The organism is Kitasatospora sp. SC0581, assembly GCF_048159585.1.
Lineage (GTDB): Bacteria > Actinomycetota > Actinomycetes > Streptomycetales > Streptomycetaceae > Kitasatospora.
The window spans coordinates 1-53721 of the sequence record NZ_JBLRWA010000023.1 but is presented as its reverse complement, the minus strand read 5'-3'; the positions used below and the strand labels follow the sequence as shown (position 1 = coordinate 53721).

The window sequence follows — 53721 nt, the reverse complement described above, 5'->3', positions numbered from 1 at the left end:
TCTGGAGGTGCCCGCCCTGCTGGGTGTGCAGCCGGTGCCCGAGCCAGCCCAGGTGCGTCCAGGCGAAGGGGTTGACCCGGTGGCGGGTCTCCCGGGTGAGGGCGATCGCGGCCGACAGTGGCGCCTCCGGCTCGCGCCCGGCGGCGAGTTGGGCCCGCAGGAACACCACCAGGTCGGCGGCGGTCGACCGGAGCCCGCCCATGCCGGGCACGGCCCCGAAGCTCCAGTGCGGCACCGGCCGGCCGCCCGGCGTGTGCCCGTGTGCCAGCCGCGCGGACTGCTCCTCGTCCGACCGCACGCAGGTGTCCACCAGGCCCAGCGGTGCGCAGACCTCGCGCGCCACCAAGTCCTCGTACCCGACGCCGGACCGCTGCGCGAGGGCCAGGCCGAGCAGCCCCGCGCCGAGGTTGGAGTAGCGGAAGCCGCGCCCGGGCGCGGTCCGCAACCGCGTCCGCGCGAGCCCGTCGAGCACCCGCTCGGTGGTGCAACCGGCGTACGGATCGGGCTTGTTGGGGGACAGCAGTGACTGCGCCAGCATGCCCCGGGGCAGCCGGGGGAGCCCAGAGGTGTGGGTGGCGAGGTGCCGCAGGGTGATCGGCTGCGGGCCCCTGGCCGGGACGACGGCCGGACCGCCCGAGGCCCCCGTGAGCACCTCGGCGAGCGGTTCGTCCAGCCGGACGGCTCCGTCGAGCGCCAGCCGTGCGAGCACGAGCGAGGTGAACACCTTGGTGACGGAGCCTATGTCGAACAGTGTGTGCGGTCCGGGTATCCCACCGCCCGGACCGGTCCGCCCGGCACCCCGGATCTCCACGTCGTCGCCGGCCAGCCCGGCGACCACCGCGCCGACGTGTCGGCCCGCGAGCCGGTCGGCCGTCTGCTGCACGAGACAGGCGAGTTCGTTCATGCTCGCGAGCCTAGGCGCCCCGTTCGGCCGGATCGTCCGCCCGGAAAACGATATCGACCCCGCCGATGCTCCTGCGGAGGTACGACCCCCCGTCGACCCCCCCGCGCGATCCCCACGGCAGGGCACGGAGCCGGAGCCCCGCCCCCGTCACTCCTCCAGCGCCTCCCGCAGCCGGGCCGCGACCTCCGCCGCCCCCGCCTCGTCCGGATACCGCCGCCGGGGCCAGAAGAACCCGCGCAGCCCGTCCTTCGGATTGCGCGGCACCACGTGGACGTGCAGGTGCGGCACCGACTGGCTGATCCGGTTGTTCGCCGCCACGAAACTGCCCGCCGCGCCCAGCCCGCGCTCGACGGCCCCCGCCACCCGCTGCACCCGCAGGAAGAACGGCCCGACCTCGGCGGCGGGCAGGTCGGCCAGCGTCGGGTGGTGGGCGCGCGGCACGACCAGGACGTGCCCGGGGAACAGCGGCCGGCGGTCCAGGAAGGCCACCGCCACCTCGTCGTCCAGCACCCGGTGCGCCGGCTCCTCGCCCGCCACCACCGCACAGAAGACGCAGTCCATCCGTCCATTCAAACCACCGGCCGGCCGCCCCGGCACCTCCGCAAACCCCGGTGGGCCCGGCATCACCCGTCCGGCTGCCGCCCGGGTGCGGCCGGGGTGGTGCCGGGCGCACGGTGGCGCCGGGGGCCGGACAGCGGGCGCATCGAGCGCTCCACGAGGAGGCCCCGCGAGGAGGTGGCCCCGATGTCGGGCAAGTTCGAGGTCTATCAGGACGCCGGTGGCAAGTACCGGTTCCGGCTCAAGGCGGGCAACGGCGAGATCGTCGCCACCGGCCAGGGCTACGCCAGCAAGGACGCGGCCCACAAGGGCGTCGAGGCGGTCCAGCGGGCCGCCGACGGCGCGCCCGTGGTGGACCTTCCCAAGGCGGCCTGAGCCCGGGGCAGCGGAGCCCCGAGACCGACCGGGCGCGCGGCCCGGCGCCCGACCCACCCGGGCCGGCCGCCGGCCGCCGGGCACCGCGCCGGCCGCCGAGCACCTCGCCGGGCACCCGCCAAACCGACCGCCGGCCACTCACGGCGAGACGGGGACCCCGAGCGGAGAAGTCCCCGCTGCCTCACTCGTACCGGTACAGCAGCGCCTCCCGCTCGATTTGCTCGATCATCTCCACGGTCAGCGACTCGTCCCGCAGGTGCGAGAGCGTGACCTCCGCCGAGCTCGGCTGCGCGCCCTTGGCCAGCCAGTTCTCCGGCTTCCACGCCGAGGAGCGCAGGAAGGCCTTCGGGCAGTGCCCGTACACCTCCTCGACGGCGACCACGATGGCGCTGCGCGGCGGCTTGCCGACGGCGGTCAGCTGCCGCAGCAGCTCCGGGTCGGTCGAGACGCAGGCCTGCCCGTTGACCCGCAGGGTGGCGTCCCGGCCGGGGACGACGAAGAGCAGCCCGACCCGGCCGGTCTCCAGGATGTTGTGCAGGGTGTCCAAGCGCTTGTTGCCGGTGGCGTCCGGAATGGCCAGGGTGTACTCGTCGAGCACCGAGACCAGCCCGGCCGGCCCGCCGCGCGGGGAGACGTCGCAGCGCCCGGCGGCGTCCGCGCTGGCCACGAAGACCAGCGGGGAGCAGGCGATCAGGCGCTGGGCGACCTCGTGCAGGTGGTCGACCTGCTTGCGGCGCGCCTGGTCGCCGGGCTGCTCGTAGATCTCGCGCAGCTGGGCGGGATCGCTGAGCGCGCCCGCGTGGAGGGCGTCGAACAGGCTGCCCGGCCGGTTCGGCGCGGTGGTTGCGGTGGTTGACGAAACGACAGATTCCGGTGTGGTCGTCATACCGGGAATGTAGCCGAGGCCGCTCGGCGCACCCCGTTCCCCGGGCCCTGGCAACCCTCCGTGAAATTCCGGCTCCACCCCTCCCCACCAGCGGTTTTCCGCTCATAATGGGGGCCAGGGACCACTGGCTCGGGGCTCGCCGGGCGGGGACCGCCGGGTCAGTGGTCAGCGCGCCCGGGCGAGGGATGCCCGGGCGTGGGACGCCAGCCGCAGCCGGAGGTGGTGGTCGTGATCGTCAGGATCTGGGCCGGGCAGGTCTCGGCCGGTCGCATCGAGGAGTTCTGCGCGCACCTGGCCGCCCAGGTGATCCCGCAGCTCGGGCGGACCGACGGCTGCCTCGGCGGCGAGCTGCTGCGCTCGGTGTCCGAGGACGGGCACCGGGTGCTGGTGCTGAGCCGCTGGCGCGACGAGGAGGCGCTGCGCGGGTACGCGGGGCCGATGTGGCGGATCCGGCCGGTCTGGTCGGAGGGCGAGCTGAGCTACCTCGCCCACCCGCCGGAGGTCACCCACTTCACGTCGATCACCGCCCCCGCGGCCCTCTGAGCCGCGGCCCTCCGAGCGCATGGCCCGCCGAACACGCGCACCCCCGCGCACATGGCCCTCCAACGTACGCTCGCCCCCCGGCGGAGCCGCGGTAGCACCCCGCCGCGCATTCCCCGCAAGCCCGTGAAACAGACCACAGCCGGAGGCCCTCCCTGCCCTTGCGCCGACCGTGGCACAATGACGGCATCAAGCAGTGACGTTCAGCGCACTCCGGGGTCGGTGAAAATCCGAACCGGCGGTTACAGTCCGCGACCCGTCCGCAGCCAGCGGCCGGTTGACCAGGTGAAATTCCTGGACCGACGGTTAAAGTCCGGATGGGAGGCGTGCGCGGGCGGACGAAGAGCAGTACCCGTGGGTCCACTGGCAGGAGACTGCCTCCCGGGCCCCGGTCAGGTGAACGACGGGAGCGGTGTCTCCCGTGCCGGGCGAGCGATCTCCCGGTGGCCTCGGCATCCCCGGCGACGGGTGTGTCCCGGGTCCGTGCGCCGGTGCCCGTCCGTGTCATCTCCCATGCCGCCCCGGAGTCCGCGCCCCAAGCGCGAGGAGAACCCGGGTGTTCACCGGCATCATCGAAGAGCTCGGCGAGGTCGTGTCGATCGAGGAGATCGGCGACTCCTCGCGGATCCGCCTGCGCGGCCCGGTGGTCTGTACGGGTGCCCGGCACGGCGACTCCATCGCGGTCAACGGCGTGTGCCTGACCGTCGTCGACAGCCCGGTGGAACTGGCCGCCGGCACCGGTGAGTTCAGCGCCGACGTGATGGCCGAGACGCTGCACCGCTCCAGCCTCGGCGAGCTGGCGCCCGGCTCGCGGGTCAATCTGGAGCGCGCCATGGCGCTCGGCGCCCGGCTGGGCGGCCACCTCGTCCAGGGCCATGTCGACGCCACCGGGCGGCTGTTGAGCCGCGAGCCGGGCGAGCGCGACGCGGCGGGCGAGCTGCGCTGGGAGGTGCTGCGGTTCTCGCTGCCCGGCACGATCTCCCGCTACCTGGTGGAGAAGGGCTCGATCACGGTCGACGGCGTCAGCCTGACCGTGGTGGAGGCGGCCGCGGACAGCTTCACCGTCAGCCTCATCCCGACCACCCTCGCGCTGACCACGCTCGGCGCCAAGGCCGTCGGGGAGGGCGTCAACCTCGAGGTGGACGTGCTCGCGAAGTACGTCGAGCGCCTCCTGGAGTCCCGCACCCTGCCCGACTTCCCGAACCTGCCGAACCTTTCCAACCCGCCCCACCCGTCCGACCTTTCCAGCCTGTCCACCCCGTCCGGCCTGCCGGTCGACGGAACCCCGGGGGAGTCCGAGTGAGCTGGCTCAGCGGCGAGGCGTTCACCGTCCTCGGCGAACACGTCAAGTGGGCCGACATGTTCGGCAACATCCTCGGCCTCGGCGGGCTCGCGCTCGGCTGGCGCCGCTCGGTCTGGAGCTGGCCGGTCCAGCTGCTGTCCGGCGCGGTGCTGATCGCGGCCTACCTCGGCGGCCACGTCCCCGGCCTGATCGGCAAGCAGCTGATCGTGATCGTCACCGCCGCCTGGGGCTGGGCGCAGTGGCAGCGGGGCCGCCGCGAGGGTGGCACGATCGCCGTACGGTTCGCGAGTTGGCGCGAGCGGATCGCGCTGGCGGCGGGTACGGCGGCCGGCACGGTCGCGCTCGCCCTGCTCTTCACGTCCTACCCCAGCCTGTCCTGGAGCCCCTGGTCGGACGCCTACGTCTTCGTCGGCACGCTGGCCGCGATGGTCGCCCAGGCCCGCGGCTGGGTGGAGTTCTGGTTCGCCTGGATCGCGGTCGACGCGGTCGGCGTGCCGTTCGCCTTCAACAGCGGCTACACCTTCTCCGGCCTCACCTACTCCGTCTACTTCGTCCTGGTGCTGCTCGGCCTGCGGTCCTGGTGGCTGAGCACCCGTGAGCCGCGCGCCAAGTCCGCCACCGTCCCGCAGGGAGCCACGGTATGACCGAGATGACCGAGAACCAGTCCAGCAACGGGGCCACCGGGCCCGACTCCGACCCCGAGCTCGTCCTCGACCCGGTCGAGCGGGCGATCGCCGACATCGCGCTCGGCCGCGCCGTGGTCGTGGTCGACGACGAGGACCGCGAGAACGAGGGCGACATCGTCTTCGCCGCGTCCGCCGCGACCGCCGAGCTGATGGCCTTCACCGTCCGCTACAGCTCCGGCGTGATCTGCGCCCCGATGACCGGCGAGGAGCTGGACCGCCTCAAGCTCCCGCCGATGACCCAGGTCAACGAGGACCGCAAGGGCACCGCGTACACCGTCTCGGTGGACGCCCGGGAGGGGGTCGACACCGGCATCTCCGCCGCCGACCGCGCCCGCACCGTACGGCTGCTCTCCTCGCCCGGCACCGAGCCCGGCGACCTCACCCGCCCCGGGCACGTCTTCCCGCTGCGCGCCGTCGAGGGCGGCGTGCTGGTCCGCCCCGGCCACACCGAGGCCGCCGTCGACCTGGCCCGGCTCGCCGGGCTGCCGCCGGCCGGCGCGATCGCCGAGGTGGTCAACGACGACGGCACCATGGCCCGGCTGCCCGAGCTGGTCGCCTTCGCCCGCGAGCACGGCCTGGCGATCATCTCCATCGAGGACCTGATCGCCTACCGCCGCCGCACCGAGCTGCACGTCGACCGGGCCGCCGCCACCGGCCTGCCCACCGTGCACGGGGAGTTCACCGCCGTCGGCTACCGGGGGACCATCGACGGCGTCGAGCACCTCGCGCTGGTGGCCGGCGGCCTGGACGCGGAGGGGCGGCTGCCGGACGGCGAGGACGTCCTGGTGCGGGTCCACTCCGAGTGCCTGACCGGTGACGTCTTCGGCTCGCTGCGCTGCGACTGCGGCCCGCAGCTGGAGGCCTCGCTGCGGCGGGTCGCCGAGGCCGGGCGCGGCGTGGTGCTGTACCTGCGCGGCCACGAGGGGCGGGGGATCGGCCTGGCCCACAAGCTGCGCGCGTACGAGCTGCAGGAGCGGGGGCGGGACACCGTCGACGCCAACCTGGACCTCGGCCTGCCCGCCGACGCCCGGGACTACAGCATCGCGGCCCAGACGCTGGTGGACCTCGGCGTCCGCTCGCTCACCCTGCTCACCAACAACCCGCAGAAGCTGACCGCGCTCACCGAGCACGGGCTCAAGGTCAAGGGGCGCGAAGCGGTCGAGATCGCGCCCGGCGAGCACAACCTGCGCTACCTGCGCACCAAGCGCGACCGGATGGGCCACGACCTGCCCGGCCTCGGCTCCTGAAGCCGCACACCTCAGAACCAGCGACGACACCAGAGAACGGAAGAGAACATGAGCGGTCACGGAGCCCCCGAGCTGACCATCGACGGCGCCGCCGGCCTCAAGGTCGCCGTCGTCGCCGCCCAGTGGCACGACACGGTGATGAACGGCCTGCTGGACGGCGCGCACCGGGCGCTCAAGGAGCTGGGCGTCGCCGAGCCGACCGTGCTGCGGGTGCCCGGCACCTTCGAGCTGCCGGTCGCCGCCAAGCGCCTCGCCGAGCGCGGCTACGACGCCGTGGTCGCCCTCGGCGTGGTGATCCGCGGCGGGACCCCGCACTTCGACTACGTCTGCCAGGCGGCCACCAGCGGCCTCACCCAGGTCAGCGTGGACACCGGCGTCCCGGTCGGCTTCGGCGTGCTGACCTGCGACAACGAGGAGCAGGCGATCGACCGCGCCGGCCTGCCCGGCTCCGCCGAGGACAAGGGCCACGAGGCCGTCACCGCCGCCGTCGCCACCGTCGTGGCGCTGCGCGCCGCGCTCTGACACGGGGCCGCACCCGGTCCGTCCGGTCCCGGAGCGCGGACGTCCACCCGACTGTCCACGCTCCGGGACCGTTTACCGTCCGTCCGCCCGCACGCCGTAAGGTGGCCCCATCATGGCTTCGAAGACATTCGAGGAGCTCTACGCCGAGCTCCAGCAGAAGGCCGCCACCGGCGACCCCTCGTCCTCCCGTACCGCGCAGCTCGTCCAGCAGGGCGTCCATGCGATCGGCAAGAAGGTCGTCGAGGAGGCCGCCGAGGTCTGGATGGCCGCCGAGTTCCAGACGGACGAGCAGACGGCGGAGGAGATCTCGCAGCTCCTCTACCACCTCCAGGTGATGATGATCGCCCGCGGACTGACGCTCGACGACGTCTACAAGTACCTCTAGACACCCCCGCTCTCCCGAGCACCCCCATCCTCCGAACAGGTAAGGAAGCAACCTCCCATGCTGCGCATCGCCGTCCCCAACAAGGGTTCGCTCTCGGGTCCCGCGGCGGAGATGCTCCATGAGGCCGGCTACCGCCAGCGGAAGGACCCCAAGGAGCTCGTCCTCGTCGACCCGAACAACGAGGTGGAGTTCTTCTTCCTCCGCCCGCGCGACATCGCGGTGTACGTGGGCTCCGGCCGCCTCGACGTCGGCATCACCGGCCGCGACCTGCTGCTGGACTCGCACTCCAACGCCGAGGAGGTGCTCGCCCTCGGCTTCGCCGGGTCGACCTTCCGCTTCGCGCGCCCCGAGGGCGTGGACGTCGAGGACGTCAAGGGCCTGGAGGGCCTGCGGATCGCCACCTCGTACACCGGCCTGGTCGAGCAGCACCTGGCCGACCACGGTGTGAAGGCGACGGTCACCAAGCTGGACGGCGCGGTCGAGACCGCGGTGCAGCTGGGCGTCGCCGACGTGATCGCCGACGTGGTGGAGACCGGCACCAGCCTGCGCAACGCCGGCCTGGAGGTGTTCGGCGAGCCGATCCTGGTCTCCGACTCCGTGGTGATCCGGCCCAAGGGCGCGGGCGAGGACACCCGGGTGGAGCAGTTCCTGCGCCGCCTCCAGGGCGTGCTGGTGGCCCGCCGCTACGTGCTGATGGACTACGACATCCGCGCCGAGAAGGTCGGCGCGGCCGTCGCGCTCACCCCGGGCCTGGAGTCGCCGACCGTCTCGCCGCTGCACACCGAGGGCTGGGTCGCGGTGCGGTCGATGGTGCTCCGCAAGGAGGCCCAGCAGATCATGGACGACCTCTGGGGCATCGGCGCCCGGGCCATCCTGGTCACCAACATCCACGCCTGCCGCCTCTGACCCGCCCGCCCGAGCGCGGGTAAAGAACGGTTCAATGGGGCGGGGACGCCGGTCGGCGTCCCCGCCCCGCCGTGCTGCCGCCCCCAGAACCACCCCCGGAGAACCCACGTGTCCACGCCGTCCGTCCAGTTCCCCGTCACCTGGGCTCCGCGCCGCACCCGCGCCGTACTGCTGCCGGTCTGCGTGCTGATGGTGGTGCTGTTCTCCGCGATGGCCGTGCTGCTCCCGGAGAACTGGCAGCTCAACGACCGGATCATGATGACGGCCAGCGGCCTGCTGTTCGCCGGCGTCGGCCTGATGCTGGCCCGCCCCAAGGTGAGCGCCGACGCGGAGGGCGTGACGGTGGTCAACTTCGTCCGCCGGCGCCGGCTGGCCTGGGCCGAGATCGTCCGGGTCAACTTCCGCCAGGGCGACCCGTGGGCCACCCTCGACCTCGCCGACGGCACCTCGCTCGCCGCGGTCGGCATCCAGTCCGGCGTCGGCAAGGACCAGGCGATCGCGGACGCCCGGGCGCTGCGCGACCTGGTCGAGCACCACGCCCAGGCCTGAGCCCGCTCCCGGGCCTGAATGCCTGCACCGGGCCTGAGCCCGCGCCCCGGCCCGCACCCGGGCGGACGTCCCCCCACCTGGGGTTCCCCGCCCCCGGCGGGCCGAACGGGCTTCCTACGCCCATCCGGGTATGGTCTACGCTGGTAAAAGCAGGGCAAAGTTCGCCCTGCCCGAAAATCGAGTGCCCGAACCCGACCAGAGGAGTGACACTCCCCCTCGATGGACGATCCGTCCGGTAGTACCTGCGCCGCCTCGCTTCCGCTCCCCGGAAGGCAGGCGGCACTGTGATCACCGCCTGGCTGCTGTTGCTCGCAGCCGTTCTCCTGATCCTCGCCAACGGCCTCTTCGTGGCTGCCGAGTTCGCCTTCGTGACCGTCGAGCGCGGTGAGGTGGAACGCTCCGCGGAGACGGGCGACGCCAAGTCCCGCCGCGTCGCCGGGGCCCTGCGGCACCTCTCCTTCGAGCTGTCCGGCGCCCAGCTCGGCATCACCGTCACCTCGCTGGTGGTCGGCATGCTCGCCGAGCCGGCCCTGTCGACCCTGCTCGCACCCGTCATGACCGGCATCGGCGTGCCCGACTCGGCCGCCCGCGGCGTCTCCGTGATCGTCGGCATGGTGCTGGCCACCGTCGTCCAGATGGTGATCGGCGAGCTGGTGCCGAAGAACTGGGCGATCTCCCGCCCGCTCCAGGTGGCCCGCGCGGTCGCCGCCCCGCACATGGCCTTCTCCCGGGTCTGCCGCCCGCTGATCAGCTTCCTCAACGGCACCGCCGACCGGACCGTACGGGCCTTCGGCGTCGAGCCGCAGGAGGAGCTGGGGCACGCCCGCACCCCCGACGAGCTGGTCTCGCTGGCCCGTCACTCGGCCAAGGCCGGCGCGATAGACGAGGAGTCGGCGACCCTATTCGTCCGCACCCTGGCGCTGAGCGAGCTGACCGCCGAGTCCGTGATGACCCCGCGCGTCGACGTGGCCGCGCTCCAGCGCGACGCCACCGCCTCCGACGTCATCAACCTGACCCGGGCCACCGGCCTGTCCCGCTTCCCGGTGCACACCGACAGCCTGGACGAGGTCACCGGCATCGTCACGCTCAAGGACGCCCTGGCCGTCCCGGCCGCCCGGCGCGGCCTGGTGCGGGTCGCCGAGCTGGCCTCGCCGCCGCTGCTGGTGCCCGAGACGCTGCCCGCCGAGCGGCTGCTCGACCAGCTGCGCCGCCTCCAGCCGATGGCCATCGTGGTCGACGAGTACGGCGGCACCGCCGGCGTCGTCACCGTCGAGGACATCGTCGAGGAGATCGTCGGCGAGGTGCAGGACGAGCACGACCCCGACGACCACCCCGAGCTGTTCCCGCTGCCGCCGGTCAACGGCCTGCCGGTCTGGGAGGCCGACGGCCGCGCCCGGATCGACCAGCTGGAGCGGATCGGCCTGAACGCCCCGGACGGTCCGTACGAGACCCTGGCCGGCCTGGTCGCCGACCTGCTCGGCAAGCTCCCCGAGGTGGGCGAGCAGGCCGAGCTGCCCGGCTGGAGGTTCACCGTGACCGGTGTCGACCGCCACCGCACCACCGAGGTCCGGGTGGAGCGCACCACCGCGCCCGCGCGCTTCGACGAGGACCGGGAGGAGGGCCGATGACCGCCCTGCAACTGGCCGTCGCGCTGCTGCTCCTGCTCGGCAACGCCTTCTTCGTCGGCGCCGAGTTCGCCGTGGTGTCGGTGCGCCGCAGCCAGATCGAGCCGCTCGCCGAGGCCGGGCACAAGCGCGCCCGCACCGTGCTGCACGCGCTGTCCAACGTCTCGGCGATGCTGGCCGCCGCCCAGCTCGGCATCACGGTCTGCTCGCTGGGCCTCGGCGCCCTCGCCGAGCCGACCATCGCCTCGCTGCTGGAGGGCCCGTTCCACGCGATCGGCGTCCCGTCCGGCCTGATGCACCCGCTCTCGTTCGGCATCTCGCTCGCCCTCGTGGTCTTCCTGCACATGGTGTTCGGCGAGATGGTGCCGAAGAACATGGCCATGGCCGGCCCGGAGAAGGCCGCGCTCTGGCTCGGCCCGCCGCTGGACCGGCTGGCCCGCTGGCTCGCCCCGGTGATCCGGGCGCTGAACGCCTCCGCCAACGGCATCCTGAAGCTGTTCCGGGTGGACGCCAAGGACGAGGTCGAGTCGGTCTTCACCACCGAGCAGCTGATGTACCTGCTGGCGGACTCCCGGGACGCCGGGCTGCTCGACGAGAGCCGCCAGGAGCGCCTGGAGGACGCCCTGGAGCTGGGCCGCCGCCCGGTCACCGAGGTGCTGCTCAAGCCCGAGCAGCTGGTCACCGTGGACACCAAGGCGACCGCCGCCGAGGTCGAGGAGCTGGCGCTGCGCACCGGTTTCTCGCGCTTCCCGGTCACCGACGGCGACCCGGCCGGCCACGGCTACCTCGGCTACGTCCACCTCAAGGACATCCTCGACGTGGACGACCCCTCGGCACCCGTCCCGGCCCGCCTGTGGCGGCCGATCACGGTGCTGCGCGGCAGCCTCCCGCTGGACGACGCCCTCGGCGCGATGCGCCGGGCCACCTGCCACCTGGCTGCCGTGCTGGACCAGGACGGGCGCACGCTCGGCGTGGTCATGCTGGAGGACGTGCTGGAGGAGCTGGTCGGCGAGATGCACGACCCGGACCACCGCGCCACGGCCTGACGCCCGTCGGCCGGCGCCTCCCCGGAGAGTTCCGGCTTTCGCTGACGGCGTGTCCGCTCCTGGCGATTCTGCCCTGAGCATGCACCCGTTCCCATGCCGGCCACCCTGGTAGCAGGGTGGTCGGCATGAGACTTCTCCTGCTGGGTGGAACCGGGTTCGTCGGACGGGTCGTCGCCGAGGAGGCGCTGGCCAGGGGCTGGGAGGTGACGGCCCTCAACCGCGGCACGCAGCCCGCGCCCGGGGGCGTCCGGGTGCTGACGGGCGACCGCACCGCGCCGGACGGCCTCGCGGCGCTCGGGACGGGGGAGTGGGACGCGGTGGTGGACACCTGGTCCTGGGCCCCCGCGGCGGTGCGCGACAGCGCCCGCCTCCTGAACGGCCGGGTCGGCCACTACGCCTACGTCTCCAGCCGGTCGGTGTACGACTACCCGCTGGTGGCCGGGGCCGGCGAGGCCGCGCCGGTGGTCGCCTCCTCCCCGGACCTCACCGGCGAGGTGCCCTACGCCGAGGCCAAGCGCGGCGCGGAGCTGGCGCTGGAGGCGGAGTTCGGCGGGCGGGCGCTGCTCGCCCGGGCCGGGCTGATCATCGGCCCGCACGAGGACATCGGCCGGCTGCCCTGGTGGCTCAACCGGATCGCCGAGGGCGGCCCGGTGCTCGCTCCCGGGCCGCGCGACCTGGCCCTCCAGTACATCGACGTGCGCGACCTCGCGGCCTGGCTCCTGGACGCCTCGGCGGCCCGGCTCGGCGGCCCGTACAACCTGGTCGGCCCGTCCGGCCACGCCACCATGGGCGAGCTGCTGGAGGCCTGCGTACGGGCCACCGGCTCGGACGCCGAACTGCGCTGGACGGACCCGGAGCGGATCCTCGCGGCGGGCGTCGAGCCGTGGACCGAGCTGCCGATCTGGCTGGGGCCCGGCGAGCTGTACGACTTCCTGCACACCGGCTCGGTCGAGCGCGCGCTCGGTGCCGGGCTGCGCTGCCGCCCGGTCGCCGAGACCGTCGAGTCCACCTGGGCCTGGCTGCGGTCCATCGGCGGCAGCGCGCCGCAGCGGAGCGACCGGGTCAGGGTCGGGCTGGACCGGGAGCGGGAGGCCGTGCTCCTCAGGGGCTGAGCAAGGGGCCGGTGCGGGGATCAGCTCCGGCCGTCGATCAGCTCCCCGTACGCCTGGACCAGGTCCGGCAGCCGCAGGGTGGCCAGGTCCTCCCGGCCTGGCGGCTCGCGCAGCAGCGTCAGCCGCAGGTCCCGGTAGGCGCAGGACTTCTCGTACAGGGTGCGGATGAACCGGCCGTTGCCCAGCTCGTCGATCCAGCCCTCGCGGACCACGTGGGTGCAGATGCTGGCCAGCTCCTCGGCGGCGTCCTCGTCCCAGCCGTCGCCGTCCCGGCCGGCCAGCGCGGCGCCGATCGCGGTCAGCTCGCCGGGGCGGTAGCTGGGGAAGTCGACCCGGGTGGTGAAGCGGGAGTTGAGGCCGGGGTTGGTGGCGAGCAGCCGGTTCATGCCCTCGGGGTAGCCGGCCAGGATCACCACCAGCCGGTCCCGGTTGTCCTCGGCGCGCTTGAGCAGCACCTGGAGCGCCTCGTCGCCGTACGCGTCGCCCTTGGTGTAGCCGGAGTTGGAGAGGCTGTACGCCTCGTCGATGAACAGCACGCCGTCCAGCGCGGAGTCGATCAGCTCGTTCGCCTTCACGGCCGTCTGGCCGAGGAACTCGCCCACCAGGTCGGCGCGTTGGGCCTCCACGAGGTGGTCGCCGGAGAGCAGGCCGAGGGCGTGGAAGACCCGGCCGAGGATCCGGGCCACGGTGGTCTTGCCGGTGCCCGAGGGGCCGGAGAAGACGAAGTGGCGCTTCGGCGGCTGGACGGGCAGGCCCTGCTCGGCCCGCAGCCGCGACATTCTCAACTGGGCGGACAGCGCCCGCACCTGGCGCTTGACCGGCTCCAGGCCGACCATCAGGGAGAGTTCGGCCAGGGCCGCGTCCAACTCCCGTTCGTCGCCGGCGGACCGGAGCTCCGGCACGGCGGCGGTCCGGGGCTGCACCCGGCCGAGGGCGGGCAGCGGCGGTACGGCGGGGCCGGTCGGGGCGCCCGAGCCGGAGCGCTCCCCGGCGGCCTGCGGAGCGCCGTCGGCCGGGGCGCCGTCCAGCCGGGCGCCGCCGGTCGCGGTCCCGTCCAGCAGGGCGCCGCCGGCCAGGGCCCCGTCCGCCGGGGGGCCGTCCACCAGTCCGGCGTCCACCGAGGGTCCGCCGCCGTTCGACGCCAGGCCGTTCGACGCCAGGCCGTTCGACAGCCCGCCGGGCACTCCGTCGCTCGACAGCCCGTCGCCGGGGACGGGCGCGCCGCCAGGCCCGCCCGCGTCCGCGAACTCCTCCCCGTACCCGGGCAGTTCGGGGTATCCGGCGTCGTCCGGGTAGCCGGGGTCGGCGCCCGGCCCGCCCGGTGCGGCGGCGTCGGCCGCGCCCGGGCTGCCGCCCGCCGTCAGCCCGTCCGCGAGCCCGTTGGCGAGCCCGTCCGCGATGGCGTCCACGAGGCCGTCGGCGAGCGCGTCCTCGGCCGAGATGGCCGTCAGCCGGGTCGCGGTGTCCATGAACGCCGGGTCCGCCCGGTGCACCGCCCGGTAGAGCGGCAGCGCCGCGGCGCTGCGCCCGGCCCCCTCGTACGCCCGGGCCAGCCAGTACCGCAGCTCCTTGCGCTGCGGCTGCTCGGAGCGGCAGCGGGCCAGCGAGGCGGCCAGCGGGGCCTGCGCCTGGGCGCACATGTCGAGGCGCACCCGCGCCATGCCGGCGAACAGCCCGGCCTCGATGCCGAGCAGCGGGTCGTCCAGCAGGCGGTCGGTGTCCCGGATCAGCTGCTCCCAGTCCTTGAGCAGGTAGGACCGGCAGGCGTACAGGAAGCGGGCGGACGGGTCCTCGCTGGGCGCCGGACACTGCTCCAACGCCCGGTCCAGCTCGGCCAGGTGGCGCCCGTCCAGCCAGTGCGAGGCGTGCGCCAGCGCGAGGTCGCGGGCGTCCTCCAGTACCGGCTGCACCCACCAGCCCAGCCAGTACCAGGAACTGAGCGGCCGTCGGTGCAGTCGCCGCTGCTCGCCGAACCGCTTCTGGTTGCGGTACATGGCCAGCAGCGCGGCCGAGGTGTCGCTGCGCAGCGCGTGCAGTCCGAGCCAGGCGTCGGCCATGCCCGGGTCCAGCCGGACGGCGGCCCGGAACTCCTCCTCGGCCCGGGTGTACGCACCGGCCGTGTACGCGTCCATGGCGCGCAGCCAGGCGCGGTCGGCGAGCCGGTCGGGCCCGCCCGCCGTGCTGTCGGAACTGTCCACCGTCGTCACTCACGCCCCCCGCGGTGCGGCCCGGGGCTCGGCCGGCGGGTTGCCTGCGCCTAGCCTGGCCGGTGGTCGTCGACCCCCTGTGGCGCAACTGCGCCTGCCAGGAATCGTACCGGCGCGGCGCTGATCCGGAAGGGTGCCGCACAGGGGCAAATGCGATCGCACGAGCGGCCGTTGAGCGGCCGGGCGACGAAACGGGCGGCGGGGGAGCGGGTTTCGGAAGGGGACCGGACGGGGCCCCCGGCTCACGGGGGAACAAGCCGGGGGCACCGGGTCCGAGGCAACCGGAATCTGGTGTTCCGGTGGCTGAGGAGAACCTAGATCCTGGCGATGTCGCAGGTCAAGGCGTTGGTTGAAGATTCACCGACGGTGTCCGGGGCGATCCGGCCGGTCACCCCGTCGACCCGCGTCACGGCGTGCGGACGGCTCGGATCGGCGGCGAAATGCGCCGATTCGGCCCGGGCCCAGCCCGCCCAGAACTCGGCCAGTTCCGGCCCGTCCCGCTCCTCCCCGCGCCGCCGGGCCGAGACGGCGTCCAGCTCCATCCAGATCACCCGGGCCAGCCACGGCCGCACCGCCCGCCGCCCGGCGCCGACCCCCTCCACCAGCACCACCGGGGCGGCCGGCACCGCGGCCGTGCCCGCGAAGCGGCGCAGCGTCCAGTCGTACACCCGGTACTCGGCGTCCCGCCCGGCCGCCAGCGGCTCCAGCACCTGCTCGCGCAGCCGTCCGGTCCACCCGAAGGGCTCGCGGTGGGTGGCCAGGTCGTCGAGGTGGACCACCGGGGCCCCGCCGAGCGCCGCCGCCAGCCGTCCGGCGAAGGTGGTCTTGCCGGAGCCCGCGTGGCCGTCCACCGCGACCAGCCGCACCGGCCCGCAGGAGGGTGGCAGCGCTCGCAACTCGGCCGCGAGCGCGGTCAGCCGGTCGTCCGGAGCGGGCCGGAATCGGGTCGGGAGGGGTTCGGATACAGCCACAACGTCAACCCTACGGTGCCGTAGCCCGCCACTGCGTCCAGTTCATATGTGCAGGTCGTGACGGCAGCGCGGGTTTCGGGCATACTCGCCTTCGCCACGACTGTGAACGGCCGTTCACCGCAACCCGGTGCCGGTCGGTCCGACCAGCCACACCCACGCCGGACCGGCCGACACCTCGGTCCCGCGCCCCGATCGAGGAGGCGACCACCGCCATGACCCCCTCCCCTGTGAAAGCCGTGGAGCGCCAGCTGCCCACCGAGGAGGCCCGCGAGCTGCTGGGCCTCACCCGGGACCTGGTCCAGCGCGAGCTCCAGCCGCGCGCGGCGGAGGACGAGGCCGCCGGCCGCTTCCCGCGGGAGGTCTTCCGGACCCTCGGCGAAGCCGGCCTGCTCTCCCTCCCGTACGACGAGAAGTACGGCGGCGGCGACCAGCCCTACGAGGTGTACCTGCAGGTGCTGGAGGAGCTCGCGGCCGGCTGGCTGGCCGTCGGCCTCGGCGTCAGCGTGCACACCCTGTCCTGCCACGCGCTGGCCACCTTCGGCACCGACGAGCAGCGCGAGACGTGGCTGCCCGCCATGCTCTCCGGCGAGCAGCTCGGCGCCTACTGCCTCTCCGAGCCGCAGTCCGGCTCCGACGCGGCCGCGCTGCGCACCCGCGCCGACCTCGACGGCGACACGTACGTGGTGAACGGCACCAAGGCCTGGATCACCCACGGCGGCCAGGCCGACTTCTACAGCGCCCTGGTGCGCACCGGCGTCGACGGCCCCAAGGGCATCAGCTGCCTGCTGGTCCCCGGCACCCAGCAGGGCCTGTCCGCGGCCCCGCCGGAGCACAAGATGGGCATGTGGTCCTCGCCGACCGCGCAGCTGCACTTCGACGGCGCCCGGGTGCCCCGCGAGCGGCTGGTCGGCGAGGAGGGGCAGGGCTTCCAGATCGCGCTCGCCGCGCTGGACTCCGGCCGCCTCGGCATCGCCGCCTGTGCGATAGGGGTGGCCCAGGCCGCGCTCGACCTCGCCGTCGACTACGCCCGCACCCGGCGCCAGTTCGGCCGCCCGATCGCCGAGTTCCAGGGCCTGTCCTTCATGCTCGCCGACATGGCCACCCAGATCGAGGCCGGCCGCTCGCTCTACCTCTCCGCCGCCCGGCTGCGGGACGCCGGCCGCCCGTTCTCCAAGGAGGCGGCGATGGCCAAGCTGTTCTGCACCGACGCGGTGATGCGGGTGACCACCGACGCCGTCCAGGTGCTCGGCGGCTACGGCTACACCCAGGACTTCCCGGCCGAGCGCTACATGCGCGAGGCCAAGGTGCTGCAGATCGTCGAGGGCACCAACCAGATCCAGCGCCTGGTGATCGGCCGCCACCTCACGAAGGCCTGACGGCCTTCCCTCTCCACGGCCTCCGGCCGTCACTCCAGGGTGCGGAGTGACGGCCGGAGGCGTTCCCGGCGGAGCGTCAGCTCGCCTTGGCGGTACGGGCGGTCAGCGCCGGACGACGGCGGCGCTGCTCGGGGATGGCGGCCCGCATCGTCGCGACCGTCGGGGCTGCGGGCGCGGTCGGAGCGGCCTGGCCGACCGCGGCGAGCCGCACCGGGCGGTGCGCGACGGCGTGCGAGAACGGCTGGGTGCGCCAGTCCAGCCCGGTCGGGAGCTTGAACAGCGCGTCGATCCGGGCCGGTTCGGCGTCCTCCGGGGCCTCGACCTCGGCCAGGTCGTCCGTCGGGGTGCCCGAGCCCGGGCAGATCGCGGGGGCGAAGGGGTTCCAGGCGGTCGGCAGCAGCGCGTGCTGCGGCAGCCGGTCCTCGTCCGCCACCAGGGCGATCGGGCGGCGGCACTCGGGGCAGTCGACCCGGAAGATGTCCCAGTTCTCCGCCTCGCCGGGGTCGGTGCCCGGCATGTAATCGACCGCGAGGTCCTCGCGGTCGGTCATATCGTCGGTCTCGTCGGCGCCCAGCACACGCTGGTCAGTAGCAGGCATGAGGATCCCCCTAGGATCGGGCCCGGCGTGGTCGTCCAGGGCCACAACCAGCACTTCCCTGTGATCAGGACTCATAACCCTGCGGTCCCGTGCACCGTGATGCACCGGGTGTGTCCTTGGCCACACCGGACGCCACATTCGCCCGGCATGTGCCCGCCCGGTACCTGCGATCCCTCCCCGTGCCACCGCGTGCGCCCCCCGTGCTCCCGACCGGGTAGGTTTGCGCACTGTGGAGGATCTCGACCAACGCATTGTCCAGCTGCTCCTCGAAGACGGCCGGATGAGCTACACGGACCTGGGCAAGGCCACCGGCCTGTCCACCTCGGCGGTGCACCAGCGGGTGCGCCGCCTCGAACAGCGCGGGGTGATCCGCGGCTACACCGCGATCATCGACCCCGACGCCGTCGACCTGGCGCTGACCGCGTTCATCTCGGTCAAACCCTTCGACCCGAGCGCCCCGGACGACACCCCCGAACGGCTGGCCGGCCTGCCCGAGATCGAGGCCTGCCACAGCGTCGCCGGGGACGAGAACTACATACTCAAGGTCCGCGTCGGCGCCCCCGGCGACCTGGAGGACCTGCTGGCCCGCATCCGTAGCGCCGCCGGCGTCTCCACCCGCACCACCGTCGTCCTGTCCACCCCGTACGAGGCACGACCCCCGAAGCTCTGACCGCGAACGGGCGGGGTGCAGACTAGGCCGCATGACCGAACGCACTCCCCGGACCGTCCTGCTGCGCGGCGGCGCCGTCTACAGCCCCGCCGACCCCTTCGCCACCGCGATGCTCGTGGAGGGCGGGCACGTCGCCTGGGTCGGCAGCGACGGCGCCGCCGAGGCGTACGCTGCGACCGCCGACGAGATCGTCGAGCTGGACGGCGCCCTGGTCACCCCCGCCTTCGTGGACGCCCACGTGCACGCCACCGCCACCGGCCTGGCGCTCACCGGCCTCGACCTCACCGGCAGCCCCTCGCTGGCCGCCGCCCTGGCCGCCGTCACCGCCTTCGTCGACGCCCGGCCCGAGCCCGGCGGGGTGCTGATCGGCCACGGCTGGGACGAGAGCGGCTGGCCCGAGGGCCGCCCGCCCACGCTCGCCGAGCTCGACGCCGCCGCCCGCGGCGCCGCCCTCTACCTCTCCCGCACCGACGTGCACTCCGCCCTCGCCACCACGGCGCTGCGCGACCTCACCGAGGGCCTGGCCGAGGCGCCCGGCTTCAACCCCGAGGGCCCGCTCACCAGGGACGCCCACCACGTCGTGCGGCGGACCGCGCTGGCCCGGCTGACCCCCGAGCAGCGCCGCCGCGCCCAGCGGGCCACCCTGGTCCGCGCCGCCGAGCTCGGCATCGGCGCCCTGCACGAGTGCGCCGGCCCGGAGATCTCCTCGGAGGCCGACCTGGCCGCCCTGCTGGCTCTCGCCGCCGACGGCGAGGGGCCCGAAGTCTTCGGCTACTGGGGCGAGTTGGGCGGTGTCGAGACCGCCCGCCGGCTCGGTGCGGTGGGCGCCGGCGGCGACCTCTTCGTGGACGGCGCGCTCGGCTCGCACACCGCCTGCCTGCACGCCCCGTACGCGGACGCCGGGCACACCGGCACCGCCTACCTGACCGCCGGGCAGGTCGCCGACCACGTCGCCGCCTGCACCGGGGCCGGGCTCCAGGCCGGGTTCCACGCGATCGGCGACGCGGCCGTGGCCGCCGTGATCGAGGGCGTCCGGGAGGCCGGCGCCCGGGTCGGCGCCGACCGGGTCAAGGCCCTGCGCCACCGTGTCGAGCACGCCGAGGCCCTGGACGACGAGGCCGTCGCCGCCTTCGCCGAACTCGGCCTGACCGCCTCCGTCCAGCCCGCCTTCGACGCCGCCTGGGGCGGGCCCGAGGGCATGTACGTCCAGCGTCTGGGCGCCGAGCGGGCGGCCGCCCTCAACCCCTTCGCCGCGCTGCTGCGGGCCGGCGTCCCGCTGGCCTTCGGCTCGGACGCCCCGGTCACCCCGCTGGACCCCTGGGGCACCGTCCGCGCGGCGGCCTTCCACCGGACCCTGGACCACCGGATCTCGGTGCGGGCCGCCTTCACCGCCCACACCCGGGGCGGCTGGCGCGCCGTCGGCCGGGACCAGGACGGCGTGCTGGTCCCCGGCGCGGTCGCCAGCTACGCGATCTGGGCGGCCGGCGAGCTGGTCGTCCAGGCCCCCGACTCCCGGGTGGCCGGCTGGTCCACCGACCCGCGCTCCGGCACCCCCGGCCTGCCCGACCTCACCCCGGGCCACCCGCTGCCGACCTGCCTGCGCACCGTCGTCCGCGGCCGCACGGTGTACCAGCGGTAAACCCCGTGGATCGGCGGGCCAGCGCGTCCTAGGTTGACCACCATGACCCTGGTACCCGCCGACTTCACCGTCCCGCGCGAGCTGCTCGCCCCGGAGTTCCGCCTGGAACCCCTGGGCGAGCGGCACAACGCCTCCGACCACGCCGCCTGGACGGGCTCCATCGCCCACATCCGCGCCACCCCCGGCTGGGCCGGCCGCGGCTGGCCGCCCGCCGACGGGATGCCGCCGGAGCGGAACCTCGACGACCTGCGCCGGCACGCCGCCGACTTCGAGGCCCGCACCGGCTTCACCTACACCGTCCTGGAGCCGGACCGCGACGAGGTCATCGGCTGCGTCTACATCTACCCGGACCGCGAGGACCCGTCCGCGGTCTCGGTCAGCTCCTGGGTCCGGGCCGACCGCGCCCACCTGGACGCCCCGCTGTACCGCGCCGTCTCCGACTGGCTCACCGGGCACTGGCCGCTGCGGGAGGTCCGCTACACCCCGCGCTGACCCCGCTACCACCCTGACCTCACGGGTCTCCGACCTTCCGGGGTACCTTCTTCGCACAGCGTCCGAACAGCAAGCCCCAGGAAGATGGTGCGCCGGTGGCCACTCCCGTCACCCAGGAACGGCCCGAGGCCGTCCCCGAGCCGCAGGAGCCGGCGCCCCGGGCGAGCCGCGGAGCCCGTGCGCTCGCCAAGGTCCGCGCCGGCCTCCCGCGCACCGGCCTCGCCGCCCTGGCCGGCCTGCTGCTGGCCCTCGCCTTCCCGCCGTACGACCTGTGGCCGCTGTCGCTGCTCGGCGTCGCCGCGCTGTCGCTGCTCACCCGGGGCCGCACCTTCCGCCAGGGCCTGTGGACGGGCTTCGCGTTCGGCCTGCCGTTCTTCCTGATGCTGCTCAGCTGGCTGCGGGTGGTCGGCTGGGACGCCACGATCGGCCTGTCGGTCGTGGAGGCGCTGTTCCTGGCCCTGCTCGGCGGCGCCCTGGCCGTCACCTCCCGGCTGCCCGGCTGGCCGCTCTGGACGGCCTGCCTGTGGATCACCCAGGAGTGGGCCCGCGACCGGCTGCCGCTCGGCGGCTTCCCCTGGGGCCGGCTCGCCTTCGCCAACACCGCCACCCCGTACACCCCGCTGGCCGCGCTCGGCGGCGCGCCGCTGGTGACCTTCGCGGTCGCCCTGTCGGGCGCCCTGCTGGCCTGGGCCGCCCTGCGGCTTCGCGGGCCCGGCAGGGCCCCGAAGGCGGCCGCGCTGGCGGCGCTCGGGGCGGTGGCCGCGCTGCTGGCCGGCTACCTCGTCCCGGTGCCCACGGCCGCCGACGACACCGTCAAGGTCGCCATCGTCCAGGGCAACGTGCCCAACCCGGGCATGGACTTCCTGGGCCGCCCGATGATGGTCCTCAACAACCACGCCGCGGCCACCGAGCGGCTCGCCGCCGACATCAGGGCCGGCAAGGTCGAGCGCCCCGACATCGTGATCTGGCCGGAGAACTCCTCCGACCTCGACCCGTTCAGCGATCCGCTGGCCCGCCAGCGGATCGACGAGGCCGTGAAGGCGATCGGCGTGCCCACCCTGGTCGGCACCCTGGTGGACGGCCCGGACGCGCAGCACGTCCAGAACGAGGGCATCGTCTGGGACCCGGTCACCGGCCCCGGCGCCTCCTACACCAAGCAGCACCCCGTCCCGTTCGGCGAGTACGTGCCCTTCCGCGCCCAGCTGATGAAGGTGATCACCCGCCTCCAGCGGGTCGCCCGGGACTTCTACCCCGGCGACCACAACGGCGTGATGCAGCTCGGCCCGGCCCGGATCGGCGACGTGATCTGCTTCGAGGTCGCGTACGACGAGATCGTCCGCGACACCGTGGACAGCGGCGCCCGGGTCCTGGTCGTCCAGACCAACAACGCGACCTACGCCAAGACCGGCCAGCCCGAGCAGCAGCTGGCGATGAGCCGGCTGCGGGCCGTCGAGCACGGCCGGGCGGTGCTGATCGCCGCCACCAGCGGCATCAGCGCGGTGATCGGCCCGGACGGCAGCGTCCGGCAGCGCACCGAGGAGCTGACCGCGGCCGAGCTGTCGGCCACCGTCCCGCTGCGCGACGGCACCACGGTGGCCGACCGGGTCGGCGCCGCCCCCGAGTGGACGCTGGCCGTCGGCGGCCTGCTGGCCTGCGGCGCGGCGGTGCTGGTCGGCCGCCGCCGGAAGGCCCCGTCCGGAACACCGGCCGGGCAGGAATCGTTGGACCAGGTGGTGCCGTAGCCGGCCCGGACCTCCCGTGCGGCGCGCAGAGCACCGCTTGGAGTGGATTCGTACCGTGACCCAGCAAGCTACCCCCACCCGTCCGGCCCCGCGTAGCAGGCTCCGCCGGGTGCTGCCGCTGCTGATCACCGCCTGGCTGGTGCTGGAGATCTGGCTGCTGGTCCAGGTCGGCTCCTGGCTGGGCGGCCTCACCGTCGTGCTGCTGCTCGTCGCGGGCGTCCTGATCGGCGGCTCGCTGATCAAGCGGGCCGGGCTGAAGGCGTTGTCGGCGGCGATCGAGCAGAGCAAGAACCCGCAGTCCCAGCAGCCGCAGACCGGCACCAGCATGACCGTGCTGGCCGGCCTGCTGCTGATCGTCCCCGGCTTCCTGACGGACCTGGTGGCCCTGACCCTGCTCTTCCCGCCCACCCGGGCGCTGTGGCGGGCGGTCGGGCGCCGGGCCGCGGACAAGGCGCTGCGCAGCACTTCCGCCGCCGGGGCCGACCCGTTCGCGGACGCGATGCGGCTCCAGGAGCAGCTGCGCATCCACCGCCCGGACGGCAAGGTGGTCCAGGGCGAGGTCGTGGACCCGGAGGACGGCCCGCGCGGCCCGCAGGGCCCGGACACCACCTACCGCCCGCCGATCGCCGGCTGACCGGACCCGTCACGACGTACGAGCCCCCGAGAGGCGGACACCCCGCCCCTCGGGGGCTCGTCGCGCGGACGGCACCCGAACGGCCCGTCGCGCGGACCACGCGGACCATGCGGACCACGCCCGGACAACGCGAAAGGGACCCTGGTGACCAGGGTCCCTTTTCGCGTCCTCCCGCACGGGGCGGGAGCGAGGTGTCAGGCGCTCTTACGGGTGTCTCGCGGGTGTACCGCGAGGTTCATCCCGCCGGAGCGGAGCACGGCCAGCCGTTCGGCCAGCACCTCCTCCAGCTCCTCGCGCGTCCGGCGCTCCATCAGCATGTCCCAATGGGTGCGCGTCGGCTTGATCTTCTTCTCTTCCGGCTCGTCGCCGTCGAGAAGCGCCGCCTCCTGTCCACAGAAGCGGCATTCCCAGGTCGCGGGGATCTCGGCCTCGACCGAGAAAGGAACCTCGAAACGGTGTCCGTTCTGACATGCGTACTCGACGGTCTGGCGGGGAGCCAGATCGATACCACGGTCGGTCTCGTAGCTAGTGGCCCCGAGTCGCGTGCCGCGGAGAGCTCGCTCGCTCATGAATCGTGCCTCCCGGGCTTATGGCCCACAGGACTAGTGGTCGCTGTTCTTCGTCGTTCGGTCAACGCTCGGCTTCCGACGAAGATTCCCGTCCCGGGACATGCGTCGTCTGTAGTGCCGCCCCTGTTTGTACCCACCTGCGCCCGATTTGTCACATCTGGCCGGTGATATCACCCCAGGTGTCACGTATTTCACATCTGGTGATCGTGCGGACTTTCCGTGACGAGCGTACCGGGACGGGATTCGGCGGTGGTCGCCGCCCCCGGTCGAGGGCCGGGGAACCGGCCCGGGAGACGGGCCCGGCCCGGCCGTCAGGAGATCGGCCGTGAACGGATCATCGGCTCGCCCTTGGCCAGGTCGACCGGGCGGGCCGGCGCGGCCGGTTCGGCGGCGGGGACCACCGGCGGGCGGTCCGGGCGGGGCGGTGCGGCGGCGGCCGCCTCGGTGCGGCTGTCCCGGTGCGGCAGCAGGGCGATCACCGCGTCCCGCAGCGGGGCCGGGGCCTCGTCGTCCAGCGGGTCGACGGTGGCGGGCACCTGGAGGCGGAGCGGGGCGCCGTTGCCGATCCGGGCGTAGCCGCGGCCGACCGGGGCGTGGGAGGCGGGCACGATGTCCAGCGGCGCGCCGAGCGCGTCGCGGCCCTCGTCGGGGCCGGCCGGGCCGAGCACCACCCGGGCCCGGGTGGTGGTGCGGACGGTGGTGGTGAGCCGGTCCCGGGCGGCGAGGTCGTCGGCGACCACCACGGTGACCCGGGCGGCCCGGCCGTGCCGCAGCGGGAGCTCCAGCAGGTCCTGCGGGTCGGGGCGGCCCTCGGCCTGGGCGAGCTCGCTCAGCTCGGTCGGGTGGTCCAGCAGCAGCCACAGCGGCCGGGTGGCGTCCTCGGGCGGGGCGGTGCCGGCGTGCCGGGCGGCGTTGAGCGCGGCGAGCCGGCGCTCGGTCTCGCCGACGGCCCAGTCCAGGGCGGCCAGCGCGCCGTGCAGGCTGGTCTCCACGGTGTGCACGCCGGGCCGGTTCACCAGGCAGGCGTGCTCGCCGGTGCCCGCGCCGTCGACCACCACCAGGTCCGCGTACGGGAGCGCCTGGAGGGCGACCGAGCGCAGCAGGCTGGAGGTGCCGTAGCCGGTGACGCCGAGCACCAGCAGGTGCGGCTCGGAGGAGCGCGGGCCGGTGCGCCAGACCACCGGCGGCTGCTGGACGGTGGTGCCGCCCCGGGTGACCGGGATGGTGCGGGCGGTGCCGTCCTCGTCGGTGAAGCCCAGCACGATCTCGCCGGGGGCGGCCACGAAGCGCTGGGCGGCGATGTCGGTGGGCAGCGGGGCGAGCGCGGTGATCCGCAGCCGGTTGGACTCCTCGTCCCAGTCGAAGCGGTACTCGCGGGCCCGGCCGGCCTTGCCCTGGACCACCTGCTCGATCCGGGCCCGGGAGGACGGCTCGGTGTCGGTGAAGTAGGCCGGGTAGCTCATCTCCAGCCGGGAGAGCCGGCCCTCGCGGTCGAACTCCCACGCGCTGAAGGCGCTCTTGTAGGCGCCCTCGAAGTGGTACAGCGGGTTGGCGTCCTCGGGGCCGCACAGGTACGGGGTGAGCGCCGCGTAGAGGGCGGCGAGCTTGACGTCGGCGGCGTCCGGCGCGGGCGGTGCGGGCGCCGCCTTGGGGGCCCGGCCGGCCCAGGCGGCGCTGGCCATCAGGGCGATCAGGGCGAACAGCAGGCCGTGCGGCAGCAGGTAGACGCCGATCAGCAGGGCGGCGGTCAGGAACAGCGTCGGGCCGCGGCGCTCCTTGGGGGTCTCCTGCCAGCGGGACCTGGCCCAGTCGACGTGGTGGCGCAGGCCGCGGCCGATGACGGAGAGCGGGGCGAACATGTCGGAGGCGTGGTCCCCGGCGGTCCGGGCGATCGTGCGGCCCTTGCTGAGGTGGCGGTGGAGCGGCATTCCTTGACTCCCCGGGCGGTGGGACGGGTGGGGTGGGCGCGGTGGGGAACGACGGGGCCCGGGGCGGTGTGGGATCCGCGCCCGGGCCGGTACGGCGGGGGAGGAGGTGGTGGCTAGAACCTGATGCCGCTGAGCAGGCTGGCGAGGCTCGCGCCGCCCGCGGTGATGCTCGGCGCGATCGAGGAGCCGGCGATGTAGAAGCCGAAGAGGGCGCAGACGATGGCGTGGGAGACCTTTAGTCCGTCCCGGCGGAAGAAGAGAAAGGCGATGGTGCCGAACAGGACGATGCCGGAAATCGAGAGGATCACGTTCCGCTCCTCAGGAAGTGGGGACAAGCAGGGGTGTTACGGAAAGTGCACTAATCGTGACAAAAAGTAATAGATGATGGAACGGTGCAAATGGGTGGTTCTGCCGTTCAATACCGTTCCGGCGGCCGGGTGGCGGTATGCGCACCGGCCGGGGTGGGGGCCGGGCCGCGCGGGGATTCGGTGCGCCCAGGCATTCCCGGGCGGCGGGTGGGAAGTTTCCGGGGGGTCCCGGAAGTTCGCTCGAATGGCTGCGCAACGCGTGCGGTCGCGTGTCGTGGCGGGTGCGGGCCGTCATCCGGATCCCGGACGTCCGCTGGCCCGTCGCGGCACCGGCCGCTACCGTGCCCTGGGCGCAGCTCCGAGACCGCCCGACGACCCGACCGGAAAGGCCGCCCGCCATGACCGACGCCGCCAGCCAGCAGCCCGCCGACGCCCCCGACGCCGAGGTGATCGCACTCGCCGGGAAGCTCTTCGACGCCGCCCGGGCCGGGGAGACGGACACCCTGTCCGCCTACCTGGGGGCCGGTGCCCCGGCCGACCTCACCAACGACCGCGGCGACACCCTGGTGATGCTCGCCGCGTACCACGGCCATGCCGCCACCGTCGCGGAGCTGCTCCGGTACGGCGCCGACCCGAACCGCGCCAACGACCGCGGCCAGACCCCGCTGGCCGGCGCCGTCTTCAAGGGCGCCACGGACGTGCTCGACGTGCTGCTGGCCGGCGGCGCCGACCCCCGGGCCGGCGTCCCGAGCGCCGTGGACACCGCCCGGATGTTCGGCAAGGACGAGCTGGTCGCCCGGTTCGAGGTCCGCTGAGCGGGGATCGTAGGCTTTTTCACCATGAGCACCAGCACCGCCCAGGACACCGGCACCGTCGAGTTCCGTGTCACCGGCTACGCCCACCCCGACGCCCAGGCCCTGTCGGCGGAGGTGCAGCAGGAGTACGTGCGCCGCTACGGCGACCCGGACGAGACCGTCCTGCACCCCGAGGACTTCGAGGCGCCGGCCGGCCTGTTCATGATCGCCTACCTGGACGGCCGGCCGGTCGGCTGCGGCGGCTGGCGGGCCAAGCAGGCCGGCCCGGACGGCCTGCGCGACGGTGACGCCGAGCTGAAGCGGATGTTCGTGGTCCCCGACGCCCGCGGCCGCGGCCTGGCCCGCGCGGTGCTGCGCCGCCTGGAGCGGACCGCGGTCGAGGCCGGGCGCACCCGCTTCATCCTGGAGACCGGCACCGAGCAGCCCGAGGCGATCGCGCTGTACCAGTCCGAGGGCTACGCCGCGATCCGGAAGTTCGGCATCTACAAGGACCACCCGCAGAGCGTCTGCCTCGGCAAGGAACTCGCTCCGGCGGTCTGAGCCGCGGCCGCGCGGGGAAGGCTCCCGTCGGCCCGAGGAGGGGGACGGATGAGCCGCCGAGCGACTGGACCCGACGCACCCGGAGCCGACCGGCTCCCCGGCCTGGCCGCGCCCGGCGGGGAGCTGGACCGGCTGGTCGAGGACGGCGCGCGCACCGTCGGGGCGGGCGCCGTCTGGGCCGTCGGCGACGCCGGCGGCGCGCTCGGCGGCGGCGGTCACGGCGCGCTCGGGCAGGGGCCGTACGCGCGGCTGAGGCCCGGGCCGGACACCCTGTACGACCTCGCCAGCCTCACCAAGGTGGTCGCGCTCTGGCCCTGCGCCGGGGTGCTGCGGCAGTCCGGACGGCTGCCGCTGGACGAGCCGCTCGGCGCCTGGTGGCCGCCCGCCGCCGGGCACCCCGCCGGAGCGGTGACGGTCCGTCAACTCCTGGCCCACACCGCCGGGATGCTCCCGTACACCCGCTTCGAGCGGCTCTACGGGCGCGACCCGGCGGCGATCCGGGCCGGGGTCCTCGCCGCCCCGTCGCACCGGCCGCCGGGTGCGGCCGTCGAGTACACCGACCGGGCCGCCGTGCTGCTCACCTACCTGGTCGAGGACCTCGGCGGCGCGCCGCTGGACCGGCTCGCCGAGCAGTGGGCCTGGCGGCCGCTCGGCATGGCCGACACCCGCTACGGTCCGCTCGGTGCCGCGCTCGCCGCCCGCACTGCGCCCACCGAGTACGAGCAGGGCGCCGGCGCCCACCTGCGCGGCGTCGTCCACGACCCCTCGGCCCGGCTGCTCGGCGGGGTCTCCGGCAACGCCGGGGCCTTCTCCACCGCCCGCGACCTCGCCCGCTTCCTCATCGCTCTGCTCGCCCCGCCGCCCGGGCTGCCCTGGGGTGGCGCGTGGATCGAGGAGTCGCTGCGCGAGCAGACTGGCGGCCTCGCCCCCGCCCGCGGCCTGTCCTGGCTGTACGCCCCCGGCACCGGACCGGCCGAGGGCACCTTCGTCCACTACGGCTTCACCGGCACCGGCTTCTGGGTCTCCCGGCGGCTCGGCCGCTGGGCCCTGCTGCTCACCAACAAGGTGCACTACGACCGGGACATCCAGCGGCTCACCGAGCTGCGCAACGCCTTCCGGCGGGCCGTCTTCGGCTGAGGCCGCCCCCGGCACTCATTCGGGTGGATTCGGCGCGAACAGCCGTTTGGCGGGCGGGGATCGCGGCAGATTGTCCCCGACGGCGGCGGTCGGCGGAGGAGGCGCGATGACGGACACCTGGGCACTCTCGGAGGAGGAGTGGCTCGCCGGGATGGTGCGCGCCTACGTCGGGTGCAGCGTGCTGCTCACCGACGAGGCGGGCAAGGTCCTGCTGCTGAAGGCCAGTTACCGCGACCAGTGGCAGTTCCCCGGCGGCGGGATGGACCCGGGGGAGGGGCCCGCCGAGTGCGCCGCCCGCGAACTGTACGAGGAGACGGGGCTGTTGGCGGGGCCGCTGCGGCTGCTCGTCGTGGAGTGGCGCGACGCCATCCCCGACCAGGGCGAACACGCCCACCCCGCCGTGCAGTTCATGTTCGACGGCGGGACGGTCGCGGCCGGGTCGGTGGTCCGGGCGCAGGTCGAGGAGATCGCCGACCACGGGTACTTCACCCCGGCCCAGGCGGTGGTCCTGCTGCAGCCCGGTGCGGCGCGCCGGCTCACCGGGGCCCTGGAGGCCCGGCGGACGGGCGCCGCCACGCTGCTGCACTCGGACGGGTACGTGGGGTGACGGACGGTCAGAGGAGCGTGCTCCAGTAGTACCAGAACCGGTTGAGGACCAGCAGCGCGATCACCGCCGCCCACAGCACCGGCAGCGCCCAGTGGTAGCGCGCCGCCTCCCGGACGACCACGGCCAGCCGCGGGCCCACCGGGATCACGCCCGAGCGCAGGTTGTGCAGCGTGGTGTACCAGAACAGCGCCACCACCGTCGCCCACACCACCATGCAGTACGGGCAGAGCGCGCCGATGTCGTACAGCGCCTGGTAGATCAGCCAGTGCGCGAACCCCACGCCTACCGCGGTGCCCGCGTTCAGCCCCAGCCAGAACCAGCGCCGGTACGCCGCACCGGCGAGCAGCCCCGCACCGATCGCCGCCAGCGCGCCGAAGGCGGCCAGCCCGAGCAGCGGGTTCGGGAAGCCGAAGACCTCCGCCTGCTCGGTGCGCATCACCGAACCGCAGCTGATCACCGGGTTGATGTTGCAGTTGGGGACGTAGGAGGGGTTCTCCAGGATGCGGAGCTTGTCGAAGGTCAGGACCGCCGAGGCGGCCAGCCCGACCAGACCGCCGAGGAACAGCAGGAAGGCGTAGGCCCGGCTCGCGCCGATCGGGGCCCGGGCCCGGGCGGCGTCGTCGGGAGCGGAGCGGGACGGGGGCACGGTGGTAGCAGCGGACATGGCAGCACACTCCGGTGGCTGGCTGGGAGGAGCCGGCCCGGCCGGGAGTTCGGCCGGGCCGGGTGGTGCCGTACGGTGCGGTGGTGAGGTGGTGCGCGGGGGTGGGGGCGCGGCCTACTGGAGGCCGGCGGCCTGCTTCACCTGCGCGGTGAACTGCTCCGGCGGGACCACGGCGTTCCCGGCGAACAGGGTGATCTGCTTGCCGTCCACCTTGACGGTCGGAGTGCCGGTCACGCCGCTGTCGTTGAACGCGTCGGCGACCTTGGCCGCCCACGGGGCGTAGGTCTTGTCGGTCACCGCCTTCACGAAGGCGTCCGTCTTCAGCCCGGGCACCTGGCCGGCCAGGTCCAGGATGTGGTTGACGTCGCCGAAGCCGTCCTCGCGCTCGTCCGGCTGGTTGGCGTACAGCACGTCGTGGAACGCCTTGAACTGGTCCACGCCCTCGTTCAGCGCGGCGCCGACGGCGGCCAGCGCGGTGCGCGAGCCCTTGCCGCCGAGGCTCTTGTCCAGGAAGGCCGCCAGGTGGAACTCCACCTTGATCTGGCCGTCCTCGGTGAGCTTCTTGACGGTCTCGCCGTTCGCCGCCTCGAAGTGCTTGCAGACCGGGCAGCGGAAGTCCTCGTAGACCGCCATGGTGTGCGGGGCGTCGGCCTTGCCGTAGGTGATCACCGTGCCGTTCGGGCCGGAGGCGTTGGCCGGGGTGACCAGCGGCGCGGACGCGGCGGCGGAGGACTTGTCGTTCTTGTCCGAGGCCGAGTTGACCGCCACGGCGACACCGCCCGCGAGGGCCAGCACGACGACGGCGGAGACCGTCACGACGATCCGCTGACGGCGCTTGGCGGCCTGCTGCTCGCGGCGCTGCGCCTCCTGGATCCGCTCGCGGGCACTGATGCGCTTCTTGTTCTTGTCCTGGGACACGGGGGAGTCAACTCCTGTACGCGGCGCGCGGGTGCGCGCGGGAAGCCGCAGCTGCTGCGGCGGGGTCGGTGAACGCGGGAGTCGTGCGCACTGCCTGCGGGCGTACCGTGCCCGTTTCGGGCGGGTACGGGGATGATCAGATGAGGCCGGAGATCAGCAGGCAGGCGCGAAGGCGGGCGGACCGCGCCGGGGCGCCGGGCTCAGCACCACGTCCTCGCGGCGCGGCCGCGGGCGGTCCGACACCGGCAGCGGCACCCGCAGCACCGGACGGACCGGGGTCGGGAGCAGCAGGACGACCAGGGCGCGCAGTGGGCCGGCCAGCGACTCGCTCAGCGCGCGCAGCGCCCGGGCCAGACCGGACAGGGCGGCGTCGCCCATCCGCAGCCAGGCGGAGGCCGCCAGCGCGATCACCAGGTGCACCAGCAGGAGCAGCAGCTGGGTCGCGGCGGGCGCCAACTGGGCGGTGTGCCCCAGCGGGCCGCTCAGCAGCGAGCCGTCCACCGAACCGCCGCCACAGACCAGCAGGTTCACCCCGCGTGCGGGCACCTGACCGGCCAGCACCGGCGAACAGCCGGCCTGGCCCAGGTTGAACGTGGTGTTGAGCAGCAGCTCGACCGGCACCATCACGCCGGAGATGTGCAGCAACCGCCGCTCCCCGCCGGCCAGCACGGTCGCGACCAGGAAGACGACGGCACCGGCCGTGGCCACCAGCGACAGCGGCAGCGGACGGCCCGTGATGACCACCTGGCCCAACGCGGCCATCGGCACGGCGAGCGCGGTGAACACCGCGGCCCGCAGGGCCCTGGTCGCGTGGGAGGAGGTCGTCACGCTCCGGAGTATGCCATGGCCTCCGCGTCCGGCACGAGGGCCTGTAGGTCCCTGGTCCGGCTGACGCGCGCTCAGTAGCCTGCGAGGTCGCCCGTCGGGTCGACAGCAGCCGCGGCCGCATTAGCCTGGAAGGCGTTCCCGCTGACCCGACGAGGGGGCGAGCGCGCATGGCGAAACCCGAGACCACGGTGGGACAGGTGCTGCTGGCCCGCATCGAGGCGCAGGCCGTGGTGCTGGCCGGCCTGGACGAGGCCGTCCGGGCCGACGAACCGGACGCCGTGCACCGGATGCGGGTCGCCTGCCGGCGGCTGCGCAGCGCCCTGCGGACCTTCCGGCGGCTGTTCGCCCCCGGCGCCACCGACGAGCTGGTCGCCGAGCTGCGCTGGCTCGCCGCCGCGCTCGGCGGGGCGCGGGACCGCGAGGTGCTGGCCGAACGGCTCGCCGCCGAGGCCCGCGAGCTGCCCGCCGAATGCGGGCCGCAGCGGGTCGCCGCCGCGCTGGAGCGGTGGGGCGAGGCCGAGTACCGGCAGATCTGGCCGGAGGTCGTCGCCGCCCTCGACAGCCCCCGCCGCCGGGCCCTCGGCGAGGCCCTCGCCACCCTCCTCGCCGACCCGCCGCTGCTCCCGCGCGCCGCCCGCGGCGCCGTCCCGGAGCTCTCCCGGATCGCCGCCCGCGAACAGGACCGCACCGCCGAACGCGTCCGTGCCGCCCTCGCCGCCGCCCCCGGGGAACGGGACCTCGCCCTCCACGCGGCCCGCAAGGCGGCCAAGCGCGCCCGCTACGCCGGCGAGACCGCCGCCCCGGCCGTCGGCGCCCGGGCCGAGCGCTACGCCCAGCGGATGAAGGCCGTCCAGGAGGTGCTGGGCGAGCACCAGGACGCGGTGGTCGCCGCGAGCACCCTCGCCGCCCACGCGGCGAGCGGCGGCGAGCCCTTCGGCTACGGCGTCCTCTACGGCCGCCAGCTGGCCGCGGAGGAGGCCGCCCGGCGCCGGCTGCCGGAGGTCTGGCGGCCGGCGGGCAGGCGGAAGCTGGCCCGCTTCGGGTAGCGGCGGCCTGGCCGCTGGGCGACCGGGCCTCGTCCGTCGCGGGCGTCACGCTGCCGGTGGACGGCGGGATCACGGCCACCCGCCGGTTCGACCGACCGGACCGCTTCGCCGCGCCCTACCGGGGGTCGAGCCCCGCCGAGCGGGCGGCTTCGCGCAGCAGGTCCCGGAGCATCGCGGTGGTCAGCCGGCCGGTGTTGGTGTTGCGCGGGCTCACGTGGTAGCAGCCGTACATCCGCAGGTCCGGGCCGCCGTCGCGGGCCGGGAAGGCGGCCACGGCGGCGTGGCCGAAGGCGGGGCGGGGGCGGGGGAGCCGCCAGCCGGCGTCCGCGATCACCGGCATCATCGCCTGCCAGGCGAAGCCGCCGAGGGCGACGAGGGTGCGCACGGTGGGGCGCATCAGCTCCAGCTCCCGGGTGATCCAGGGCCGGCAGGTGTCGCGTTCCGCGGTGCTGGGCTTGTTGTCCGGCGGGGCGCAGCGGACCGGGTCGGTGATCCGGACGCCGGACAGTTCCAGGCCGTCGCCGTAGCGGACGGACTCGGGGCGGTTGGCGAGCCCGAGCTCGTACAGGGCGGCGTAGAGCAGGTCGCCGGAGGGGTCGCCGGTGAAGATCCGGCCGGTGCGGTTGGCGCCGTGGGCGGCGGGGGCGAGGCCGACCAGGACGAGCGGGGCGTCCGGCGGGCCGAAGCCGGGGATGGGACGGGCCCAGTAGTCCTGGTCCTGGTAGGCGCGGCGCTTGGTGCGGGCGGTCTCCTCGCGCCACGCGACCAGGCGCGGGCAGGCCCGGCAGCCGGTGACGACGCGGTCCAGCGCGGCGAGTCCGGCGGCCCGGGCGGCCGCCTCGGCGGGGTGCCGGGGGTGCTCGGGGTCGTCGGCGGCCTGGTCGGACGCCAGGTGGGAGGGCTCGTCGGCGGGGGAGGAGGGCGCGGCCTCGGTCGGCATGGTCGAGATCCTAGGGGCAATCGGACGTTCGTACCGGCGTCGTCCGGGCAGGCGTAGCGTGGAATCAGTTGCTCCGGCGGTCCCCGGCCGGTCCGGGTCGGCGGCGGCCGGAGACGCCGGTGTGCGCGCAGTGCGCCGGTCGCGAGGAGGCCGCGATGATCGTCGATGCGGTGCTGGGTGCGCTCGGGGGGCTGGCCGGGCTCGGGGTGATCTGTGCGGGCCTGAGCATCAGGGTCGTCCAGCAGTTCCAGAAGGGCGTGGTGTTCCGTTTCGGGAAGGTGCGCGACGAGGTGCGCGAGCCGGGGCTGGTGGCGCTGATGCCGGTCGCGGACCGGCTGCGCAGGGTGAACGTGCAGATCGTGACGATGCCGATCCCGGCGCAGGAGGGCATCACCCGGGACAACGTGACCGTGCGGGTGGACGCGGTGGTCTACTACCGGGTGGTGGACCCGGTGAAGGCCACCGTCAACGTGCAGGACTACAACTTCGCGATCTCCCAGGTCGCGCAGACCTCGCTGCGCTCGATCATCGGCAAGAGCGAGCTGGACGACCTGCTGGCCAACCGGGAACCGATCAACCAGGGGCTGGAGTTGATGATCGACAGCCCGGCGCTGGGCTGGGGCATCGAGATCGACCGGGTGGAGATCAAGGACGTCGCGCTGCCGGAGTCGATGAAGCGCTCGATCGCCCGGCAGGCGGAGGCCGAGCGGGAGCGGCGGGCCCGGATCATCACGGCGGACGGCGAGTACCAGGCCTCGCAGCGGCTGTCGGACGCCGCGGCCGTGATGAGCGCGACTCCGGCCGCGCTGCAACTGCGGCTGTTGCAGACCGTGGTGGAGGTGGCGGCGGAGAAGAACTCGACGCTGGTGCTGCCCTTCCCGGTGGAGCTGCTGCGCTTCCTGGACAGTGCCACGGAGGTCCAGCAGCGGAACCTGCTGACGGCGGCGGCGGTCGCGGCCGGGGCGAAGGCCGTGGAGGAGGCGGTGGAGAGCGGCGAGATCCCGGAGGAGGGGCTGGAGCCGGAGCCGCCCAGGCATGAACTCCCGCCCCTGGAAGAGGTGTTGGAGCAGTCGCCGCTGGATCGTCCGGAGTCGCCGGACGGCCGGGCCGGGCGCGGCGGCCCCGCCGGGCCGGACGGAGCGGAGTGAGCGGGTCGGCCCCGGTGGCGTCGGCCATCCGCCCGGACCACGATGGACGAGGGGAACGGGAAGCCAGGTCAGGAGGCGGACCATGACCAGAGCCAGCGACATCATGCACCCGGGCGCGGAGTGCATCCGTGAGCACGAGACGCTCGCGGCCGCCGCCCGGATCATGCGGGAGCGCCATGTGGGCGCCCTGCCGATCTGCGGGCCGGGCGACAAGCTGCTGGGGATCGTGACCGACCGCGACATCGTGCTGCGCTGCGTCGCCGAGGACCGCGACCCGGCGTCGGTGACGGCGGGCGAGCTGGCGCAGGGGCGGCCGATGACGGTGGAGGCGGACGAGGACTGCGAGCAGGTGCTGCGGGTGATGGAGCAGTACCAGGTGCGCCGGCTGCCGGTGATCAACCACCCGGAGCACAAGCTCGTCGGCATGATCAGCGAGGCGGACATCGCGCGCGGGCTGCCGCAGGCGCGGGTCGCCGAGTTCGTCTCGGCGGTCTGCGCGGAGGAGGCGCCCGCGGGGGCGGCCCAGGGCTGACACCCCCTGCTGCGCGTACGCGGGCTGCGGCCCCCGCCGACGGACGGGCGGGGGCCGCAGTCGTGCCGGTCCGGTCATCCCAGGGCGTAGACGGAGTGGCGTGGGTGGCGGGGGCCCGGTGCCGTCGGTGCTCTCCGTGCCCTCGGCGACCTCGGCGACCTCGGGGGTGTTGGCGCGGTCTCAGGAGGCGGGGGCGGCCAGGGTGTCGAGGTGGCGGCGCAGCACCGCGCGCAGCTCGTCGGGGCCGACCAGGTCGGGGTGCTGGACGGCCTGGAGGGTGAGGCCGTCCAGCAGGGCGGAGAGCCGGCGGGTCTCGAGGTCGAGGTCGAGGCCGGGGGCCAGGCCGCCGGCGCGTCGGGACTCGGCGAGGACGCGTCGGACCAGGTCGTCGAGGCCGGTCTGCATCTCGACGGCGCGGGGCCGCAGGTCGGGCCGGGTGCGGGCGGCGGTGACGAAGGAGAGCCAGAGCGCGGACTCCTCCCGGCGCCCGGCGTCCAGCGGGAGGGTCTCGGCGAGCAGTCGGACGGTCCGTTCGCGCCGGTCGGTGCCGGCGGCGGCCGGGTCGAGCAGGGCGGCGGCGTGGGCGCGGATGCGGGCCTCGATCCGCCGGGCCAGCTCGCGCATCGCGAAGATCATCAGCTCGGAGCTGCCGGCGAAGTAGTGCCGCACCGAGCCGACGGCCAGTCCGGCCTCCTCGGCGACGTTGCGCAGGGAGGCGTGCTCCAGTCCCTCCCGGGCCGCGACGCGCAGGACGGCGTCGGCGACGGCCTGGCGGCGTTCGGCGGGGTCCACGATCTTCGGCATGTTGCCGTTATAGCACGAGCGAGCTAAATTGCTGATTTAGCACGGTCGAGCTACAAAAATTCGGGGAGGCAGGAATGAACGGCTGGGTGCACGCGGGGCTGATCGCCGTCGTGGTCGTGGTGGTGGTGATCCGGCGGCTGCGCGGCGAACCGCTCAACGCCCGGGACCTCTTCGCGCCGCCGGTGGTGCTCACCGCCCTCGGCGTGTGGGCGCTCGCCCAGAAGCACGGGCTCGGCGCGGCCGACTATGGCTGGATCGCGGCGGGCGCCGGGCTCGGCGTCGCGCTGGGGGCGGTGCGCGGCGCCACCATCCGGGTCTACGAGCGGGAGGGCGTGCTGTGGCAGCGCTACACCGGGCGGACCTTCCTGGTCGCGGCGGTGTCGCTGGCCCTGATGGCCGGCTTCGCCGCGCTCGCCGCGCACTTCGGACTGGCCGCGGACGCCCGTCCGATCCAGCTGTCGATCGGGGTGGGCTTCCTGGGGGAGGCGCTGGTGGTGGGCTTCCGGGCGCTCTCCTCGGGCACGCCGTTCGCGCCGGAGAAGCGGGGTGCGAGCCCGCTGGACCGGTTCGGCCGGTAACTATGGTTGTCGTGGATGAGTTCGTTAACTACAGTTGTCACCATGACGACCGTGGAGATCACTCCGGAGGAGCGGGCCGCGCTGGCCAGGGCCCTCCTCGACGCGCTCGACCCCCTCGCCGCCGCCGTGCGCGCCCGCGCGACGGGCCTGCCCGCGGAACGGATGTGGAACGCCGAGCCGGTCGAGGTCGCGCTCTCCGTCCTGTCCGCCTGGAAGCTGGTGGACGCCGAGGTCAAGCTGCTCGCCGCGGGCGCGGCCGCCACCGCGGGTTCCTACGGCGCCAGTTACGAGCAGCTCGGCGCCGCCTGGGGCATCACCCGGCAGGGCGCCCGGAAGAAGTGGCCGGAGGCCGTCAGTCGTCCGGTGGCGCGGCTCGGGCTGCTCGAACTGTTCGGTGGAACGGCCGAGTTGGCGGAGGACGAGGCCTCCGGAGACTGGCGCTGGACGGCCACCGGCGCGGACGGCGCCACCGGTGGGGCGGCGGCCAGCCACCGGACCAGGGAGGAGGCCGCGGCCCACGCCGGGGCCTTCCTCGCGGCGCACCGTCAGGACTGATCCCGCAGCTCCCGGGCGATCAGCTCCGCGAGGTGCAGGGCCCGCCGCCCGTCCGCGAGTTGGGCGATCTGGGTGCGGCAGCTGAAGCCGTCCGCCAGGACCACCGCCTGCGGCCCGGCGGCCCGGAGCCCGGGCAGCAGCACCCGCTCTGCGATGGCCTCGGACGCCTCGAAGTGGCCCCGTTCGAAGCCGAAGTTGCCCGCCAGGCCGCAGCAACCGGCGTCCAGCACCCGGTTGTTCAGGCCGAGCCGGGCCTCCAGCCGGCGGTCGGCGGCGCTGCCGAGCACCGCGTGCTGGTGGCAGTGGGTCTGGGTGACGGCGTCCAGCGGGATCCGGGGGAGCGGGGCGTCCGGGGCGAACTCGTCGAGGAACTCGGCGAAGGTGCGGGTGCGGTCGGCGAGCGGGCGGCCCTCCGCGCCGAGCAGCCGGGGCAGCTCCTCGCGCAGGGTCGCGGTGCAGCTGGGGTCCAGGCCGATCACGGGGGTGTCGGCCTGGACCCCAGCTCCGTCCAGTGCCCGCAGGCTGCGCCGCAGCACCCTTCGTGCGGTGCCGAGTTGGCCGGTGGAGTACCAGGTGAGGCCGCAGCAGACCGGGCCCGGGGGCAGCCGGACGTCGAAGCCCAGGTGCTCCAGCACCTCGACGGCCGAGCGCAGCACGCTCGGCTGGAGGCGGTCGGAGAAGGTGTCCGGCCACAGCAGCACCGGCCGGGCGCCCGCCGGGGCCGGGTGGGTGGCGCGGTGCCGCCGGTACCACGCGGTGAAGGTCTCCGGCGGGAGGACCGGCAGCACCCGGCGCCGGTCGATCCCGCCGAGCCGCTTGAGCAGCCCCCCGGCCCGGGAACGGGCGAGGGTGTTGGCGGCCCCGGGCGCGAGCGAGGCGGCCCGCAGCCAGAGCGGCAGCCAGCCCATCGAGTAGTGCGCGAGCGGGCGCGGCCGGCGCCGGTAGTGCTGGTACAGGAACTCGGACTTGTAGGTCGCCATGTCGACGTGGACGGGGCAGTCGCTCGCGCAGCCCTTGCAGCTCAGGCAGAGGTCCAGCGCCTCCCGCACCTCCTCCGAGCGCCAGCCGTCCGGGATCGCGTCCCCCCGCAGCATCTCGGCGAGCAGCCGGGCCCGCCCCCGGGTGGAGTGCCGCTCCTCGCCGGTGGCCAGGTAGCTCGGGCACATCACCCCGCTGCCCGGGGCCACGCACTTGGCGACGCCCACGCAGCGGTGCACCGCCTTCACCAGGCTGCCGCCGTCCTGCTCGTACGGGAGGGCCAGCGGCAGCGTCCGGCGCGGGGCCGTGACGAAGCGCAGGTCGGCGTCGAGCGGGCGCGGGTCGACCAGCGCGCCCGGGTTGAGCAGGTTCTCCGGGTCCCAGATCCGCTTGAACTCCCCGAACAGGCTGATGATTTCGGGCGGGTACATGCGCGGCAGCAGCTCCGAGCGGGCCTGCCCGTCGCCGTGCTCGCCGGAGAGCGAACCTCCGTACGAGACCGCCAGATCGGCCGCCTGCTCCAGGAACTCCCGGAAGACCAGCACCCCTTGGGGCTCGTCCAGCGGGAAGTCGATCCGCAGGTGCACGCAGCCGTCGCCGAAGTGCCCGTACGGGACGCCGTGCAGGCTGTGCCGGCGCAGCAGGGCGCGCAGGGCCCGCAGGTAGTCGCCGAGCCGCTCGGGCGGGACGGCGGAGTCCTCCCAGCCGGGCCAGGCCTCGCCGCCGCCGGGCAGCCGGGTGACGATCCCCGCGCCCGCCTCCCGGACGGCCCACAGCTGGCGCTGCTCGACCGGGTCGGTGACCAGGGCGACAGCGGCCGAGCGCTCGCGCTTCACCGCGTCGGCGAGCCGGCGGGCGGCCTGGTAGGCGGCCCGCGGGGTGTCGCCGCCGGTCTCCAGGAACAGCCAGCACTCGCCGGCGGGCAGCCGGTCCAGCGCGGGCGGGCGGGGCCCGGCGGCGAGCAGCGCGGCGATCAGGTCGGCCGCCATGCCCTCGGCGGTCAGCGGACCGTACGGCAGCAGCGCCGGGACGGCGTCGGCGGCGGCGCCCTCGTCGGGGTAGCCGGCCACCACCAGGGCCCGGGCCGGCGGGTCCTCGACCAGGCGGACGGTGGCGCCGAGCAGCAGCGCGCAGGTGCCCTCGGTGCCGGTGAGCGCCCGGGCCAGGTCGTGGCCCTGCTCGGGCAGCAGCGCGTCCAGCGGGTAGCCGGAGGTGCGGCGGGGCAGCCGCGGCATGCCCTGCCGGATGGCGGCGAGGTTGCGGTCGGTGAACTCCTGCAGCCCGGTGTGGAGTTGGCCGACCCGCCCGGGCAGCGCGGCGAGCGCGGCGCGCTCCGCGGGGGTGAGCCGCCCGCCGACGGTCAGCTCGGTGCCGTCCGCGAGCAGCAGCTCCAGCCGCTCGACGTTGTCGGCGGTGCGCCCCCAGGCGAGCGAGTGGGAGCCGCAGGAGTCGTTGCCGATCATGCCGCCGAGGGTGCACCGGCTGTGCGTGGACGGGTCGGGCCCGAAGCGCAGCCCGTACGGCCTGGTGGCGCGCTGGAGGTCGTCCAGCACGGTGCCGGGCTGGACGCGCGCGGTGCGGGCCCCCGGGTCGATCTCCAGCACCGCGCCGAGGTGGCGGCGGAAGTCCAGCACCACCGCGCCCGGGCCGATCGCCTGCCCGCCGATGCTCGTCCCGGCCCCGCGCGCCACCACCGGCACCCGGTGGGCGCGGCAGAGCGCCAGCGCGGTGCGCACGTCGTCGAGGTCGGCCGGCTTGACCACGCCGAGCGGCAACTGCCGGTAGTTGGAGGCGTCCTGGCTGTAGACGGTGCGCTCGGCGGCGCCGAAGCGGACCTCGCCGCGCAGCACGGCGGTCAGCTCACGGGCCAACTCGGCCCCGGGGACGGCGGACGGACGGCTCACCAGGACCTCCCAGGAGTACGGCTCCGCCGATGATCGCAGCCGCGCCGCCGCACCGGTACCGGGCGCGGCGCCCGGCTCACCCGGGTGGGGGTGCCCCGGCTACTTCCGCCCGGTGAGCGTGCCGCGCGCGATGTGGGAGAGCTTGGCCACCTCGAAGGCCGGGTACGCGCCGCCCGCCAGCAGCGAGAACTTGATCCCCTCGCGGCCGCCCGGCCGGCGGTGGCCGGGCGGCTGGAAGCGGCGGTGGTGCTCGGCGGCGCGGTGGAAGAACTGCGGCCGCTCGGCGCGGGTGACGCAGCCGGCCAGGTCGAAGACGAACAGGTAGTGCCGGATCATCCGGACGAACAGCGCCTCGCGCACCGCGTACAGGTGCGGCTGGTCCTCCAGCAGGGCGAAGCTGCGCTCGTACTGCTCGAACAGGTCGAAGACGCTGCTGCCCGGGCCGCCCGCCGGGTGGACGGTCTCCCGGCGGCGGAGCTGGACGCACTCGCGGGCCAGCACGGCGGCCGTCCGGGCGCCGAGCAGCGCCGCGTGCGCCACCGGGACCTCCTCGTAGCGGCCGGGCGGGAAGGCCAGGCCCAGCTCGGCCCAGTGGCCGCGGCGGACCAGCCGGTCCCAGGCCAGCGGCGGCGCGCCGAACAGCGCGGGCCGGTCGAAGGGCGCGAACGGCTCGGGGCCGGCCTCGGCGAGCAGCGCCTCGGCGCCGCCCGGCCAGTCCCGGTCCTGGTGCCGGCGGGAGTGGCCGAACAGCAGCACGTCCACTGGGCCGGTCTGCCGGAGCCGGTCGGCGAGCGTGCGCAGCGCGTCCCGGGGCAGCAGGTGGTCGGCGTCCAGGAACAGCAGGTACTCGCCGGTGGCCCGCGCCGCGCCCGCGTTCCGGCTCGCCCCGACCCCGACCGCGGCGTTCAGGTGCAGCACCGACACCTGCGGGTGCCGGGCGGCGTACGCGTCGGCGAGCCCGTCCGCGGTCTCGGGGGAGCGGTCGGCGACCACGATCACCTCGACGTCGGCCAGGGACTGGGCGAGCAGCGAGTCCAGGCAGTCGGCGAGCTGTTCGTGCTGGTCGTAGGCGGGGAGCACGACGCTGATCAGGGGTGAGGGCATGACGCCGGAGCGTAAGAGGGCTCGCGAACCGTGGCAAAGCCCTGACGGTCCGTAATTCCGATCAATCAGTGGCAAACCGTACGAGTGTGCGCCAGATCTTCACGCCGCCTTCCGGACGTGTCCACGCCCGGCCCGGGCTCCGCCCCGGGTCCCGGCCCGGCTTCCGACCTGGGGTGATGCGCGCCGGGGCCCGCGACGCGCGGTGCGTCGCGGGCCCTCGGCGGCCGATCGGGGGTCGGCCTAGTACCAGTGGTGGGACTGCCAGAACGACCAGGCGGCGCAGGGGCTGCCGTAGCGGGTGTTCATGTAGTTCAGGCCCCACTTGATCTGGGTGGCCGGGTTGGTGCGCCAGTCGGCGCCCGCGGAGGCCATCTTGGAGCCGGGCAGGGCCTGGACCAGGCCGTAGGCGCCGGAGGAGGCGTTCACCGCGAGGGGGTTCCAGCTGCTCTCGCGGAACACGATGTTGCTGAAGCACTGGAGCTGGCCGGCCGGCACGATCTGCGCGGCGATCTGCTGCGGGGTGCCGGAGTAGGCGGCCGGGGCGCTGTTCAGGTCCTGGCGCTCCTGGGAGCGGGAGGCGGCGGCCTCGGCGTCGGCCTTGGCCTTGGCGTCCGCCTGGGCCTGCGCCTCGGCCTGGGCCTGGGCGGCGGTGTCCGCCTCGGCCTTGGCCTGGGCCTCCTGGGCGGCCTGCTCGGCGGCGCCGGCGGCAGCGGTGTCGGCCTGGCCCTGCTCGGCGACCAGCGTGCCGTCCACCGACACGGCGGCCACGGGGGCGGCCTCGGTGCCGTTCCCGGCCTGCGGGATGGCGAGGGCCGCGGTGGCGGCGCTCGCGACCACGAGGGTGGCGACGCCGGTGATCAGGGAGTTGCGGCGGGCATGGCTGAGCTGCATGGGGCGGACGATCCTTCTCCGTCGGGGGCCGTGCCGGTGGCACCGGGGGCGGGGCATCGCGTGGGCTCCGGGTGAGCGGGGCCCGTGCGGCCGCCCTGGACGGCCGTGGCGCCCCGGCGGAAACGGCGGGGCGGGCGGGCTGCGCGGCGGCGGGGGGTGGTCGGCTGCGCTGTCTGGCGACGGGCCATTCTTGGCAGGGCCGGGGACGGGTGGCAAAGGCGTTCGCTACTACGCAGGGTCGTGGCTGAGGGTTGGCCGGAGCGGGGCCCGGCGGCTTATTTGGGCATATTTGTCCGGATCCTCCATCCGGAGGTGGCAGCCCGGGGGTGGTGAAGGATCGCACCGCCGGCAGGTGCGGTGGCCTGTGTTCTTCAGGCGGATCGCGGTCGCGGGCGGCCCGGTCGGGGCGGCTCGACGGTGCCGGGGGCGGTGCTGCTGGGAGCGCGTCCACTACCGGGGATCGTGGATGGCGATCCCGCTGTGGGCGGGCTCACACGCCGGCGGGCGCGGCGTCGACGCGGAGTGAGCGGCCGGTGACGGGTCCGGGGGTCGCGCACGGGATTCCCCGGGGCGGGCCGCGGGGTTCGGTGTGCGATCGTCCCGGGCCCTCCGCACCCGGAACCCCTCATTGCCGTGTTCCTGCCAGATCCGACCGGCAAGGGCGGACCCCTCCTATCGCGCCGCCCGCCGGGCCACTCTCGGTCTTCCCCCACCTGCAAGGAGGATCTGATGAAGCGTCAACTCGGCAGGTTCGTCTGCCTGCTGGCCGGCCTGGTGCTCGGCGCCGGAGCGCTCGTGCTGCCCGCCGCCGCCTCACCCGAGCCGTCGCCGAGCGTGGTCGGCGGCACGCGGGCGGCGCAGGGCGAGTTCCCGTTCGTGGTGCGGCTCTCGATGGGCTGCGGCGGCGCGCTCTACACCTCGCAGATCGTGCTCACCGCCGCCCACTGCGTCGACGGCACCGGCGCCGACAGCAGCATCACCGCCACCGCGGGGGCGGTCGACCTGAACAGCGGCAGCGCGGTCAAGGTCCGCTCCTCGTACGTGTACCAGTCGCCCGCCTTCACCGGCGCCGAGAACGGCGACGACTGGGCGCTGATCAAGCTGGCCTCGCCGGTGACCGGCGGCCAGGTCAGCACCCTGCCGATCGCCACCTCCACCGCCTACGACAGCGGCACCTTCACCATCATGGGGTGGGGCGCCGCGCGCGAGGGCGGCGGCCAGCAGCGGTACCTGCTCAAGGCGACCGTGCCGTTCGTCGACGACGCCACCTGCGCCCGCGCCTACCCGGGGCTGAACGCGGCCGGCTCGCTCTGCGCGGGCTACGTCTCCCAGGGCGGCGTCGACACCTGCCAGGGTGACTCCGGCGGCCCGATGGTCCGGCAGGACGCGGCGGGCCGCTGGGTCCAGGTCGGCATCGTCAGCTGGGGCAACGGCTGCGCCCGCGCGGGCTACCCGGGCGTCTACACCCAGGTGAGCACCTACGCGGCCGACATCGCCGCGGCGGCGGCCGGCCTCTGATCCGACCCGGCGGGTCCCCGGGCTGACCCGGAAGGTCACTGATCCGACCCGGTAGGGCCGGTCGAAGCGGTACGGCAGGGCCGGTCACCACACCCGCAGGTGGTGGCCGGTCCTGCCGTTCCGTGACGGACCGGGGACGGCCGTGCCCGGGGAGCCTCACCCGCGCAGCCACTCCTCGGCCCGCCGTCGCTCCCGGGCGATGCGGCCGGCGGTGTGCGGGGGCAGCCGGGTGAGCAGGGCGACGGCGGCGTCGGTGCGGCCGGCGAGGGCGTGGGCGCCGGCGAGGCGGGCGGTGACCAGGGCGTGGTCGCGCGGGCGGGCGGCCGGGTCGAGGAGCCGTAGGGCGGCCTCCAGCCAGGCCGCCGCGGTGCGGGCGTGGCCGGCGCGGCCGGTGCGGACGGCGAGGTCCCGGTGGCAGGTGCCGTGCGCGACGGCCAGGACCAGGTCGGCGCGGTCCGCCCAGGGTGTCGGTTCGCCGGTGCGCAGCGCGGTGTCGGTCAGTCGCCGGGCCTCCGCCAGGGTCCGGCGCACCAGCGGGGCCCGGCCGGCCAGCGCGTGGGCGTGGGCCTGGGCGACGGCGGTCCAGGCCCGCAGCCCCGGCAGGGGAGGCGCGGTGGTCCGGGCGGCCTCGGCCAGGGCGAGCGCGGTGGCCGGGTCGCCGTGCCACCAGTACAGGGTGCTCTGCCGGGCGAGCAGCGCGGCCGCGGTGATCCGGTCGCCGGTCGCGCGTGCCCACTCCAGCCCGGTGGCGTACCAGCTGAGCGCGCGGGCGTGGCGGTCGCCCTCGAAGTGGGCCCAGCCGGCGAGTTCGGCGTACTGGGCGGCGAGCGAGCGGTCGGCGGCGGGGTGCTCGCGCGGGTCGGGGTACTGGTGCGGGTCGGGGTGCGGCCGGCCGAGCAGGGTGTGGGCGTGGTGCTCCAGGACGGTGGCCAGTTCCTCGCCGCCGATCCGGCCCGCGGCGGCGCGGTAGACGGCGAGCAGGTGGGCGAGCACTTCGACGGTGGCGGCGTCCGGCGGGCCGGTGGCGGTGGTGTCGAGCGGTGGCCGGGTGGCGGCGGCGCGTTCGCCGAGGTGTTCGCGCTCCTGCTGGACGGCCTGCCAGAGGTCCGCCAACTCGCCGTCGGCGTGCAGGAGTTCGTCGGCCCGGGCGGGCATTCCGGGTGGTGGCCAGCGATGGGCGTTCTCCACCCGGCTGATCAGCGAGTCGTGGTAGCCGAGCAGCCGGCCGAACTCGGCCTGGCTGAGGCCCCGGGCCTCGCGCCAGTGGCGCAGCCGGCGGCCGAAGCGCAGGCGCGCGGACCCGGGCCCCGTACGGGGCGGCGGCTGAGGCGGCTGGGGTGGTGGCGGCGGGGGTGGCGTGGGGGCGGGTAGGGACGGCACGGGGTCTCCCGGAGGGGGCGGGGGGAGCGCTCGTGGGGGAGCGCCCGGCCCTGGTATCCCCATTGACGTGCCTTGGTCAAACTGGACGGGCGGTGTGGTGCCGGGCGGCGTGGCATCGGGCGGTGCGCTGCGCCGAGCAGAACGGCGCCGGGCCCGGGAGCCTCCGCATCGGCTCCCGGGCCCGGCGTTCCCGCGCGGGGCGGACGGGTCAGGAGCCCGCCGCCGCCACCGCGGCCCGCCGCCGTCGGCCCACCACGGCCGAGGCCGCCAGCACGATGGCTGCGGCGACCAGCGACAGGTACATCTGCTTGCGTCCGTCGGCGTCGGTGAACATGTACGCCATGACGAACCCGATCATGCCCATGGCCGTCCAGGTCAGGTACGGGTACAGCCACATCCGGACGGTGTGCCGCTCGGGCATCTCGCGCTCGATGATCCTGCGCATCCGCAGCTGGGTCGCGCAGATCACCAGCCAGACGAAGAGCGCGACGGCGCCGGAGGAGTTGAGCAGGAAGGCGAACACGGTGTCCGGCGAGGTGTAGTTGAAGAACACCGCGACGAAGCCGAAGACCACCGAGGAGAGGATCGCCACCCGCGGCACGCCGCGCGAGGTCACCGTGGCGAAGGCCTTGGGCGCGTCCCCGCGCTGGCCCAGCGAGAACGCCATCCGGGAGGCCGTGTACATCCCGGAGTTGAGGCAGGACAGCACCGCCGTCAGCACGATCACGTCCATCACCTGGCCGGCGCCCGGGATGCCGATGTGGTCCAGCACCGCCACGTACGGGCTCGCCTTGACGTCGGCGGAGTCCCAGGGCAGCAGGGTGACCACCAGCAGGATCGAGCCCAGGTAGAAGATCCCGATCCGCCAGATCACGCTGTTGGTGGCCTTGGAGACGGCCTTCTCCGGGTTCTCCGACTCGCCGGCGGCCAGGGTCACGATCTCGCTGCCCATGAAGGCGAAGACCACGGTGAGCATGCCCGTGAACACCGCCCCCACCCCGTGCGGCAGGAACCCGCCGTGGCCGGTGAGGTTGCTGGCGCCGACCGCGTGGGTGCCCGGCAGCAGGCCGAAGGCGGCGAGGGTGCCGATCACCAGGAACGCGGCGATCGCGACCACCTTGATCCCGGCGAACCAGAACTCGAACTCGCCGTAGGAGGCCACCGAGAAGAGGTTGGTGGCGGTCAGCACCGCCATGACTATCAGGGCCCAGCCCCACTGGGGGACGCCCGGCACCCAGTTGTTGAGGATCTTCGCGCCGGCCGTCGCCTCGACCGCGAGCACCACCACCCAGAAGAACCAGTACAGCCAGCCGATGCTGAACCCGGCCCAGCGGCCGAGCGCCCGGTCCGCGTACGCCGAGAACGAGCCGCTCTGCGGGTCGGCCGCGGCCATCTCACCGAGCATCCGCATCACCAGGACGACCAGCACGCCGGCCATGGCGTAGGAGAGCAGGATGCCCGGGCCGGTGGTCGCGATGCCCGCGCCGGAGCCGACGAACAGGCCGGCGCCGATCACGCCGCCGATGGCGATCATCGACAGGTGGCGGTTCTTGAGTCCGGCCTTCAGGTGGCCGTCGCCGCCGTGGCCGATCGGCCCGGTCTGGTGGGGGAGCTTGGTGGCCGTGGCCGGGGGCTTGGTGGTGTCCGCACTCATCTGGGTGCCCTGTGCCTTTCCCGCGCGGCGTGTCCCTCGGCTCGTCGCGCCGAGGGTGGGGGACTGACCCGCGCATTGCGTCGCAACCTAACTTCTACGCCCGAGTATCGGAACAATCCTTTGGTAACTGTTCGCTCAACGGACGGAAAAGGCCTGGTCGGGGTGGGTGGAAAGGTGGCATGGAAACCTCAAATCTGACGCATCGTCAGCATTCGGAAAGGTCGCCAAGCTCTGTTGGGGCTCAAATCGCCCGCGGGTGGCCGGTCAGATCGGCCGCACGTCGAGGACGGTGATCGACGCCTCGTCCGCCGGCCGCCCGGTGAGCCGGGCGGCGAGGATCCGGGGGATGTCGTCCTCCTGCGAGTATCCGGGCAGCACCGTGACTTCCGCGCGCCGTGCGCCGGGCTCGCCCCGCACCGCGTACGTCACCAGGTAGCCGTACCGCTCCGGCGGCGGCGCCTGGTCGCGTTCCCGCTGGTTCCGCCGGCCCCGCTGGTTTCCTCGGCTCCGGATACCCATCCGCGTCGACCTCCTCGGCCCATTGTCGACGCGCTGTGGACGATCGGGGCAAACCAGAGCACAGTGGGACTCTCGGGACATGCCGTAGGAGCATCCCGAGCGTTCTCGGTGCCGGTCGGCTCCCGGTGCCGGTCAGGAGCGACCCCATGCAGACCACCTGGAAGGGGACGATCAGCTTCGGGCTGGTCAGCATCCCCGTCCACCTGTACTCCGCGACCCAGGAGCACGACGTCCCGCTGCACCAGGTGCACGCCAAGGACGGCGGCCGGGTGCGGATGAAGCGGTACTGCGAGCGGGAGGAGAAGGAGGTCCCGTACGCGGAGATCGCCAAGGGGTACGAGTCCCCCGACGGGCGGACCGTCACGCTCTCCGACGAGGACCTCGCCGACCTGCCGCTGCCCAGCAAGAAGATCATCGACGTGCTGGCCTTCGTGGACGAGGGCGAGATCGACCCGCTGATGTTCTCCAAGGCCTACTACGTGGGCGTCGCCGACAAGGCCGCCGCCAAGCCGTACGCGCTGCTGCGCGACGCGCTCACCGACTCCGGGCAGATCGCCGTCACCAAGATCGCGCTGCGCACCCGGGAGTCGCCCGCGGTGCTGCGGGTGCACGACAACACCCTGGTGCTGCAGACCTGCATCTGGCCCGACGAGGTCCGCCCGGCGGCCGGCATCGCGCCCGAGGGCGACGTCGCCGTCCGGCCGCAGGAGCTCAAGATGGCGCGGTCGCTGATGGACACCCTCTCCGAGGACTTCGACCTGTCCCAGCTGCACGACGACTACCAGCAGGCGCTGCAGCAGGTGATCACCGCGCGGCTGGAGGGCGTCGAGGTCCCGCACGAGGAGGAGCCGGGCGAGGCTCCGGACAACGTGATCGACCTGATGGAGGCGCTGCGCAGCAGCCTCAAGCAGGCCAGGGGCGGGCGGGGCGGCGGGGCCGGGGAGGCCGCCCCGGAGGAGGCGGAGCCCGCGCCGCGCAAGCGCGCCCCGGTGAAGCGGAGCGCCTCGAAGGCGGCAGCTTCCGGGAAGGCCCCCTCCGAGACGGCCGCCTCCGAGAAGTCCGCCGGGAAGACCTCCGCGAGGAGCCCGGCGGCGAAGAAGACCACCACCCGGAAGCCCTCGGCTCCCCGCAAGGCCTCCTGACCCCACCGGGGCCAGGCACCCCTCCCGTCCAGCCGTCCAGCACTGGAGGCGATCCCGATGGACCTGCTGACCTACAAGGAACTCGACGCCGAACTCGACGCCCGGGCCGAGGCCGACCCCGCAACCCGCAGGGCCCGGGGCTTCGGGCACCGCGTCTGGCACTGGCTGCTCAGCCTCAGCCCCACCGTGGTGACGTTCATGATCGCGCTCTCGATCGGCCTCTGCATGGTCGCGGTCCAGGTGAGCCTGCTGCCCGTGCTGGTGCCGATGGCGGTCTTCTGGGGCCTGACGCTCATCGCGATGGGCGGCGTGGTCGCCCGCTGGATGACCCCGGGGCCGGGCCGGCACCGGATGGCGTCCTGACCCGGTCGGGACGGGCGCGGGGCCGGACGGGCGCGGGCCCGGGAGGGCTCAGCCGATCCACACCGTGGTGACGTTGCAGAACTCCCGGATCCCGTGCCCGGACAGCTCCCGCCCGAACCCGGAGCGCTTGACGCCGCCGAACGGCAGCGCCGGGTGCGAGGCCGTCATCCCGTTGAAGAACACCCCGCCGGCCTGGATGTCCCGGACGAAGCGCTCCCGCTCGGCCTCGTCGGTGGTCCAGACGTTGGCGCTCAGCCCGAACGGGGTGTCGTTGGCGACCGCCACCGCCTCGTCCAGGTCGGCCACCCGGTAGACGGTGGCGACCGGGCCGAAGGTCTCCTCCAGGTGGATCCGCATCGCCGGGGTGATGCCCGTCAGCACCGTCGGCTCGTAGAACCAGCCGGTGTCCCAGCCCTCCGGGCGCCCGCCGCCGCACTCCACCCGGGCGCCGTGCACCCGGGCGTCCTCGACCAGCTCCTCCAGGTCGTCCCGGCCCTGGCGGCTGGCCAGCGGGCCGACGTCGGTGGACTCGTCCATCGGGTCGCCGACCTTCAGCGCGCCCATCGCCGCGGTGAAGGCGGCGGTGAAGCGGTCGTACACGTCGGTGTGCACGATGAAGCGCTTGGCGGCGATGCAGGACTGGCCGTTGTTCTGCACCCGGGCCCGGACGGCGGTGCGCACCGCCGCGTCCAGGTCGGCGCTCGGCAGCACGACGAAGGGGTCGCTGCCGCCCAGCTCCAGGACGGCCTTCTTCACCTCGTCCGCCGCGGTGGCCGCGACCGCCCGCCCGGCCGGCTCGCTGCCGGTGAGGGTGACGGCGACGACCCGGCGGTCCCGGATCACGCCCTCCACCGCGCCCGAGCCGATCAACAGGGTCTGGAAGCAGCCCTCCGGGAACCCGGCCCGCTGGAACAGCTCCTCGATCGCCAGCGCGGTGCGCGGCACGTTCGACGCGTGCTTGAGCAGGCCGACGTTGCCCGCCATCAGGGCCGGCGCGGCGAACCGGAGGACCTGCCAGAGTGGAAAGTTCCAGGGCATGACGGCAAGAACCGGACCGAGCGGACGGTAGCGGACAAAGGCCCGGGAGGCACCGGAGTCGGCGACGTCGGCCGGGGCCGGGTGCTCGTCGGCGAGCAGCTCCTCGGCGTGGTCCGCGTACCAGCGCATCGCCTTCCCGCACTTGGCGACCTCGGCGCGGGAGGCGGCGAGCGGCTTGCCCATCTCCTCGGTCATGGTGCGGGCGACCGCCTCCAGCTCCCGGTCCAGCAGGTCGGCGGCGCGGCGCATCAGTTCGGCGCGGGCGGCGAACGGGGTGCCGCGGTAGCTGTGGAAGGCGGCCTCGGCGCGGGCCAGCCGCCGTTCGATGCCGGCCGCGTCGAGCGGCTCGAAGGTCTGGACGGTCTCGCCGGTCGCGGGGTTGACGCTGGCGATGGGCATGCGGGGCTCCCAGGTGGGGTCACGGTCCGGTGCGTCTGCCCTCACACCCTCCCCGACCGCCCGCCTCCGGGCACGCCACCGGGCGCCCGGCGTGTCCCGGCGGGCGCGCGGCCCGCCCCGTCACTCCGGCAGCGACTCCACCCGGGCCGCCGCCTCCCGGGCGCGGGCCCCGGCCCTGGTCCGCGCGGCGGTGACCTGCCGGCTCGGGAAGCGGTGCAGGTACTCGGCCTCCAGCTCCCCGGTGCGCAGCGTGTGCCGCTTCAGCGCCTCCTCCGAGCCGTACAGGAACGTCTCGTGCCGCGTGCGGTGCAGCTGCTCCAGCTCGTGCAGGAGCGTGTCGTTGCCCAGGGCGTGCGCGGAGATGCCCGCGGGCCGGATGTGCGGGTCTTCGGCGTGCCGCATCTCGGTGCCTCCTCGGCGGAAGTCCCCTCCTCCAGGGTGCCCGCCGTCCGCCGCCGCTGCACCCGGTCCGTCGGCGCGGATCATAGGATGAATCCTTCCGTACACGTTCAGGACCACCCCGCTAGCGCTCGGACACCCACATGCCGCTTCCCAAGGCCGAACTCCACCTGCACATCGAAGGCACCCTGGAGCCCGAACTCGCCTTCGAGCTCGCCGCCCGCAACGGTGTCGAGCTGCCGTACGCCGACACCGAGGCGCTGCGCGAGGCGTACTCCTTCAGCGACCTCCAGTCCTTCCTGGACCTCTACTACGCGCTGATGGCCGTGCTGCGGACCGAGGACGACTTCGCCGACCTCGCCGACGCCTACCTGGCCCGGGCCGCCGAGCAGGGCGTCCGCCACGCGGAGATCTTCTTCGACCCGCAGGCGCACACCGCGCGCGGGGTGCCGCTGGGCGTGGTGGTGGACGGGCTGACCCGGGCGCTGGAGCGCGCCGAGGAGCGGTACGGCATCAGCACGCAGCTGATCATGTGCTTCCTGCGGGACGAGTCCGCCGAGTCCGCGCTGGAGACCTTCGAGGCCGCCCGCCCGTACTTCGGCCGGATCGCCGGCATCGGCCTGGACTCCGCCGAGGTCGGCCACCCGCCGGTCAAGTTCCGCGAGGTGTACCGCCGGGCCGCCGAGGCCGGGCTGCGCCGGGTCGCCCACGCGGGCGAGGAGGGCCCGGCCGCGTACATCACCGAGGCGCTGGACGTCCTCGGCGTGGAGCGGATCGACCACGGGCTGCGCTGCCTGGAGGACGGCGAGCTGGTCGCCCGCCTGGTGCGCGAGCAGGTCCCGCTGACCCTCTGCCCGCTCTCCAACGTCCGGCTGCGCTGCATCGACACCCTCGCCGACCACCCGCTGCGCGAGATGCTGGACGCCGGCCTGCTGGTCACCGTCAACTCCGACGACCCGGCGTACTTCGGCGGCTACGTGGAGGACAACTTCCGCGCCGTGCGCGAGGCCCTCGCCCTCGACCAGGAGACCCTGCGCCGGCTGGCCGCCAACTCCTTCCGCGCCTCCTTCATCAGCGAGGAGCGCCGCGCCGAACTCCTCGCCGAGGTCGCCGCGTACGCCTTCTGACCTGCCGGACCGCCGCCCCCGCGCGGGCGGGGGCGGCGGACGGGGTCAGAGCAGGGTGCTCCAGTAGTACCAGAACCGGTTGAGGACCAGCAGCGCGATCACCGCGTACCACAGCGCCGGGACGACCCAGTGGTAGCGGGCCGCCTCCCGGACGGCCACCCGCAGCCGCGGGCCCACCGGGATCACGCCCGAGCGCAGGTTGTGCAGCGTGGTGTACCAGAACAGCGGGATCACCGCGGCCCACACCACCATGCAGTACGGGCAGAGCGCGCCGATCCGGTACAGCGCCTGGTACATCAGCCAGGTCACGAAGCCGATGCCGAACACCGTCCCGGCCTGCAGGCCGAGCCAGAACCAGCGCCGGAACGCCGCCCCGGACAGCAGCCCGGCACCGACCGCGATCACCACCCCGAAGGCGACCAGCCCGATCAGCGAGTTGGGGAAGCCGAAGGCCTCCGCCTGGTCGCTGCGCATGATCGAACCGCAGCTGATGATCGGGTTGATGTTGCAGCTGGGGACGTAGGACGGGTCCTCCAGCAGCCGGATCTTGTCCAGGGTGAGGACCGTCGAGGCGAACAGGCCGACGGCGCCGCCGATCAGCAGCAGCCAGGCGAACGGGCGGCTCGCGCCGTACCCGGGCCGCCCGGCGGGGGCGCCGGCCGTCACCCGGTCACCTGCTTGACCATCGCGGTGAACTGCTCGGGGGAGACGGCCTTGCCGTTGTTCAGGACGTCCAGCTTCTTGCCGTCCAGCTTGACGGTCGGGGTGCCGGTGACGTCGCTCTTGTTGAACTCCTCGTTCACCTTGGCCGCCCACGGCGCGTACGTGCCGTCCTGGACGGCCTTGACGAAGGCGTCGGTCTTCAGCCCGGGCACCTGGCCGGCCAGGTCCAGGATGTGGTTGACGTCGCCGAAGGCGTCGCTGCGCTCGTCCGGCTGGTTGGCGTACAGCACGTCGTGGAACGCCTTGAACTTGTCCACGCCCTCGTTCAGCGCGGCGCCGGCCGCGGCCAGCGCGGTGCGCGAACCCTTGCCGCCCAGGTTGTTGTCCAGGAACGTCGCCAGGTGGTAGTCGACCTTGTACGTGCCGTCGTCGGCGAGCTGCTGGATCACCTTGCCGGTGGTGGTCTCCAGCTGCTCGCAGAACGGGCAGCGGAAGTCCTCGTAGACGTCCAGGGTGTGCGGGGCGTCGGCCTTGCCGTAGGTGATCACGGTGCCGTTGGTGCCGCTCGCGTTGGCCGGCACGACCAGCGGGCCGTTCGCGGCGTTCGAACCGGAGCCGGAGGAACCGCCGACGGCGAAGGCCACGCCCGCCACCAGGGCGAGCACGGCGGCGGAGGCACCGCCGACCACCACCCGGCGGCGGATCCGGTCGGAGCGCTCGGCCTGGGCGCGGGCGACGCGCATGCGGTCGGTGGCGGAGGCCTTCTTGTCGGTCTTGCGGGTGTTGCTCATGGGGTGTCGTCCTGTGCTCTCGGGCGTACGGGTCGGCGCGGCCGGTCGGGGCCAGCGCGGGAGGAGAGAACAGCCGACTGAGCGGGCGGGGAAGCCCGTGGCTCAGACGGCCAGGGCGAACACCGGCGGACCGCGCCGGACGGCCGGACGGACGACGACGTCCTCGGCGGGGACCAGCACGCGGCTGGCCCGGGGGAACGGCACCCGGGACGGCGGACGGGCCGGCAGCGGCGCGACCAGCAGCCGCAGCCAGCGGGCGGCGGCCGGCAGGTGGCGGTGCAGGAACTCGCCCAGCATCCGGACGGCCCCGGCCAGGCAGCAGAGCGCGGCGTCCGCGCGGCTCAGCCAGAAGGCGCCGGCCAGCGCGATCACCGTGTGCAGCAGGAGGAGCAGCAGCAGGCCGGTCTGGGCGGAGACGCCGTGGCCGAGCAGGAAGCCGCCGAGCGAGCCGCCGCCGCAGAGCAGCGGCTGGAGACCGTGTCCGGTGCCTGGCGGCAGCGAGGGACAGGTGCTCTGGGCGAGGTCGAAGAGGGCGCCGGCGGCCAGCTCCAGCGGCAGGAACACCGCCGCGACCGCCGGGAAGCCGCGTTCGCGGCCGGCCAGGGCGAAGGCCGCGGCGAAGACGGCGGCCGAGGCGAGCAGCATCGGGCCGACGGGGAGGGTACGGCCGGTGACCAGGACCTGGCCGAGCCCGGCGAGCAGCACGACCAGCGCGGCGAAGACCGCTGCGCGGAGCGTTCTGGTGACCGGGCTGGTGTTCATGGCATCCGAGTGTGCCACAGGTTGAATGTGGAACAGCCTGCTGGGAGGGGGGCTGTGAAGAGGGTCACCACCTGGGCTGAGCTGGGCTTATGCGGGGCTTACGGGGGTTGGGGTGGGGGTGTGGGCTCTCGGGAGGGTGGGGGCCGGGGGCGGCTCCGGGGGTGGCCGCTCCGGGGGCTGGATGATTTTCAGACTGCCA

General features: G+C 74.3%; 57 protein-coding genes and 1 riboswitch (1 of these 58 only partly in view). Of the genes, 31 read left to right on the top strand and 26 right to left on the bottom strand.

Annotated features, from left to right (window positions below):
- From ACLWS4_RS27810 to ACLWS4_RS27800, 3 genes are all read right to left on the bottom strand, one after another.
- On the bottom strand, positions 1-904 hold the 5' portion of the coding sequence (locus tag ACLWS4_RS27810) for a serine hydrolase domain-containing protein (RefSeq protein ID WP_416875515.1). Its footprint begins 161 nt before the window's first position; the window shows 904 of its 1065 coding nt (coding positions 1-904); the start codon lies at positions 902-904; its stop codon lies off the left edge, out of view.
- 147 nt (positions 905-1051) lie between these two features.
- Positions 1052-1465, bottom strand: coding sequence for an HIT family protein (locus ACLWS4_RS27805; protein ID WP_074005165.1), 414 nt, complete (start codon positions 1463-1465; stop codon positions 1052-1054).
- A gap of 62 nt (positions 1466-1527) precedes the next feature.
- Positions 1528-1659 carry a hypothetical protein gene (locus tag ACLWS4_RS27800; RefSeq protein ID WP_416875514.1) on the bottom strand — a complete coding sequence of 44 codons (132 nt, stop codon included), beginning with the start codon at positions 1657-1659 and terminating at the stop codon, positions 1528-1530.
- Between ACLWS4_RS27800 and ACLWS4_RS27795 the strand changes: the two genes are divergently transcribed.
- Positions 1649-1837: a YegP family protein gene (locus ACLWS4_RS27795; protein WP_049651337.1), complete on the top strand. Its 189-nt coding sequence runs from the start codon at positions 1649-1651 to the stop codon at positions 1835-1837. The two genes, ACLWS4_RS27800 and ACLWS4_RS27795, sit on opposite strands and share 11 nt — an antisense overlap.
- A 181-nt stretch (positions 1838-2018) precedes the next feature.
- On the opposite strand, the gene ACLWS4_RS27790 is transcribed toward ACLWS4_RS27795, so the two are convergent.
- Entirely contained in the window at positions 2019-2723 is a 705-nt protein-coding gene (locus ACLWS4_RS27790) for an MSMEG_1061 family FMN-dependent PPOX-type flavoprotein (protein WP_416875513.1), read from the bottom strand.
- A 195-nt stretch (positions 2724-2918) separates the two neighbouring features.
- On the opposite strand from ACLWS4_RS27790, the gene ACLWS4_RS27785 reads away from it, so the two are divergent.
- The 11 genes from ACLWS4_RS27785 to ACLWS4_RS27735 all read left to right on the top strand — a co-directional run bounded on the left by ACLWS4_RS27785 (position 2919) and on the right by ACLWS4_RS27735 (position 12644).
- On the top strand, positions 2919-3266 hold the full coding sequence (locus tag ACLWS4_RS27785) for an antibiotic biosynthesis monooxygenase family protein (protein WP_049651338.1): 348 nt from the start codon (positions 2919-2921) through the stop codon (positions 3264-3266).
- Positions 3267-3468: 202 nt separating this feature from the next.
- Positions 3469-3596: riboswitch (FMN riboswitch) on the top strand.
- Positions 3597-3819: 223 nt separating this feature from the next.
- Positions 3820-4566 (top strand): riboflavin synthase, encoded by a 747-nt coding sequence (locus ACLWS4_RS27780; RefSeq protein WP_416875512.1) that lies wholly within the window; start codon positions 3820-3822, stop codon positions 4564-4566.
- Positions 4563-5210, top strand: a complete 648-nt coding sequence (locus ACLWS4_RS27775; protein WP_049651339.1) for a nicotinamide mononucleotide transporter family protein — start codon at positions 4563-4565, stop codon at positions 5208-5210. The genes ACLWS4_RS27780 and ACLWS4_RS27775 overlap by 4 nt, the downstream gene beginning before the upstream one ends.
- 5 nt (positions 5211-5215) lie before the next feature.
- Positions 5216-6499: a bifunctional 3,4-dihydroxy-2-butanone-4-phosphate synthase/GTP cyclohydrolase II gene (locus tag ACLWS4_RS27770; RefSeq protein WP_416875559.1), complete on the top strand. Its 1284-nt coding sequence runs from the start codon at positions 5216-5218 to the stop codon at positions 6497-6499.
- A gap of 48 nt (positions 6500-6547) precedes the next feature.
- Positions 6548-7021 carry a 6,7-dimethyl-8-ribityllumazine synthase gene (gene ribH / locus ACLWS4_RS27765; RefSeq protein ID WP_049651340.1) on the top strand — a complete coding sequence of 158 codons (474 nt, stop codon included), beginning with the start codon at positions 6548-6550 and terminating at the stop codon, positions 7019-7021.
- 112 nt (positions 7022-7133) lie between these two features.
- A complete protein-coding gene (locus tag ACLWS4_RS27760) occupies positions 7134-7406 on the top strand; it encodes a phosphoribosyl-ATP diphosphatase (RefSeq protein ID WP_049651341.1) in 273 nt (90 codons plus the stop codon).
- A gap of 57 nt (positions 7407-7463) precedes the next feature.
- The gene (gene hisG, locus ACLWS4_RS27755) at positions 7464-8312 is read left to right on the top strand and encodes an ATP phosphoribosyltransferase (RefSeq protein WP_049651342.1); all 849 of its coding nucleotides are present in this window, start codon (positions 7464-7466) and stop codon (positions 8310-8312) included.
- A 108-nt stretch (positions 8313-8420) separates the two neighbouring features.
- A complete protein-coding gene (locus ACLWS4_RS27750; RefSeq protein ID WP_049651343.1) occupies positions 8421-8861 on the top strand; it encodes a PH domain-containing protein in 441 nt (146 codons plus the stop codon).
- A 284-nt stretch (positions 8862-9145) separates the two neighbouring features.
- Positions 9146-10489, top strand: a complete 1344-nt coding sequence (locus tag ACLWS4_RS27745) for a hemolysin family protein (RefSeq protein WP_049651344.1) — start codon at positions 9146-9148, stop codon at positions 10487-10489.
- A complete protein-coding gene (locus ACLWS4_RS27740) occupies positions 10486-11532 on the top strand; it encodes a hemolysin family protein (RefSeq protein WP_049651345.1) in 1047 nt (348 codons plus the stop codon). The genes ACLWS4_RS27745 and ACLWS4_RS27740 overlap by 4 nt, the downstream gene beginning before the upstream one ends.
- A 125-nt stretch (positions 11533-11657) precedes the next feature.
- Positions 11658-12644: an NAD-dependent epimerase/dehydratase family protein gene (locus tag ACLWS4_RS27735; RefSeq protein WP_416875511.1), complete on the top strand. Its 987-nt coding sequence runs from the start codon at positions 11658-11660 to the stop codon at positions 12642-12644.
- 20 nt (positions 12645-12664) lie between these two features.
- Here the strand turns inward: ACLWS4_RS27735 and ACLWS4_RS27730 are convergent, their stop codons facing one another.
- Entirely contained in the window at positions 12665-14776 is a 2112-nt protein-coding gene (locus tag ACLWS4_RS27730; RefSeq protein ID WP_416875558.1) for an AAA family ATPase, read from the bottom strand.
- A gap of 389 nt (positions 14777-15165) precedes the next feature.
- Entirely contained in the window at positions 15166-15822 is a 657-nt protein-coding gene (locus ACLWS4_RS27725; RefSeq protein ID WP_074005168.1) for a uridine kinase family protein, read from the bottom strand.
- 212 nt (positions 15823-16034) lie between these two features.
- Here ACLWS4_RS27725 and ACLWS4_RS27720 point away from each other — a divergent pair, with 212 nt between their 5' ends.
- On the top strand, positions 16035-17198 hold the full coding sequence (locus tag ACLWS4_RS27720) for an acyl-CoA dehydrogenase family protein (RefSeq protein ID WP_049655285.1): 1164 nt from the start codon (positions 16035-16037) through the stop codon (positions 17196-17198).
- 76 nt (positions 17199-17274) lie between these two features.
- Here the strand turns inward: ACLWS4_RS27720 and ACLWS4_RS27715 are convergent, their stop codons facing one another.
- Positions 17275-17796, bottom strand: coding sequence for a hypothetical protein (locus ACLWS4_RS27715; protein ID WP_181970507.1), 522 nt, complete (start codon positions 17794-17796; stop codon positions 17275-17277).
- A 229-nt stretch (positions 17797-18025) separates the two neighbouring features.
- On the opposite strand from ACLWS4_RS27715, the gene ACLWS4_RS27710 reads away from it, so the two are divergent.
- From ACLWS4_RS27710 to fxsA, 5 genes are all read left to right on the top strand, one after another.
- Complete coding sequence (locus ACLWS4_RS27710) at positions 18026-18466, top strand: Lrp/AsnC family transcriptional regulator (RefSeq protein WP_045694655.1); 441 nt, start codon at positions 18026-18028, stop codon at positions 18464-18466.
- A gap of 31 nt (positions 18467-18497) precedes the next feature.
- A complete protein-coding gene (locus ACLWS4_RS27705; RefSeq protein WP_416875510.1) occupies positions 18498-20105 on the top strand; it encodes an amidohydrolase in 1608 nt (535 codons plus the stop codon).
- 42 nt (positions 20106-20147) lie between these two features.
- Positions 20148-20597, top strand: a complete 450-nt coding sequence (locus tag ACLWS4_RS27700) for an N-acetyltransferase (protein ID WP_199823138.1) — start codon at positions 20148-20150, stop codon at positions 20595-20597.
- Between the two features lie 95 nt (positions 20598-20692).
- Positions 20693-22339 (top strand): apolipoprotein N-acyltransferase, encoded by a 1647-nt coding sequence (gene lnt, locus ACLWS4_RS27695; RefSeq protein ID WP_416875509.1) that lies wholly within the window; start codon positions 20693-20695, stop codon positions 22337-22339.
- 55 nt (positions 22340-22394) lie between these two features.
- Positions 22395-22973 carry an FxsA family membrane protein gene (gene fxsA, locus ACLWS4_RS27690; RefSeq protein WP_074005174.1) on the top strand — a complete coding sequence of 193 codons (579 nt, stop codon included), beginning with the start codon at positions 22395-22397 and terminating at the stop codon, positions 22971-22973.
- Positions 22974-23167: 194 nt separating this feature from the next.
- On the opposite strand, the gene ACLWS4_RS27685 is transcribed toward fxsA, so the two are convergent.
- The 3 genes from ACLWS4_RS27685 to ACLWS4_RS27675 all read right to left on the bottom strand — a co-directional run bounded on the left by ACLWS4_RS27685 (position 23168) and on the right by ACLWS4_RS27675 (position 25778).
- Positions 23168-23542, bottom strand: a complete 375-nt coding sequence (locus tag ACLWS4_RS27685) for an RNA polymerase-binding protein RbpA (protein ID WP_049655293.1) — start codon at positions 23540-23542, stop codon at positions 23168-23170.
- A 311-nt stretch (positions 23543-23853) separates the two neighbouring features.
- Positions 23854-25470 carry a hypothetical protein gene (locus ACLWS4_RS27680; RefSeq protein WP_375874886.1) on the bottom strand — a complete coding sequence of 539 codons (1617 nt, stop codon included), beginning with the start codon at positions 25468-25470 and terminating at the stop codon, positions 23854-23856.
- 113 nt (positions 25471-25583) lie between these two features.
- The gene (locus tag ACLWS4_RS27675; protein ID WP_049660046.1) at positions 25584-25778 is read right to left on the bottom strand and encodes a hypothetical protein; all 195 of its coding nucleotides are present in this window, start codon (positions 25776-25778) and stop codon (positions 25584-25586) included.
- 398 nt (positions 25779-26176) lie between these two features.
- Between ACLWS4_RS27675 and ACLWS4_RS27670 the strand changes: the two genes are divergently transcribed.
- The 4 genes from ACLWS4_RS27670 (at position 26177) to ACLWS4_RS27655 (ending at position 28877) form a co-directional block, all read left to right on the top strand.
- Complete coding sequence (locus tag ACLWS4_RS27670; protein ID WP_049660049.1) at positions 26177-26593, top strand: ankyrin repeat domain-containing protein; 417 nt, start codon at positions 26177-26179, stop codon at positions 26591-26593.
- A 24-nt stretch (positions 26594-26617) separates the two neighbouring features.
- Positions 26618-27133: a GNAT family N-acetyltransferase gene (locus ACLWS4_RS27665; RefSeq protein WP_049660050.1), complete on the top strand. Its 516-nt coding sequence runs from the start codon at positions 26618-26620 to the stop codon at positions 27131-27133.
- A 48-nt stretch (positions 27134-27181) separates the two neighbouring features.
- Complete coding sequence (locus ACLWS4_RS27660; protein WP_416875508.1) at positions 27182-28270, top strand: serine hydrolase domain-containing protein; 1089 nt, start codon at positions 27182-27184, stop codon at positions 28268-28270.
- 106 nt (positions 28271-28376) lie between these two features.
- The gene (locus ACLWS4_RS27655; RefSeq protein ID WP_117486965.1) at positions 28377-28877 is read left to right on the top strand and encodes an NUDIX domain-containing protein; all 501 of its coding nucleotides are present in this window, start codon (positions 28377-28379) and stop codon (positions 28875-28877) included.
- Positions 28878-28884: 7 nt separating this feature from the next.
- On the opposite strand, the gene ACLWS4_RS27650 is transcribed toward ACLWS4_RS27655, so the two are convergent.
- From ACLWS4_RS27650 to ACLWS4_RS27640, 3 genes are all read right to left on the bottom strand, one after another.
- On the bottom strand, positions 28885-29541 hold the full coding sequence (locus tag ACLWS4_RS27650; RefSeq protein WP_416875507.1) for a vitamin K epoxide reductase family protein: 657 nt from the start codon (positions 29539-29541) through the stop codon (positions 28885-28887).
- Between the two features lie 114 nt (positions 29542-29655).
- Entirely contained in the window at positions 29656-30459 is an 804-nt protein-coding gene (locus ACLWS4_RS27645; protein ID WP_049659252.1) for a DsbA family protein, read from the bottom strand.
- A gap of 153 nt (positions 30460-30612) precedes the next feature.
- The gene (locus ACLWS4_RS27640; protein WP_416875506.1) at positions 30613-31287 is read right to left on the bottom strand and encodes a hypothetical protein; all 675 of its coding nucleotides are present in this window, start codon (positions 31285-31287) and stop codon (positions 30613-30615) included.
- 167 nt (positions 31288-31454) lie between these two features.
- Here ACLWS4_RS27640 and ACLWS4_RS27635 point away from each other — a divergent pair, with 167 nt between their 5' ends.
- A complete protein-coding gene (locus ACLWS4_RS27635) occupies positions 31455-32333 on the top strand; it encodes a CHAD domain-containing protein (protein WP_416875505.1) in 879 nt (292 codons plus the stop codon).
- Positions 32334-32448: 115 nt separating this feature from the next.
- Here the strand turns inward: ACLWS4_RS27635 and ACLWS4_RS27630 are convergent, their stop codons facing one another.
- Positions 32449-33273, bottom strand: a complete 825-nt coding sequence (locus tag ACLWS4_RS27630) for a uracil-DNA glycosylase (protein ID WP_416875504.1) — start codon at positions 33271-33273, stop codon at positions 32449-32451.
- Between the two features lie 155 nt (positions 33274-33428).
- Between ACLWS4_RS27630 and ACLWS4_RS27625 the strand changes: the two genes are divergently transcribed.
- The gene (locus ACLWS4_RS27625; RefSeq protein WP_387976357.1) at positions 33429-34421 is read left to right on the top strand and encodes a slipin family protein; all 993 of its coding nucleotides are present in this window, start codon (positions 33429-33431) and stop codon (positions 34419-34421) included.
- An 82-nt stretch (positions 34422-34503) separates the two neighbouring features.
- On the top strand, positions 34504-34953 hold the full coding sequence (locus tag ACLWS4_RS27620) for a CBS domain-containing protein (RefSeq protein WP_049657806.1): 450 nt from the start codon (positions 34504-34506) through the stop codon (positions 34951-34953).
- 180 nt (positions 34954-35133) lie between these two features.
- On the opposite strand, the gene ACLWS4_RS27615 is transcribed toward ACLWS4_RS27620, so the two are convergent.
- Complete coding sequence (locus tag ACLWS4_RS27615) at positions 35134-35757, bottom strand: TetR/AcrR family transcriptional regulator (protein WP_380741255.1); 624 nt, start codon at positions 35755-35757, stop codon at positions 35134-35136.
- Positions 35758-35831: 74 nt separating this feature from the next.
- Between ACLWS4_RS27615 and ACLWS4_RS27610 the strand changes: the two genes are divergently transcribed.
- Both ACLWS4_RS27610 and ACLWS4_RS27605 read left to right on the top strand, forming a co-directional pair.
- Positions 35832-36335, top strand: a complete 504-nt coding sequence (locus ACLWS4_RS27610) for a DUF1453 domain-containing protein (protein ID WP_074005182.1) — start codon at positions 35832-35834, stop codon at positions 36333-36335.
- Positions 36336-36377: 42 nt separating this feature from the next.
- The gene (locus tag ACLWS4_RS27605) at positions 36378-36890 is read left to right on the top strand and encodes a hypothetical protein (RefSeq protein ID WP_416875503.1); all 513 of its coding nucleotides are present in this window, start codon (positions 36378-36380) and stop codon (positions 36888-36890) included.
- On the opposite strand, the gene ACLWS4_RS27600 is transcribed toward ACLWS4_RS27605, so the two are convergent.
- The 3 genes from ACLWS4_RS27600 to ACLWS4_RS27590 all read right to left on the bottom strand — a co-directional run bounded on the left by ACLWS4_RS27600 (position 36881) and on the right by ACLWS4_RS27590 (position 41767).
- The gene (locus tag ACLWS4_RS27600) at positions 36881-39772 is read right to left on the bottom strand and encodes an FAD-binding and (Fe-S)-binding domain-containing protein (protein ID WP_416875502.1); all 2892 of its coding nucleotides are present in this window, start codon (positions 39770-39772) and stop codon (positions 36881-36883) included. The genes ACLWS4_RS27605 and ACLWS4_RS27600 overlap by 10 nt on opposite strands.
- Before the next feature lie 99 nt (positions 39773-39871).
- Positions 39872-40876 (bottom strand): glycosyltransferase family 2 protein, encoded by a 1005-nt coding sequence (locus ACLWS4_RS27595; protein WP_416875501.1) that lies wholly within the window; start codon positions 40874-40876, stop codon positions 39872-39874.
- Positions 40877-41116: 240 nt separating this feature from the next.
- Positions 41117-41767, bottom strand: a complete 651-nt coding sequence (locus tag ACLWS4_RS27590) for a transglycosylase SLT domain-containing protein (protein ID WP_387829368.1) — start codon at positions 41765-41767, stop codon at positions 41117-41119.
- Positions 41768-42496: 729 nt separating this feature from the next.
- On the opposite strand from ACLWS4_RS27590, the gene ACLWS4_RS27585 reads away from it, so the two are divergent.
- Positions 42497-43285, top strand: a complete 789-nt coding sequence (locus tag ACLWS4_RS27585) for a S1 family peptidase (protein WP_380741250.1) — start codon at positions 42497-42499, stop codon at positions 43283-43285.
- Between the two features lie 156 nt (positions 43286-43441).
- Here the strand turns inward: ACLWS4_RS27585 and ACLWS4_RS27580 are convergent, their stop codons facing one another.
- The 3 genes from ACLWS4_RS27580 to ACLWS4_RS27570 all read right to left on the bottom strand — a co-directional run bounded on the left by ACLWS4_RS27580 (position 43442) and on the right by ACLWS4_RS27570 (position 46838).
- On the bottom strand, positions 43442-44665 hold the full coding sequence (locus tag ACLWS4_RS27580; RefSeq protein WP_416875500.1) for a helix-turn-helix domain-containing protein: 1224 nt from the start codon (positions 44663-44665) through the stop codon (positions 43442-43444).
- Positions 44666-44873: 208 nt separating this feature from the next.
- A complete protein-coding gene (locus tag ACLWS4_RS27575) occupies positions 44874-46319 on the bottom strand; it encodes an amino acid permease (protein WP_049658990.1) in 1446 nt (481 codons plus the stop codon).
- Between the two features lie 264 nt (positions 46320-46583).
- Positions 46584-46838 carry a hypothetical protein gene (locus tag ACLWS4_RS27570; RefSeq protein ID WP_416875499.1) on the bottom strand — a complete coding sequence of 85 codons (255 nt, stop codon included), beginning with the start codon at positions 46836-46838 and terminating at the stop codon, positions 46584-46586.
- A gap of 146 nt (positions 46839-46984) precedes the next feature.
- On the opposite strand from ACLWS4_RS27570, the gene ACLWS4_RS27565 reads away from it, so the two are divergent.
- Positions 46985-47980, top strand: coding sequence for a Ku protein (locus ACLWS4_RS27565; protein ID WP_074005189.1), 996 nt, complete (start codon positions 46985-46987; stop codon positions 47978-47980).
- Between the two features lie 57 nt (positions 47981-48037).
- Positions 48038-48343 (top strand): hypothetical protein, encoded by a 306-nt coding sequence (locus ACLWS4_RS27560; RefSeq protein ID WP_049658984.1) that lies wholly within the window; start codon positions 48038-48040, stop codon positions 48341-48343.
- Positions 48344-48391: 48 nt separating this feature from the next.
- Here ACLWS4_RS27560 and ACLWS4_RS27555 read toward each other — a convergent pair whose 3' ends face one another.
- Entirely contained in the window at positions 48392-49780 is a 1389-nt protein-coding gene (locus ACLWS4_RS27555) for an NADP-dependent succinic semialdehyde dehydrogenase (protein WP_387829362.1), read from the bottom strand.
- 120 nt (positions 49781-49900) lie between these two features.
- Complete coding sequence (locus tag ACLWS4_RS27550) at positions 49901-50182, bottom strand: DUF6158 family protein (RefSeq protein WP_049659828.1); 282 nt, start codon at positions 50180-50182, stop codon at positions 49901-49903.
- A gap of 140 nt (positions 50183-50322) precedes the next feature.
- Here ACLWS4_RS27550 and ACLWS4_RS27545 point away from each other — a divergent pair, with 140 nt between their 5' ends.
- Positions 50323-51306 carry an adenosine deaminase gene (locus tag ACLWS4_RS27545; RefSeq protein ID WP_049659827.1) on the top strand — a complete coding sequence of 328 codons (984 nt, stop codon included), beginning with the start codon at positions 50323-50325 and terminating at the stop codon, positions 51304-51306.
- Positions 51307-51351: 45 nt separating this feature from the next.
- On the opposite strand, the gene ACLWS4_RS27540 is transcribed toward ACLWS4_RS27545, so the two are convergent.
- The 3 genes from ACLWS4_RS27540 to ACLWS4_RS27530 all read right to left on the bottom strand — a co-directional run bounded on the left by ACLWS4_RS27540 (position 51352) and on the right by ACLWS4_RS27530 (position 53522).
- Positions 51352-51972 carry a vitamin K epoxide reductase family protein gene (locus tag ACLWS4_RS27540; protein ID WP_074005192.1) on the bottom strand — a complete coding sequence of 207 codons (621 nt, stop codon included), beginning with the start codon at positions 51970-51972 and terminating at the stop codon, positions 51352-51354.
- Positions 51969-52760, bottom strand: coding sequence for a DsbA family protein (locus ACLWS4_RS27535; protein WP_416875498.1), 792 nt, complete (start codon positions 52758-52760; stop codon positions 51969-51971). The genes ACLWS4_RS27540 and ACLWS4_RS27535 overlap by 4 nt, the downstream gene beginning before the upstream one ends.
- A 102-nt stretch (positions 52761-52862) precedes the next feature.
- On the bottom strand, positions 52863-53522 hold the full coding sequence (locus ACLWS4_RS27530) for a hypothetical protein (RefSeq protein WP_380745217.1): 660 nt from the start codon (positions 53520-53522) through the stop codon (positions 52863-52865).
- Positions 53523-53721 lie beyond the last annotated feature (199 nt).

What these genes read in the sequence shown, in the direction of transcription:
- ACLWS4_RS27805 (WP_074005165.1), bottom strand. Translation starts at nt 1,465, where the DNA reads ATGGACTGCGTCTTCTGTGCGGTGGTGGCGGGCGAGGAGCCGGCGCAC.
- ACLWS4_RS27795 (WP_049651337.1), top strand. Translation starts at nt 1,649, where the DNA reads ATGTCGGGCAAGTTCGAGGTCTATCAGGACGCCGGTGGCAAGTACCGG.
- ACLWS4_RS27790 (WP_416875513.1), bottom strand. Translation starts at nt 2,723, where the DNA reads ATGACGACCACACCGGAATCTGTCGTTTCGTCAACCACCGCAACCACC.
- ACLWS4_RS27770 (WP_416875559.1), top strand. Translation starts at nt 5,216, where the DNA reads ATGACCGAGAACCAGTCCAGCAACGGGGCCACCGGGCCCGACTCCGAC.
- ribH (WP_049651340.1), top strand. Translation starts at nt 6,548, where the DNA reads ATGAGCGGTCACGGAGCCCCCGAGCTGACCATCGACGGCGCCGCCGGC.
- ACLWS4_RS27760 (WP_049651341.1), top strand. Translation starts at nt 7,134, where the DNA reads ATGGCTTCGAAGACATTCGAGGAGCTCTACGCCGAGCTCCAGCAGAAG.
- hisG (WP_049651342.1), top strand. Translation starts at nt 7,464, where the DNA reads ATGCTGCGCATCGCCGTCCCCAACAAGGGTTCGCTCTCGGGTCCCGCG.
- ACLWS4_RS27740 (WP_049651345.1), top strand. Translation starts at nt 10,486, where the DNA reads ATGACCGCCCTGCAACTGGCCGTCGCGCTGCTGCTCCTGCTCGGCAAC.
- ACLWS4_RS27735 (WP_416875511.1), top strand. Translation starts at nt 11,658, where the DNA reads ATGAGACTTCTCCTGCTGGGTGGAACCGGGTTCGTCGGACGGGTCGTC.
- ACLWS4_RS27730 (WP_416875558.1), bottom strand. Translation starts at nt 14,776, where the DNA reads ATGGACGCGTACACGGCCGGTGCGTACACCCGGGCCGAGGAGGAGTTC.
- ACLWS4_RS27720 (WP_049655285.1), top strand. Translation starts at nt 16,035, where the DNA reads ATGACCCCCTCCCCTGTGAAAGCCGTGGAGCGCCAGCTGCCCACCGAG.
- ACLWS4_RS27715 (WP_181970507.1), bottom strand. Translation starts at nt 17,796, where the DNA reads ATGCCTGCTACTGACCAGCGTGTGCTGGGCGCCGACGAGACCGACGAT.
- ACLWS4_RS27705 (WP_416875510.1), top strand. Translation starts at nt 18,498, where the DNA reads ATGACCGAACGCACTCCCCGGACCGTCCTGCTGCGCGGCGGCGCCGTC.
- ACLWS4_RS27700 (WP_199823138.1), top strand. Translation starts at nt 20,148, where the DNA reads ATGACCCTGGTACCCGCCGACTTCACCGTCCCGCGCGAGCTGCTCGCC.
- ACLWS4_RS27685 (WP_049655293.1), bottom strand. Translation starts at nt 23,542, where the DNA reads ATGAGCGAGCGAGCTCTCCGCGGCACGCGACTCGGGGCCACTAGCTAC.
- ACLWS4_RS27680 (WP_375874886.1), bottom strand. Translation starts at nt 25,470, where the DNA reads ATGCCGCTCCACCGCCACCTCAGCAAGGGCCGCACGATCGCCCGGACC.
- ACLWS4_RS27670 (WP_049660049.1), top strand. Translation starts at nt 26,177, where the DNA reads ATGACCGACGCCGCCAGCCAGCAGCCCGCCGACGCCCCCGACGCCGAG.
- ACLWS4_RS27665 (WP_049660050.1), top strand. Translation starts at nt 26,618, where the DNA reads ATGAGCACCAGCACCGCCCAGGACACCGGCACCGTCGAGTTCCGTGTC.
- ACLWS4_RS27660 (WP_416875508.1), top strand. Translation starts at nt 27,182, where the DNA reads ATGAGCCGCCGAGCGACTGGACCCGACGCACCCGGAGCCGACCGGCTC.
- ACLWS4_RS27655 (WP_117486965.1), top strand. Translation starts at nt 28,377, where the DNA reads ATGACGGACACCTGGGCACTCTCGGAGGAGGAGTGGCTCGCCGGGATG.
- ACLWS4_RS27650 (WP_416875507.1), bottom strand. Translation starts at nt 29,541, where the DNA reads ATGTCCGCTGCTACCACCGTGCCCCCGTCCCGCTCCGCTCCCGACGAC.
- ACLWS4_RS27635 (WP_416875505.1), top strand. Translation starts at nt 31,455, where the DNA reads ATGGCGAAACCCGAGACCACGGTGGGACAGGTGCTGCTGGCCCGCATC.
- ACLWS4_RS27630 (WP_416875504.1), bottom strand. Translation starts at nt 33,273, where the DNA reads ATGCCGACCGAGGCCGCGCCCTCCTCCCCCGCCGACGAGCCCTCCCAC.
- ACLWS4_RS27625 (WP_387976357.1), top strand. Translation starts at nt 33,429, where the DNA reads ATGATCGTCGATGCGGTGCTGGGTGCGCTCGGGGGGCTGGCCGGGCTC.
- ACLWS4_RS27620 (WP_049657806.1), top strand. Translation starts at nt 34,504, where the DNA reads ATGACCAGAGCCAGCGACATCATGCACCCGGGCGCGGAGTGCATCCGT.
- ACLWS4_RS27615 (WP_380741255.1), bottom strand. Translation starts at nt 35,757, where the DNA reads ATGCCGAAGATCGTGGACCCCGCCGAACGCCGCCAGGCCGTCGCCGAC.
- ACLWS4_RS27610 (WP_074005182.1), top strand. Translation starts at nt 35,832, where the DNA reads ATGAACGGCTGGGTGCACGCGGGGCTGATCGCCGTCGTGGTCGTGGTG.
- ACLWS4_RS27605 (WP_416875503.1), top strand. Translation starts at nt 36,378, where the DNA reads ATGACGACCGTGGAGATCACTCCGGAGGAGCGGGCCGCGCTGGCCAGG.
- ACLWS4_RS27595 (WP_416875501.1), bottom strand. Translation starts at nt 40,876, where the DNA reads ATGCCCTCACCCCTGATCAGCGTCGTGCTCCCCGCCTACGACCAGCAC.
- ACLWS4_RS27590 (WP_387829368.1), bottom strand. Translation starts at nt 41,767, where the DNA reads ATGCAGCTCAGCCATGCCCGCCGCAACTCCCTGATCACCGGCGTCGCC.
- ACLWS4_RS27585 (WP_380741250.1), top strand. Translation starts at nt 42,497, where the DNA reads ATGAAGCGTCAACTCGGCAGGTTCGTCTGCCTGCTGGCCGGCCTGGTG.
- ACLWS4_RS27575 (WP_049658990.1), bottom strand. Translation starts at nt 46,319, where the DNA reads ATGAGTGCGGACACCACCAAGCCCCCGGCCACGGCCACCAAGCTCCCC.
- ACLWS4_RS27570 (WP_416875499.1), bottom strand. Translation starts at nt 46,838, where the DNA reads ATGGGTATCCGGAGCCGAGGAAACCAGCGGGGCCGGCGGAACCAGCGG.
- ACLWS4_RS27565 (WP_074005189.1), top strand. Translation starts at nt 46,985, where the DNA reads ATGCAGACCACCTGGAAGGGGACGATCAGCTTCGGGCTGGTCAGCATC.
- ACLWS4_RS27560 (WP_049658984.1), top strand. Translation starts at nt 48,038, where the DNA reads ATGGACCTGCTGACCTACAAGGAACTCGACGCCGAACTCGACGCCCGG.
- ACLWS4_RS27555 (WP_387829362.1), bottom strand. Translation starts at nt 49,780, where the DNA reads ATGCCCATCGCCAGCGTCAACCCCGCGACCGGCGAGACCGTCCAGACC.
- ACLWS4_RS27550 (WP_049659828.1), bottom strand. Translation starts at nt 50,182, where the DNA reads ATGCGGCACGCCGAAGACCCGCACATCCGGCCCGCGGGCATCTCCGCG.
- ACLWS4_RS27545 (WP_049659827.1), top strand. Translation starts at nt 50,323, where the DNA reads ATGCCGCTTCCCAAGGCCGAACTCCACCTGCACATCGAAGGCACCCTG.
- ACLWS4_RS27535 (WP_416875498.1), bottom strand. Translation starts at nt 52,760, where the DNA reads ATGAGCAACACCCGCAAGACCGACAAGAAGGCCTCCGCCACCGACCGC.
- ACLWS4_RS27530 (WP_380745217.1), bottom strand. Translation starts at nt 53,522, where the DNA reads ATGAACACCAGCCCGGTCACCAGAACGCTCCGCGCAGCGGTCTTCGCC.